Raw genomic sequence first — 55817 nt, forward strand, 5'->3', positions numbered from 1 at the left:
GAGAAACGACAGGCCTGCGACCGTGAGGATCGCGAACCCTATCTGCAGCGTCGCGTAGACGACGACCGGCGAGATGCTGTTTGGAATCACGTGTCTGCGGATGATGGTCCGGTCCCTGACGCCGGCGGCTCGCGCCGCCTCGACGTAGGCCATCTCCCGGACCGAAAGCACCCGGCTCCGGATGATGCGTGCGAAGACCGGAATCGAGACGATCCCGACGCCGAGCATGGCGTAGCCGATGTCGGGATCGCCGCCGCTCGCGAAGACCGTAAAGACGATGACGAGTACGAGCGGTGGGATGGCATAGAGGATCTCGACGCCGCGCATCAGCAGTTCGTCGACCCAGCCGCCGTAGTAGCCGGCGACCGCACCGACGGTCGTCCCGCCAGCGGCGCCGAGCAGCGTTGCGACGAAGCCGGTCGTGACGGAGACACGCGTGCCGTAGATCACTCGTGTCAGGTAATCCCGACCCGCCTGGTCGGTACCGAGGGGATACTCCCACGTCCCGTCCGGGTGCCAGACGGGCGGTTGCCACGTCTCGTAGTCGAGCGGCCCGGTCTCGGGGTGGTGGAGCACCGGTAGCGCTTCGGCGATCGCGAAGTCGTCCACTCGCCCGAACGTGAGCGTCGAGAGGTAGGTGTCGATCGTGACGAAGAGCGCGACCGCGGAGACGAACACGATCAGGTAGAACCCGTACCTGGCCGTCGCGTCCCGCTGTACCTGCTTGAGGGTGTAATACAGCCCGAACTCGGCCTGTACCTCCGGTTCACTCGTCGACTCGTCCGCGAGCGCGTCGCTCGTCGTCTCGGTCGGGTTTCGATCGCGCGGCTTCGTTTTCGACGCGCTCATACGGCATCACCGTAACTGACCCGCGGATCTACGTACGCGTAGGCGATGTCGGTCACGATCACGCCCAGGACGAACGCGGTCCCGAGCAGCATCGTCGTCCCGAGGATCACCTGGTAGTCGAGCTGGCCGATCGCCTGGATGAGCAGGCGTCCGACGCCGTTGATGTCGAAGACGGTTTCGGTGAGAACGGCACCACCGAGGGCCGTCGACAGGTTCAGGCCGACGATCGTGATGATCGGAAGTTGTGCCGGTCGGAACGCGTGCTTTCTGAGGATCGTTCGTTCAGGGACGCCGTAGGCCCTGGCGAGGTCGACGTATTCGCGCTGTAAGCTGTCGATCATCTCGGCGCGTTCGAGACGCATTACCGTCGCCATCTGGAGCGTCCCGAGCGTGATCATGGGCAGGACGAGGTGCCTGACGGTCTCGACGTAGAGGTCGAGCCGGGAGTCGACGAAGCGGTAGTGGTCGACGCCTCGCCACGGCAGGACGAGCGTCCCGGTAGGTAAGACGTCGAGGAAGACGCCGAAGATCAGTATCAGCATGATCCCGATCCAGAACGTGGGCGTCGACACGCCGAAGAGGGCAACGAGTCGTGAGGCGTGATCGGTCGGCTCGTTCCGGCGCTTGGCCGAGAGGATCCCGAGCGGGATCGCCGTCGCGAGTGCGAACGAAAACGCCGAGACCATGAGCATGAGCGTCGGGCCGGCCCGGATCGTCACCAGTTCCGTCACCGGCATATCGTGGTGGATGCTGTAGCCGAGATCGCCCTGTAGGAGACCGGCTGGCGCGTCGCTGAACGCCCCGACGCCGAGCGCGTCGAGGATCTCCCCGACGCCCATGAAGTTGAGGTATCGTTTCCACGCCGGCTCGTCGAGTCCGTAGCGACTCTCGACCGCCTCGATCAGTTCCTCGTTGACCTCTTGGCCCTGGAGCATGATGCTCACCGGGTCGCCCGGCATCGCGTTCGCGAGGACGAACGTGACGATGGAGATACCGATCAGGACGGGGACCGCCTGTGCGAGTCGAAACGTGACGTAACGGAAGAGACTCATGTGGTGGTACCGCTGGGCACTGTCGATTTCTCACTCACCATCGACGAAGACGCCCGCGTAGTCGCTGGCCAGCCGTGGGTTCAGCCCGGAGGAGGGGTGAACCGTCAGGTTCGTCACCGAGTCACCGTACGCGTACGAGTTCGTCATCGAGTACGCCGGGAGCACGACGGATTCGCCGATGATCTCGTCGATCACGCCGGTGTAGAGGTCGCGTCGCTCGTCGACGTCCGCCGATGCTCTGGCCCGCTCGATCTTCGAGTGGAAGTCGTCGTCGCCGTAGTAGTGGCCCTGCGTCGCGCCCTCGCCCGACTCGTGAAACAGGGGATAGACGAACGTGTCCGGATCGGGGGCGCCCGCCCAGCCGAGCGTGTAGATCGCGTAGTCGTCAGCGTTGCCGGTCATCGCCTGCTCGTTGAACGGCGCCCAGTCGAGGCGCTGGACGGACGGGTTGATGTCGACGCCGTCCAGTTCCTGGAGCCGGCGGGCGATCAGCGAGCCCAGTGCTTCGCGAATGTCGTCCGGCGGAACGATGATCCGTGGTTCCCAGCCGTCGTGATCGGAGAGCAGGTCGGCTGCGCCCTCGCGGTCCACGTCGGCTTCCGCGTCGGCCCACTCGTCGACCGGGAAGTCCCACTCCGTCGCGACGACGTCCGGAATCGGACTCGAGATGCTGGTTCCGGCCGGTTCGACGGTCTGTTCGACGAACCGGCTCATCGAGAAGGCCTTCGCGATACCCCGCCGGACGTCCGGATCGGTAGTCGGCCCCTCGTTGCAGTTGAACGCGGCGTAGAAGTACGAGATGCTCGCGTCGGCGGCGACGGTGATGCCGTCTTCTCTCGCGAGGCCAGGGATGTCGTCCGGCGGAACGCCCATGATCACGTCGGTGTCCCCGCCGCGGATCTGGGCGACGCGTGAGGCGTCGTCCTCAGTGGCGACGAACCGGGCGTCGTCGATGTACGCGTTGACGGTGTCCGCATCCCAGTAATCGTCTCGCAACTCGATGTCGACGTAGTCGCCGTTTACGTGGTCGACGTACGCGTAGGGACCGGACCCGACCGGGTTCTCGGTGTTGTACGCGTCTTTGTCGGACTCGCGGACGGACTTGTTGACGACGTTGACACCGAGCGTGACGGTCGTAAACGGTCCATACGGGTCGTCGCCGAGGTCGAGCTGGACGGTTCGGTCGTCGACCGCCTCGGCGCTGTCGATCATGTTGTACTCCGTCAGGTTGTCGGTCTGTTCCTCGACCGGCGCCGTGAACGAGTACACGACGTCCTCGGCGGTGACCGGGTCGCCGTTCGAGAACGTCGCTCCATCCGTGAGGGAGACGACGAACCGCTTCCCGTCCCGTTCCGTCTCCGGCTGCCCGTCCGCGAGCTTGGGCCGGAGTTCCAGCCGTTCATCGTACTCGTAGAGTCCGTCGTAGATGTGCGAGACGATCCGCTGCGTGTAGACGTCGTTCGTGACGATGGGGTCGTAGTTGTGCTCCGGCTCCACCTGCTGGGTGATCCGGAGGGACATGGTCCGGTCCGGATCGTCCGGTTCCACGATCGAATCGAGCCCGTTTCCTTCGACCGTGTAGTCGTCCGGCTCGTCCTGATCGTCGTCGGTGAGGCAGCCTGCCACCAGCATCCCCGTCACGGCCGCCCCCGACGCCACGAGTTGTCGCCGCGTCACACCATCGACGCACCCCGGTATGTGGTTGTGTACCATCTGGCTACCCAGTATTAACCGACACTATTTCAATATTTTCGTAAAGAACTAGTAAGTATTATATTTTAATACACAGATAGATAATGGACACTTTCTGCAAAAATAACTACGTTGTCCGTCGACAGCCGCTCTCGCGTGAGTTACAGACGTGACAGGCAGGCGTACCGACTGGCCGACCACCCGCCGGCGACCGCGGCGATCGATCCGATCGCGATCGCGACGACGGCACCGAGCGCGTACACCGACGGCGGGGTCTGCAAGAGCGAACCGTACCCGACGAGGTCCCGAACGACCGCGTTTAGCTGGCCCGTAATCGGCCCGGTCGCGACGAGGGCGACAGCGCCGCCGACGGCCCCGATGATGAACCCCTGCACACCGACGAGACCGGCGATCACGGGCCGTGACAGTCCGACCGCCCGGAGCGCCGCGAGCTGTTGGCGCTGCTGGTAGGCGAGCAGTACGAAGAGGTTCGCCGTGAGTACGATCCCGCCGACGACGGAGAGACCGACGAGTGCCGCGCCACTCGTGACCACGAGTCCCCGATCCCGGATCATCGACAGGAACTGCTCGTCGCTGGTCCGAACGTCGTACTGCGGGTACGCCGCGGCGAGATCGTCGCTGACTGCCGCGCTGTCCGCGCCGTCCGCCACGTCGACGGTGACGAACGCGGCGCGATCCGTCCCTCGACTGCCGGCCAGCCCCTGGAGCTCCGTCAGTCGCATCGTGATCGTCGGTTCTCCGAGGTACTGCGAGTAGAGATCTGCGGTGCCCACCACGGTGAACGCCCGCGCGGATTCGCCGCTCGCGCCGACGCCGACGTAGACGGTGTCGCCGACGGTCACGCCCAGCTCGTCGGCGAACGTGGGATCGACGACCACGTCCGTCGCGTCGGTTTCGCCTGGCGGGACGTCGAGTGCGTCCCGGTCGCCATCGAATCCTGATCCCGACTCGAAGTCGAACCCACCGTGGGTCTCGTAGACGCCGACGGCCGTGATCGGCCGGAGGTCGGCCGGGTCGGTGCCGACGTAGGTCGTGTACAGTCCGATCGGGGCCGCTCTCGAGACGTCGTCGCGCTGGCTCACGTCCGCGCTGATCGCGTGCGCGCCGACGATGGCGTTCTCCGTCCCGCCGGTCGAGCCGTCGACCGGATCGCTGGTGATCCAGACGTCCCGGTCGGTCTCTTCGATCCGATCCTGTCCGACCGAGACGACGCCGACGCCGAGACTCGCGAACAGTGTCACGGAGAGGACCGCCAGCGCGACGGCGACGACCGCGAGAACGGTCCGGCCGGGGGCCCTGGCGAGTTGGGCCTTCGCGACCCCGACCAGCGCACTGATTCGAACGAGCGGACCGATCATCCGTCGATCTCCCCGAGGACGTCGGTTCTGGCCGCGATGGAGAGCGGATACGGCAGGGCGAGCAGGCCGGCGGCGACCGCGACGAGCATCGTGTACGGCGCGAACAGCGGGTGGAGTACGACGATGGGGGCGGTCCCCAGTACGGCGGCCGAGAGCGCGTTCACGCCGTAGCCCGCGAAGACACCCAGACCGAACCCGAGAATCGACCCGCCGAGCACCGTCGCGAGGACCGTCGTGGCCACCACCGCGAGCCGGCTCGCGTTCGAGAACCCAACCGCCGAGAGAACCGCCAGCTGTGGGCGATCTTCTGCGACGGCCAGCCCGGCTGTCGTCGCGATGAACAGGGCGCACACCACCAGCGCGATCACCGTCGCGACCAGACTCGTCGCGAGCGCCAGTTCGTCGTCGAAGAGGTCGGCGGGGTGGGTCGATCCGGTGGACTCGACCGTGGCGGACGGGAACGCCGTCGACGCGGCGGCGACCGCTGCGTCGTCCTCGCCCCAGACCAGGATGCGATCGGCGAGCGAATCCTCCGACGCCCCGGCGAACGCAAGGAGCGCGGATCGATCGACGAGTGCAACGGGGGTGTCGGCGTCCCCCGAAACCGACTCGACCGCGGTCACCGTCACCGGGTACCCGTCCGTCCCGCTCGCGACGACGACCGTGTCACCGACCGTCACGTCGAGTCGATCGGCCGCCGTCTCGGATAGCACGAGTCCGTCCGAGAGCGGTCCGTCGTCACCGTCCCCGCTCGCGGACGCGTTCGCCGTTCCGTCCGCGTCGAGACCCGCTGTCGACAGTCCGGCCACGCGTCCGTCCGCCGATTCGGGATCGACACCGACGGCCAGAATACGCACGTACTCGGCGGCGTCGTCGGCCGGCTCGTCCGCCGTCCGGACCGGGACGGTCTCGACGAATACCGGCGTCGCCTGGCTCACCCCGTCGGCGTCCCGGATCTCTGCGGCGCCCGCCGTCGCGTTCGCGAGTCGCGGGCGTTCGATTCCGTTTACCGACGAGAGCGAACCCCCGTCGGTGGGTTCCACGACGACGTCGGCGTCGGTGTCCGTCGCGACACCACCGCCGACGAGCGCCAGCGCAAGTCCGGACACGACGACGAGCAGCGCCAGTGTCACCGAGACGGCGAACACGATAGCGGTCGCCTTGCCCGCTGCGACGCCGGTTAGCTGCCCTCGGACCCGTGCGAGGGCGATTCGAACGAACGCTTCCGTTCGGGCGGCCAGCCGCCTGCCCATTCCGCGCCCACCCATATCGTCTCGAGAAGCGCGGTCTCTGGTCACGGCTCGTCCACCACCGTTCTTGCGGTCGACGGCCCCGTCACCTCGCGTTCCCCGCCGTCGACGGAGTCGATCACGGACCCGTCGCACAGCGTGATCGTCCGATCCGTCCACTCGAGCGTCGTCGGGTCGTGCGAGGCGACCAGGACAGCCCGATCGTCGGCGAGGCTCGTCAGCACGTCCAGGACCGTCTCGCTGGTGGCCGTGTCGAGTTCGCCGGTCGGCTCGTCGGCGACGATGACGTCGGGATCCGTCGCGAGTGCACGCGCGATGGCGACTCGCTGGCGCTCCCCGCCGCTCAACTGATCGGGTCGGTGGGCGAGCCGATCGCCCAGTCCGACGCGCTCTAACAGGTCCGTGGCACGGCTTCGCCGCCGGGACCGCGGCGTTCCGCGCTGGACGAGCGGGAGCGCGACGTTCGCACGGGCAGAGAGCGAGGGAAGGAGGTGAAAGTGCTGGAAGACGATGCCGACGTGGCGTCGACGCATCACCAGTCGGCCCCGGCCAGACCGGTTCGCCAGGTCGGTCCCGAAGAGCTCCACCGTGCCGGCGGTCGGAGCCAGCAGTCCGGCGACCGCGTGGAGGATCGTCGACTTCCCGCTCCCGCTCGGCCCTCGAATTCCGACCACCTCTCCGGTCGTGACCGACAGCGAGACGTCGTCCAGGGCACGAACTGTCTCACGCCCCGTCGATCGAAACCGACCGTCACTGCCTTCGTACTCGTGAGTCACTCCGTCCAGCCTGATAGCCGGCGGGCTGGACGACTCGTCCCCTCGGGCCGACGACTGTGTGCGTGAACGACGGATCGATCTCACCTCCGAAGCTACGTCCAACCCATCACCGACCGACCCATTGTTTCCCCTCACCTACCCTGGCAGCGGCGTGACCGATCCCCGTATCCCGCCTTCTGTGTGCCGTTTGCCCGTCTGTTCGATGCGCGTTCCCGCCCGAAACCGATCCTTACAGGACGCCGCCTGGCGACCACCCACGCCCGACCTACACACCGTTCACCGAAGTGGCCCGAGGTGGCACGATTTGGCGCCGATCGGCCGGAAGGCGTACGTTTACGGTTCTCGCGGACGACCGTTCGCGTATGACGACTGTCGACATCACCTACTGCGTACCGTGTGGCCACCTCGACCGAGCCCAGGATCTCCAGCACCAGATCCTCTCGACGTACGGCCAGGAACTCGACGCCGTCTCGCTCGTCACCGGCGACTCCGGCGTCTTTACCGTCCACGCAGACGGTGACCTGCTCTTCGACACGGCCGAAGACGAGTACGATCCCGACGCGATCGTCGCACAGGTTCGCGATCGTCTCTAGCAGGAGTCAGGTGGCTCGTCTCTCTCTCTCTCTCTCTCTCTCTCTCTCTCGCGTCGTGGCACCGAGTCCCGCCGCCTTCGTCGCCGTCTCCCTGGATGCGGTTCGACAGGTCTGTCTGCCAGCCGATCCGGTCGAATCGGTCTCTCACCGCCTGGTCCGCCCGATCGGTGACGACGTGTGCTTCGAGCGTCATCACAGTCGTCTCTGATTCGATCTTCGTTCGGTCAGTCGCCTCGCTGGACGAACGGTCCCGAACAGTCGTACTCGACGAGCGTGACCTCGCCGCTCGCTTCGCTTCCGCCGTGTGGCGTCGTCCGCTCGTAGCCTCGGTAGACTGTCACGGTGTCGACGTTCGTCTCGTGCGATCGGTTCCACGACCCACAGAGGTGGTTCGCGAGGTACGATCGGTGATTCTCGTTGTCCGCCTGGTAGACGTTTGCGAAGTATTTTCGCCAGCGAGCGCTCCGAATCCGTGCGTCGATGTCGTCCGGTCGGTCGCGTTGTACCTGTCCACCGTGGATGACGTCGACGGTGGTGCCGTTCTCCAGTTCACCGGCGGCGACGAACCAGTTCGTGGTGTGGACGGGATTGGGTGCGAACATCCGCCACGTCTGTTCCATCTTCGTCGAGTCGAGCACCTCCTCCGCCGGATCCGGGACCTCGGTGTACTCCACCGCCTGCGCGTTCGAGAGGACGACGAGGACGACGAACACCCAGGGAATCACCGTCGAGAAGACGACGCTCCCGCGATCGACGCTCGCGTCGATCAGGTCGCGGACGGACCGCCCCTGCCGCGCTCCCTCGGTGGCCACACTCGACCGCGGGCCGTCCACCCCGACGGTTGCACTTGGATCCGGTCGATCCTCGTCTGGTGTCACACGGTGGCCAGGTCGATCTTCGTCGGCGTCCGGTTCCGGACGGAGTCGCCGAAAGTGGCGCTCGTACAGGTTGGTGGCCTGGTCGATCGCGCCGACGCGCGACGCGAGTCGTTCGACGCCATCCCACACGACGGTCTGGTAGAACGGAACGACGGCGACCACGACGACGAGCGGGAAGATCCCGAGGCGCATCGTCGCGAGCATCCCGACGTGCATCCCGGCGAACAACGAGGCGAGAACCGCCCGTGGGGTCCCGGAGCAGACGAGCAGCAACGGGGCGGCCGCGAGGAGCACCAGCCAGGCGAGCGTGACCGCGCGCAGGAGGACGAACCACTCCGCGATGTGGTTGCCAAGAAAGATGGTGAACTGATCGGCCTGCATGACGTACGCAACCGCCTCCCCGTCCATCCACAGGTCACTCCGCGACTTGTGAATCGCGTTCGTCACGTACATCAACACGACCTGCAGCAGGACCGCCATCGTCGCGACGCTCGTCGCGCTCGTGCTCGTCGCCTCGCGCGACCGTAACGCGTCGATCGACCACCGGTCGCCGAGCGGCAGGAACATCCCCCAGAAGAACAGCATCAGGAACAGGTTGTCACCGCCGTTCAGGATCATCGGATTGCGGGCGTGCAACGCGAGCAAGAAGAGCCACGAGAGGATCGTCGCGACCCGCGTTCGATACCCGACCACCATCGCGAGGGCGGCCACTCCCATCGTACCGAAGAAAAGCGCAATCGCCCACGGCTCTCCGGAGAGGGTGAAGAACGACTCGGCCGCGGCGTAATCGCTGAAGAGCGCCCGTCGGGGAAGGACGCCGTCGTCCGTGTAGAACGCGCCCAGCCACCGAGACCGCAACGCCAGGTCGACGAGCAACAATCCGCCGAGCCCGATTCGGAACGCCGCCAGTGCGCGCCGATCGATCGCGAACCGCGACGCCAGCCACTCGCTACACCACTCGATCGTCCGCTTCGCTCGCCGCCCCGTCGGTCCAGGCCGTGTTCGACGATTCTTCATTGGAGGGATACGTCGGTTAATAGGCTCTCTCGTTCGGATCGATAAAAACTTGCTGTACCCTGTAACGCGTCTTTCAGCCAGGTCGCGTTCGCCGGCACGGTAATCGTCACGCTGCTGCGGCGTTCGCCCGCCTCGGCTGCCAAAACCCGTCGCTACGAGTATCGAACCAGCTCGGTGGCGGTATCGAAACTCGGATCGCGGGTACGCTCCCACGGTTCGACTACAACATTCGCCAGACGGTGACGATCCCCCACTGGGCACCCCCTCCAATCCAGATTGTGGCCCACATTTCGAGACTGCGAAACACCACGTAAACGCACTGCTACTGTCGTATACCGGCGAATCGGCTTCGACTACAGTTCGGCGAGAAACCGGATCCGCCCTCCCCGATTTGAACAGCTGGAAGACGTTCCTACTCGCCTCGTTTCACTCGGCTGCGTGGGCTGCGACTTCCATGCTCAAATCGTCTCTGGATGAACTTCTCGAACCTCGCCGGGTTCGCTTCGCTCACCGGTCGAGTTCACGAGAAGTCCGCCCTCCCCGGTTGGGAGTACTCTCCGGTCGATACCGCTCCGTCGTCGGGTTGTCGAGTGTCTCTCATAGTGCGAAGAACCTCCGTCGCTGTTCCGCTTTCTGCCGCTCGCTCCGTCGATCGTAGTGCTTGTCGAGAATCTCCTCGCTCGCGTTCATGCGATCGGCGACGAGTGCTCGATCTTCGTCGGCGAGCCGATGCGCCGTCACCCGACCGCTTCGGACGTCGTGGGGAGATCGAGCCGACGGACACTTGCTCATCTTGGCGTAGTGCGTCCACTCGCAGGTGTCCGGATCCCTGTCGTGCGGGCACTTCTCACCGCGCCAGCACGGGCGCGTAACGCGATAGAGCGTATCTCGACAGGCCGAGATGGATACGCGTCCGTGACGAGTCGTGATCAGCGCCGCTCGACCAAACTCGTCGACGACCGTCTCACGCGGGCCGTCGATGTACTCCTGAAGCGTCTGGGCGACGTGTTCGCTGATCGCATTCCAGCGCTCGCTTCGTTCCTGGTTCTTCAGTGGGGTACCTTTCTCCGGCCGGTGGACGAAGTGTATCGCCGGTCCGTCGGCGCGTGGTCGATTCCCATCCAGGTCGAGATCGCCGAGATCGAGCGCTCGTAACTCGCCGACGCGACAGCCGGTGTGCCAGAGAAGTAAGACGATGATGTGGCGTCGATTGGCGTACTCGAAGCGCTCCAGGTAGTCGAGGATCTCGACGGCGTGATCGGGGTCGAGCGTCGAGTCGCTAACGTCGTTACCTGCCGTCCGGGGGAGTGGGACCTGATCGTAGAGTTCTTCCGGAACGGCGTTTATCTCCCCACAGAACCTGAGGAACGCTCGCATCGTGGCCATGTCTCCCCTGAGCGTGACCGTCTCCAGTTCTTCCCCAGAGTAGCCGCCATCTCGCCGCCAGACCCGATACGCGTACATGTGACGGCCAGTCAGGTCGTTCAGATTGGCGATGCCCTCCTCGTCACACCACGTAACGAACGCTCGTAGGCGGTAATCCTGCGCCTCCATCGTGTTCGCGGCAGCGTCGTCGCGCGCTTCGAGATAGAGGCTCACCGCCTCTTGCGGGCTGATCGGTTCGAGGTTGCTCACTCTCGCCCCTCCCGGCCAGCCCGATCGCGTCGCTCGGCCGCCTCGTAGTCTCTCGCGAGCTGGGCAGCGCACTCTCGACAGACGTACCCGTCTGGCGTGATCTCGGTGGCCGATCCGCCGCACCGAGGCGTGTCGCACTGCCCGGGCTCGGGGGAGTCGTCACTCGGCGACCCGCCACGGATGTTGCGTGATTGTCTGTTAGCGGTGCTCTTACGGTGGTTGAGTCCTATCTCTTGCATGGTCTCACCTCTGTGGGACCACGGACGATTGCCCATGCGCGTCCTTGCTTCCAGGCCAGGCGCGCGTGGGGGGTGTCCGTTGGTCGTGTTAGTGCTCGGGACCTGTCGGTGAAGTATCTCACCGGGCCGTTTCCGATTCCGATATCTTTCCGATAAGCGCGGGGTTTATCTCCCGCTTTCGTGTTGTCCATCATGCTTCCGTAGGCTGATTACGGAAGCCAGCGGACCGGTGCCACCAACACCGGGTCCGCAACTTTTCGGTAGACCCGACCGGGCAGCGGTGGGTCCGTCTGGCTTCCGATACCCACCCTAACGAAGTTAGTAACTAAGTAAGTATCGAACTATCATACTAAGGATAGTATCTTAGTGACTTAGTAAGGAAGCTTGAGTATGGTGAAAAACGTCAATGTCGCTCTCGACGACAGAGATTATCAGAAGGCGATTGACGCGAAAGACGAACTGGGGCTAACCTGGGAAGAGTTCATCGTCGAAGCGGCGGAATGCCTGGAAGAACACGGGACGCGTGAGGCCTGAGGTATGCGATTAGACGAGTATACCATCGACGGCGAGTCCGTCATCACGAGCGTGGAAGGATACTACGATAAGAACGCTGTCGGAGAAACGGAATCCGGGACGCTCGCCATGACCGACAACCGTCTCGTTTTCATCCACAACAAGGGTGCTCTCGACATTTCTCTTGGTGGCGTGAACGCCCTCGAATATCGCAAACCGGAGTACCCGGGCGACTACCTCGGTGGCGGGTTACTCGCGGCTTCCCTCGCGGTCGGAGTGTTCTCGATGGGGACGATCTTAGATCACCCGCTCACGGAGATCGCGCCGATTCTGGGGGTACTATTCGCGGTTGTCGGAGTCGTTCTCATCGCGGTGGGATACTTCAGAAAGGGTGCGAAAATGACGCTCCACACCGGAAACACCTCTTTCGAGTTCATCTCCAAAGACGAGTCCCTTCAGGACGTTGCCCGAGCGCTTCGAGCCTACGAGTAGATCCACGACCCGAGAGACGGACCGGGTTTAAATACCATTTGGGGGGTTTTTGACCGATCTGTCGGTCGTTTTGCCTGGGTTACATCCCATGGCAAGCAACAATGCGCTCGAACTGGGCATCAGGGTCTTCACCGCGATTTTCGCGATCCTGTGGCTCCCGATGGCCATGTTCGACACCAACGTTCTCGAATTGCTCGGCGGGACCGAGTTCGCGGTCGTGATCGCGACGATCGTCGCGATTGCCGGCGCGTACGACCTCGCCGAATTAGCGGGTGTGGCGGATCCCTACGGAGGGAACTAACGTGGCGAAGATTCAGCTCACGCCGGACTGGCTGATCGGCCCGAAGTCTGCCGGGAAGGCGCTCGTGATGTGGCTCGCGATCATCGCCGTCGTTCTCGGGGCCGTGTACGTCGTCTCAACTGGCGGGCTCGGTGCTGTCGGAGAGGTGGGCAACGAGACGATCTCCGTCACGAATTCGACGGATAGCGTCTACGTGGACGTGACCGGCAACGAAAACGTGACGGACGGAATGAACGCGACGATCTCCGTCACGAACGAATCCGGTTCGTTCGTCGCCGATCGCGAGATCACCCTCGCCGACAACGCGACCACTTCGACGACGATCGACGCAGACGATATCGAGAAGGGGAATTACACGGTCATCGTCGAGGCGGAACAGACCGCGGTCGAGTCCGTCGAAATCGGCACGATCGAGAAGGAAAGCGGCGGAGTCCCGGGAGCGGTCGAAGATAATGCGGCCGAGATCGCGGTCGCACTCGTCGGGGTCGTCGCGCTCTTAGTGGGGGTCGTTCTGGCCCGTGATGCGTCTTGAGTGAGCTATCGAGGCGCGATTTGCTTCGTCGGTCGGCGATCGCCGGCGGCGGATCCGTTGCGATCGGTGCGGGAGGGTCGACTCTCGCACCCCGTTTCTCGCCCGTCGGTCGGGCGAACGCGGCCATTTGTGGCGGCCTCTGTCTGGCGGGCATTTTCGTCGCCGGGACGGCGCTCGGCGCGGCAGCCGGCATCGGGGTCGCGAAGTGGAAGAGTCCCGACGGCGAGTTCGACGAAGACGACGTGACAGAGGACCAGGCGTATTACAGCGCACAGCGCGTCGGCGAAGGTCGCAGCGAGTTCGAGGCAGAGATGCAGACCGACTATCTCGGTCCCTCGGACGACATGGCGACGCCGTTCGCCGATGCCGCATGGCAGACCGTCCGGGCGTCGGCCGCCGAGTCGGCGACGAACGGCGAGTCGGAGACGACCGCGATTCAAAACGCCGAGGAGGCGCTCGAACGCCAGGTCGCGATCTCCGTGACGAACATGGTCGAGAAGTGGAACACCGGGATGAACGCACTGGTACAAGCAATGTACCACGATACGAACGAGGGTATCAATCGCTTCGGCAGTGCAGAGGACCCGGGCAGCGAGGAGAAAGGGACGATCATCTACCCGTGGCAAGAGCCGCCGACTGAGTGGAGTTTTGACACCGGCGACGACGCCAATCTCTACGGCGACTACACGCCCATTCAAGAGACGAATCTCGACGATCCGTACTCCTTCGACGGGACCGAGATTGGGAAAGCGATCATGTTCACGGTCGACGCTGATAGCTGGCTACCGTTCTCGCCGTCCGATCTCGAAGATCGTGACGGGGAGCCGCTACAGGTGTATTCGGTCCCGACGCTGGAGGGATACCAGTCAACATCGGGCGGGAACCCAATTCTCACCGAACTCACGTGGTGTAATCCGTTCACCGGTCAATTCGGCTCGCCATCGAGCCGAAACAGCGTCGAGATGATACAGTATCAGCACTCGTCCCTGGGGACCGCGGAGGCGATCAGTCCGATGCTGTACGCCGACGTGATCGCCCGGATCGAGTCGGTGTACAACGCGATCCGGCAGGACATCCAAACGTACGTGCCGGCAGTCATGGAGAGCGTTTCCCAGGGATCGATCGATCCGAGTCAGATACTGACCGCGGAAGACATCTACGCGAAGTTCGAGAATTCGAACTATCAGAGCAGGCTTGCAGCCGAGTTACTCGCGTCTGGTGCCGACGTTCCTGCTGATGCGTGGGGCTACCAGGCAGTCGTTTCCCACCCCGATCTCTCCGCCGACGAACTGCGCGGCGCGCTGTACCCGCAGTTCGTGGACTCGATTCAAAATCCGTCGATCTCGTCGAACAGTACGCTCCCGTCCGGTGACTACAAGGTCGCGTACTTCGCTTTCACGCCGGCCACCTCGGAAACACCGGAGACGGTCATGCTCTCCGGTGGCTCGGATCTGACGATCGGACAGCTGTACGACGCCGACGGAAACGAAATCGACAGCGTCGAATTCACACAGCCAGTACAGCACGTCTCCGATCCAACAACGGTAGACGAGGTGCAGCTACGGGAACAGATCGAGTACCAGAACGAGCAGATCGAGAAACTTCGAGAGGCGCTCGAAGACGACCCCTGGTTCGGTGGGATACCGGGCGCGTCGGATCTCCTGGACCCGTCGAAGATCGTCGCTGGCGGTCTCCTCGTGCTCGGCATGATAGCCGTCACAGTCGGTCTCAAGGACAACTAACGGGGGTTTCTCATGTTCTCAAATCCATCCCTGACGGACACGGAGTTACCAACGAGGCGGTTCGTGCTCTCACTCGTCGCGACCCTCGCAGTCGTCGGACTCGTCGCGATGCCGATCGCGGCGCAGTCGACGAACGAGACCGATGAGACCCGGACGATCTACGACTTCGACGAGTCGCCGATCGAACTCGTCGACGTCGAGTTCGACGACGATACCGCCTACGTCACGCTCAGAACCGACGAGCGAGCGCCGGTCACGGTCTCGGACGCCGGCTTCTCCGGACACGGCTCGTTTGACGTACAAACGCACTCGATCGCGCCCGGTACGGAGACGATCGAGGTCCGACTGAAGGACAACGAGGAGGTCGGTATCTCGACGCCCCAGGACGGCTTTCGCTACCAAGGGGACACCGCCCTGCTCGACGTGATTCAGGGCGCTCCGACGACCACGCTCGTCGCCTGGGCGCTGATCTCGGGCGTCGGCGGCTCGGTCATCGCGCTCGCGATCTCGGTCGCGATCCTCCGGCGCTCGCACGAGAACAATTACCGCGAGCTCACGAGCCGGGAGAAGATCCGGATCGAAGAAAACCCGGTCGAGGGCTGGGTCGACACCCTCAAACGGGCGATCGTCCGGAATCGCTTCGCACTCGTTGCGCTCGGCCTCCTGGCGATGTACGCCGCGCTCTCGCTCGTCGGCGTCGTTCCCGGCGTCGTCGAGATCTGGGACGGCCTTACCAACGGCGCGCGGATCGTCGTGGTCGGCGTGATCGTCGCGACAGTGGTCTCGTTCCTACCGGTCTTCGCGCTGGCAACCCGGCTCTGGGACCCCGCGAAAGAGTTCGTCGTCTCGGCCGACGCCCGCGACATCCTCGACGAAGCGCTCGGCTCGAAAGGTGGTCTCGGCGAGCTGATCGAGGCCGCGCAGAACGGCGAGATCGAGCCCGACGAGACTCTCGTCGGGCTCTCGATATACTCCGGCCCGCCAGAACGGATCGCCGAGATGCAGATCGACGGCGCGGCCGCCGACTCGACGGCGCCCGGCGGCCCGGTCCACATCGTCGAGGACTTCGACCCGCGACGGAACCGGGCGCGCGGCACCTGGCCCGGAACGGCGAACGACGTCGAGATTATCGCGGCGCGATCGGCGATCGACGGCAACCGCGAGATCCTCCGCGACGAGTCGGCGATGCTGCGGTCGCTCCTGTCGGCGCTCCCGGCGATCCAGACGGCCGCCGACACGGGCGCGGTGCGGGCGATCGACCGCGAACTCCGCCAGACGCTCGCTGTCGATGGCTCACCCGTCGACGGGATCATGCGCCGGGCGTCTCGCGGGACACGCTTCGAAGGCTTCTACGACGGCCCGGACGACGCAGAGGACCAGCTGGCCTACGAGGAGTCCGACGACGATCGCGACGACCAGGACGCCGACGAGACCGACGCGGAGACGGAGGCGAGTGACTGATGAGTGGAGGCTACGACGCGGCGGACCTCTCCGACAAGATCCGAGAGGGTGACGTCGAGGCCAACATCGGCGCCGTCCTGGCCGACGAGAAACCGGTCGGCAACATCATGCTGACAGCCGAGCGCGCCGGTCTCGACGAGACGTCGCCGCTCGTCGCGATGCTCGATCGTACCTCACAGTCCGACATGCTCCGGCGAGCCCGCCAACACGGCCACGTCCCCTCGATGAACGCGGCAACCGGCCTCTCGGAGTCGCGAACCGACGCGACGGGGTACGAGCGCCTGGTTCGCGAGATCAAGAAGCCGGCGAGCCAGACGCTCATCAAAGGCCCGAAGGGGTCCGGAAAGACCACCAAGGCCACCGATCTCATCCGCGAGTTGTATCGTGACCTCGACGGCGAGTTGGCCGTCTTTACCAACGTCAAGATGCGCGGGATGGACGACCTCGACGCGGTGACGTTCGGCGAGATGGTATCGGAACTCCTCGAATGGAACCGCGATACGTCCGGCGAGAAAGTCGCGCTGCTCGACGAGATCTCGACGACTCTCAACGCGCACGCCAACCCCGGCGGCGACGTGCGCCGGACAGTCTCGCGGTTCATCAACGCCCTGCGGAAGGGCGACGGCGGCTCGACGCGCCTGCTGCTGATCGGTCACGAGCACGACACCGACGTCGCGGCGATCATCCGCGAGCAGTCCGACCTGGTGATCCGCGCCGACGGCAAGATCGACGACGGCCTGATCGACTGCGTGACGGTCTTCGACGGCTGGAAAGCGTACCTCCAGGAAGACAAATGGTTCGCGGTGCGCGGCCTCCTGGACGTCCCCGACGGGTCGCCCTGGAAGGTCCCGACGAACTACTTCGCCCACTTCGAGCTCGATCTCGACGCGCCGGAGGAACAGATCCAGCGTGGCCGGCTGATCGAAGACTGGGAGCAGTATCAGGACGGCCACGAGACGGACGGAGGCACCGACACGGGGCGCGTGAGTTGTTGCGGGGTGAAAGCCAACGGCGACGACTGCAATTCGCTCACGGACCACGAGAGCGGGTTCTGTGCGTACCACCGCGAGCAGTGGGACGGCGAGCCCGACGAGCGACTCCAGGAGGCCGACTGATGGCGACGATCATCACCCGGACGGTCAACGGGAGCGGTCCGTACGCCTACCGCGTCGAGTACGTCGACGGCGATCACGAGTGGTCGTATCTCGGCCCACTCGACGAGATCGAGCCGGGCGACGTCGACGACGGTCACGTCGACCAGGCCACGCTCGACGAGCTGGAGGAGATGATCGCCGATCGCGACGACAGCGCGACCGACCCCGAGTCGCGCAGCGAGACGACGGCGGTCGACTTCCACAGTCGCGACGCGGCGAACGCCCTTCGCGATCGCCTCGACGCCGACGCGCTGGCCGAGGCGGACGACCGGCGCACCAAGACCGTACTCCTGGCCGAAGACGCTCCGCTCTACGCCGAGAACCTGGCAGCGGGTGCGGCTGCCGACTCCAAAGCGCACCTGGCCGACAAAGGCGGTCAGATCCCGCTCACCGAGGCCGAAAAGCGAGAGATCGATTTTACCCGGACGAACGTCATGCACGCCCGAGCCGTGAAGGGGAAGCTTACCAACGCCGGCGTCGACGACTGGCTCGCCCACTACGACCCGACGATTTCGGTCGACGAACACGACGCCGAGCGCGCACTCCAGGACGATCGCGGCGCGCGGTCCGACGCCCAGGACACGGAGGCCGCGCAGGTACAGCGCGAAGCCGACGCCTTCCAGCGCGCCGAGAGCGAGGCTGAGGACCACGCCCGCCAGGGCTGCATCGACGGCCACGAGGAAGCCTGTCAGGAACTGCGCCGGATCGGATGGACCGACGCGGAGATTCGAGAGCTCGAGGAGTACACCGAACCAGAGGAGTTCGCCCGCGTCGTCAACGACGAGCGAAAGCGAGTGGGGGCGAGCACATGAAACGGCTGATCGTCGCGATCTTCATCTGCTGGCTGGTGTGGGAGGTCGGGATTCTTCCCGGACTGCTCTGATTGTCAACGATTTCTCAACACTAGATTTGGATGGTCCTTCCGGAAGTGCCATAGGCCAATGCCAGCACCACTATCGTTGTGACGAGAATTGGGAACCAATGTTTCTCAACAGTCAGTTGCAACCCGCGGAGTCGAGGAAAGCGAACATCTGGTGATCGGCCCCCTCGTCGCTCCAATTGTCGACTTACTCCAAATGAGGACCCTACGACTACAGCGACCCCAAATGCCATCATGATCAGGCCCTGGATCGCCGAGAGTATCGCAATTCCACCGAGAAGAACTAAAATCCCTATTGCAGCGATACTGCCGAGAGAAGCAATGCCGAGAAACGGAAGCCCACCGCTCAGGTAGCCGAGGAGCGTTGATCCGACCCAAATACCTCCCCCGACAACAAACGCGATGAGCAGGAGACTGGAGATTGTAGGTTGCACATTTGAGATGAACATCGCAACAAGCCCCGTCAAAAAGTATCCTGCACCCGCTGCCAACGCATTCGATATATTGTGCCTGACTCGTGTTGACCGCAACTCGTAACAGGTGTAGCCTGCTGCCACTGTAACAGCCAGTATTGGAAGCAGGTACACTACATCAGGTAGATCAACAATCTTGACCGGTTCAACTGTGTTGTACCCGAAACCCCCGGTGTGTGAGTCCGATAGCTCAATTAGGTTGGTTCCGAGATAGACCCAAAGTGTGCTTTTCCATCTCGGGACCGATTTGAAGGCTGTCGTGGGCGTGATTAGCGTAACGATAGCCCAGCCAGCGGTGAACGTGAGAATGCCAGAGGAGATTCCGTATCGAAGTTGTTGTTTACGGCGATACCTAGACATATCTTCTCTGTTGAAGGGTTACCGTATATATTCATCGGCAGGTGGCATCGGAGCATCATCGGACCTGCTTCGCGCGAGCGCGCGTATAGCGTGGGGGTAAGAGGGGGAGGGGCAGGACGTTATTGGGATTCAGAAAGGTATGCAGTCGCCGATGACGTGGAGACCTAGCTATATGAGCGGTAGAAGAAATTGAGCGTCTTCATCTGACGTACCGCTGAAGGCTCGAGACCCCTCGTATGATCTCAGCGCCAGCAATATTGACGGGTAGTAGTTGTAAAACAGTTCACTGAAAGGATCAGCCGACAGCGGGAAGATTCTGACTCACTTCATCATAGATGACCTGAGCACTGCTAACCTCGTTATCCTCGTACTCAAGCACACCAACCTCATCTAAGGATTTCAGCTTCCGATCCACTTTCAACGGATCAGCATCTCTGTGATACTCGGTCTGGAGATTCTGTACGATGTCTTCTTTGGTCAGATGGAGATCTGGTTTCCTCCTGCGGAACGCACTCAAATAGTAACCATTAGCGAAGACAGGGAAGTGGTTCAGCATAGACAGGCCGAACTTCTGCCGGAACACGCTATAGCCGTCCTTGATAACCTGGCCGATCACCTTTTCATCGCCCCAGCCTTGGTCATCAGCCGCATCGATCTTTCCACCAGAATGAACCATGCCTGATTCATCAACGCGGATGAAATCCAAGTCCTCTAACGCCTCTACGTACTGCTGGGTTTTACTGGTGCTCTGAATACCCTGAAGCCTCTGAAGGGCCAGCGGCCCATCATTTCGGACATAGTCAATCAATTCAACGATAGCGTTGAGCTGCGTCCTAACCGGGCTCATCTGATACACCTTTTCGTAGATTGCAGAAGCCATGGAGCCATCCAGTTGGGCCAGCAGGTTGCTTTGCTGTTCCTGGAACGAACTGTATACATCACTGCGGTCAGGAAGATTGATCTCGTAGTAGTCGCCTTCAACAGGAGTTGCTTGGAAGGTCTCCACGTCTCCGATATTCACCATCTTCAACACGTTGTCCTGTGCTCGGCAGTCGGAGACGTCACGAGGATAGGCGATGCCGACTCGGACTGAATACCCGTTTTCTAAGTCTTTGATATCTTGAACGAACAGCCTACGGCTGTAGTAGTACCGTAGGTGTCCCTCAACAGTTTCCGACACGTTTCCGGTGTCAGCAAAGATCAAGGTGTCGTTTTCTATTCTGGGCTGTGTTTGTTCCATCATGCATCCACCTCACTGAACCCGGTCAGGGTTTGTTGTTGTGCGCGGTCTATCCAAAACGTCCAGTTCGTCTTACTAGCATCACTCCAGAGCTTTATGAATTTAGTATCTGAAAGTGCTCGTTCCCGTGTATCGTCTGGGCCACCGAAGTAAAAGTCGACGAAAGGATCCCAATAAGTCACTTGTCCGTCATCGACTGAAAGTGGGATCAATATGGGAGTTTCGTTTGCTCCGTACTGCCCTGGTTGCACGATGTAATCAGCCTCGTCGTAGTACTTCGGATCAACTTCGACTAAAGGAAGAGAGTAGTACTCCTCGTCCAGAATCTCTCCAAGATCATCTATGGTGAGTTCGTAGGTAGAGTGTGCTGTGTACGCAGTGCCCGCTAGTTTGTTGTTCAGCCGGTCTTCCAGCTGAGCGAAGTTACCGTCGAACTCAGAACGGTAGCCGCATAGCCTTACTAGATCCTCATCTTCAGGATCAACTGGGAACCGGGGCTCCTCCTCGTAATAGCTTCTCAGGATGTTTTCCACGGACAGAATCAGACTGGTGAGTTCGGATTCTGGCCGCGAAAATGCTGAAACGGCTGATTGAGAGGAGTCAGTACTATCCGGTGACACGTGTTATTCTACTCCAATGAACTTGCTGTCGAGTATTATAGTTTATGATGCTGCCGATGAGAGAGCCTATTAGATCTGTGAGGTCCCGCCAACAATGTATGATTTGTTTCCCAAAGACGACTGGAATCCAGGACACCCCAGTGACGATGACGACCTTTGGAGATACATTGATTTCACGCAGTTCGTCGCTATCCTTGAAAATGAGGAGCTGTGGTTCGCTTCGTCGGCAAAGTTCTTTGACCCGTTTGAAGGCGCGTTACCGGAAAAGGCAATAGAACTTATTGCCGAACAGGTTCCTGATGCAGTTGAGGAGCCAGAGCGTATCGTAACAAGACTGTACGATGCTTTGAGGTACATGACGTATGTAAATTGCTGGCACCAACGGGACCAGGAGACTGCGGCAATGTGGCAGCTGTACCAAGACCAAGGGAAGGAGGTAGCGATAAAAACTTCGGTGAGGGGTTTCTTGAATGCGTTACCGGACAAGGCGAATCTTACAACAGGGTTGGTGAGTTACGAAGAACACGATTATGATGATTTCACGGTGACCCGCGTCTCTCCGTTTTTCCATAAACGACCGAGTTTTGATCACGAGAGCGAGTATCGAGCTGTTGTCTCGGAGTTTGAGGTTGCTGACGGTGCGCGTATTGATTCAAGGTATGTAGAAAAGATTGACCAAGAGACTCCTCCGGGTCTAGCGATTCCAGTTAGTTTAGATGATCTGATTCAGGAGGTTGTGGTCTCGCCGGTGGCCGGAGGCTGGATGAAGTCGTTGGTTGAGAACGTGGTACGGACGTATGGTCTTGATGAAGTTGAGGTCCGCTGGTCAAACCTGACAGAAGATCCGTTCTGATAACCAATTTCACTTGGTTAGCTAAGTTTGCCACGCTGGATGAATTCCTTAGTATAGTAAAGAGGCAAGAAGCATTATCTCACTCTCGGCTGGTCTCCATCGTCACGGTTGTCTCTGTCTCGAACTTGACGGCTCTCGTCGATAGCGTCGCAGCAATCTCCTTACGCTGTTCGGTAGTGAGGTCCCCCGATCTATCACCTGGCGAGCTGGGGCAACCAGCTCGGGCACATCCTCGCAAGCGCTTACTACAGCTTTCGTCTTGTTGCAGTCGTAGAAGTCGGCAGCGCGCTCGATCGCGTCGTTTCGGTATACTTTGTCGCCATCTGTTCTGATTCGCATACTCGTACACACGAACCCTCGAATCCTCGAATCCTAGTTTTTCGACTCACTGGAGCCGGCCCACAGCCCATAATTGGGGGTGTTCTGTCAAATTGCCCGGGAATGCGCGCCCTCGATCTCGGCAATCGGTGCTGAATATGCACACGGTCAACTGGCGCTCGTGTGCATATTCGGGAAACCGATTCTCTGGAGTTGCGAGCCCAAGACTCTATGGAGGAAGATCGATCTGAAGAGGATGCTTATAAAGAAACTGTTATAAGATAGAGATTATACAATAGTATTTATAAATGAATGCGAAGGGATGGATAGTAGACAAGTGGGAAAGCCAATTCAGTAGGAAGGAACCAGACTGGGCTCTAATTTTGGATGCGTTATATCGGGTAAAACTCTCTAATGAGTCCTATTTCTGGGGTGTTAGCCCGAAAGATATTAGTGAGGAGGAAGAACTGGGTGAAAAGCTTCTTGAATCTCAAATAAACGGATTTTCAAAAATAGTTGATAGAGAACCCGGTGGAACTGAAGTATTACTCCGTGAAATGTGGGAAATGGGGCTAATTCAACCGCCAGACCCGAATTTAGTTGAGATGGACTCAGGATATTCCAAGATAATTGACGAGGAGAATAGTGGTAATTCCTCAGTTTGGTCGCTTACGTCCAAGGGATTCAATGTAGCACACGACCGTGAAAAGAAAGTAGAAGAACATAAGCAAAACGAGACATTAAACTTTTTAACAATAGCATTGGCAGCTGTTGGATTGCTGCAAGGGTTTGCCCTTTCATTGAATGTTAGTTCAAAATCTGGCGAATACGCTGCTATTGGTGTCGTGATTGTTGCAATACTGATGTCTGTTCTTCTTCTTATTAGTTGGAAAATGGGTGATCTTTAGCGTCTTTGGAAGCAGATCATCTTAGGTCTCGTGAGGACACCTCGTTTCGTGAGCTTCAACTGGAGAATTTCGCACTGACGTGGGTAGAACGCCGTAATTTTGGCTCTGTACCCTTGGTGGGGACAGCGCGGGCAATTTAGTGGGAATGGTCCGCTGAAACGATGCGGGCGGGCCAGCAGTCAGGGCACATCTCAACCTCTCGGTCAGCCATCTTCTTTCGTATTTCTGTCTTGTGCGCCGCACCACGCCCGAGAACCATACCACACTCCGTTAGGTCCGTCCGATACTCGCCGTCGTGCATATCGCTCACGACAGCGTGACAGAGGTCCTCCCGGACGATGGCCGAGTGACTGAGTAGATCGGGGTCACAATCGGGCGCGGCTATCATGCTGATTACACCTGCGGGGCCTGGGGCCGAAAAATTTTCGCGCGCCCGCAAGGGGCGCGAGCGGGTGCCCCGCTCCCGTCGGCTTCGCCTGCGGTCGCGGTGCGGCGGCGGGGGTTGTTTGATTTTGTGGGCTTACCCACACCCCTAAGGGGAACCCCGACAGTTGCGGCCGGCCCGGCCGGGCGCCGAGCACCGAACGGCGAGCTCGACGAGTGAGACGATCGCGCCGATCGGGCCGAAACCCGGTCGTATCTGTCGCGCGAAAGCCGAAAAGAAGGGGTCGAGGTAGTGATGCCTCTCACGAGGACCGCGCTATCTGTGCTGCACGTACCGGTCGCGACCGCGGTTCGCGTCGAGATACCGATAGGCGGCGGACAGCCCGCCGTTGATCTCGACCTGCGCCTGTCGGAACCTCACCGGATCTTTCCCGGCGTCGCACCAGAGCCGATAGGCTTCGTGAAGCCGGCCCCGGGCGTCGTGCGTCGACGCGACATCGCCCAGGCGGATCTTCATTCGAGCCTCGGATCGATCGTCGACATCGACGCCGTGCTTTGCGCACCACGCCATGAGCGCGCTCGTCGTCTCGTCGAGCCCACGCTCGGCCGCGGCGACAGCCTTCGCGCCAGCTTCGACCGCCCGGCGAGTGGCGTCTTTGGCCTCCTGCACCGCCTCGTGAACGAGTTCGGCGATGTGATTCGACCGGAGCGAGACGCGCCCGTATTCGCTCTCGACGATCTCTGGAATGCGATTCAGGGCACGCCGCACGCTGTCAGGGTGGCGGTCTTTCGCTTCTGCGATGTCGGTCGGCGAGACCTCGCCACCGTCGGCCAAGAGGACTTCGAGCGACTCCCATTCGACCGGTGAAAACCCGCCGTCGGCAAGGTACCGGATCACCACCGACTCCTGGTGCGACTGAATCTCGGTCAGGTTGAGGTCGACGAGCTCGCGCTCGGCCGAACGGGACGGGTCGAAATACCGATCCTCGACGAACGGCCCACCGCCACCGCTCCCGTCCTGGGGATGGACGGTGAGCCCCGCGTCGGCCAACACGGCGAGTAGCGTCTCGTCGAGCTGGCGAACGAGTTCGCGCAGACTCTCGCGATCGACACCGATCGACTCGTCCCACCGACTCGACTGGTATGCGACTTCGACCTTCGGGTTCTTGAGCGGGTGGCTGGATTCGAGAGACTTGTACTCTCGTGACTTGTAGTGCTTGATCTCACGGGGTGCGCGGTGACCTGGGAACGCTTCGGTGACGCGTTCTGGACCGAGTGTGACCGTGTGATAGTAGCCGGGCACCGTCTCGCCGTCCTCGTCGCTATCGTTCTGGACGACCTTCCGGTAGCCTGTTCGATCGGATTCGAGCAGGTGGCCGAGATTCGCGATCGGCCCATCGCGGGCGTGAATCGGACCGCTCCGGTCGTCGTCGATACGCACGTACCGGGCCAGGTCCTGGACGTTCGAGTACTCGTGCGGCTCCTCGAAGTAGCCGGCGCTGATGTCGACGGCCTGGAACGCTCTCGCAATGAGATCCTGATACCGGAACACGTCGACGTTACTTCCCTGAACGCGGACGTTCACGGCCTCGCGTATCCCGGTCGGAATCGACAATTCGGACCGCTCGCCGTAGCTGTTTTCGACCTCCATTCCCTGCCAGCGCGGCGCGAGATGCGCGTTCAGGCGTTGTTTCTCGACCGGGTCTTCGTCCGACGCGCGCTCGATCGAGAGCCGGTACTCCCGAATCTCGTCGATCGCGATCGGCGTTCCCTGGGGTGTCTCGTCGCCAGGGTGGCAGATACCGCTCTCTTGGTAGTACAGTGTCGCTTTCCACTGCTCGCCGTCGAGCCGGAACGAGCCCATTCGAGACCCGCCACCAGTCTTGATCGACTGGAAACAGGCGAAATAGGGGTTCAGCCCATCATCCGCGAAGATGTAGTTGAGCGCAACCTCGTGGGTCTGCGGTTCAACCGCCTCGACCGAGCTCATTGGTCCTCCTCCGCGGACCGCTTCGCCTCGATCAGTCCGGACAGCACCGCCGTCGGGTTCCACCAGGTGCAGGTCCGGCACCGGTGGCAAACGTGCTTGAACGACGTGAGGGCCGTTGCGTCGAGCGTCACCGGGTCAGTATCGGCCGGATGAGCGACCTCCGACGGACGGACGCGCTTGACGTGGACGGTCTGGCAACCGGTGCAGATCGCGTCGACGGGAATGCCGCGGTGACCGGATCGCGGACTCGCGAGTTCGGCGCTCAGGTCCCGGTCGGTCTCGGCGCTCACGGCAGATCACCCGCCTCGATCGGCGTGCGTGGCTGGTTCGGTAACCGTCGCGGCTTGTACTGGCGGGCCTTCGGAAACGCCGTCTGGCAGCCCACACACAGGGTGAGTGCGACGTCTTCGGATGGCGGAACGTACACCGTCGCGAGCCGCGGGTTGACCCGCTCGGAACACTCGGCGCACCGCGTCACCGCTGCTCACCTCCATCGGTCGCGAGCACCGTGGCGGCCTCGATCTCGTCCACCATCCAACTCCGCTGATTACCGATTCCTCCACCGTTGCTGTAGTCGACTTCCTCGCGGAACGGGAACGAGATAGTTAGATCGCCCCTCGCCCGGAGACCCGCGAACACGTCCCGATCGCGGAGTCGGTTGTGATACGGCTTGCCGAGGAGCACCTGCAGCTCGACATCGCGCGGATCGACGCCACCGGCTGCGTCGTCGATCCACTTCGAAAGAGAATCGTGTACGCTCAAGGCCCACAGATCAACAAGTGTCGTCACCTCGTCGCCCGACGGAAGCCGCCCATCGTGATCGACGGGAATCCCGTCGAGATCCTCGATGTGAGTCTCGTAGTACTCGATCGGTTCAGCGGGGTCGAGTAAGCCGTGTTCGGCCGAGATGATCCGGCCGTCGTCACCGACTGTCTCGTAGTACTCGCGCTTATTCGTCCAGTAGCCGCCTTCGTATCGATCTGCCGCAGGGAGCGGCTCGTCGATAGTTGTTTTTGTCCCCGAGCAGCCGACTGCGACGAGAGTGACCGGCTCCCGCTCGTGACGTTCTTCGATCGCTCGCCGGACAGCGTGACAGTAGGACAGCCCGTAGCCAGAGCCGTTGATCCAGGCGATTCCCCGATCAGGGCGGCTAACGATGTCGAGCACTTCGATGAGGTCCTCGCACGCCACCGCGAGATTCGCCGGCATCGTGTCGGGGACGTGACTGTCCCACAGAATCGCCATGAGACACTCGTACAGCGCTCGATCTTCGGCCGGCACGGTGACAGCCGAGTTGCTCAGCTGTCGGTCTCTGACGACGGCCAGGTCACCATTTGGAAGCTCACCCTCTCTCGGGCGCGGTAAGTGCGGATCGGGGCGCGTCACGGCCGCCCACCTCCCGGTACGTCGACCGACTCCGGATCGATCACGTGCGACCACGCGAGTTGCGCCACCTCCTGCTCGGACCGATCGGCGTCGACGTCGTACCACCGACCGCGCAGGAGTTCGTCGACGAGCGTCGCGGGCACGACCGCCCGCGCCAGGTTCGGCAGGCCCGGCCGCGGAACGTACACCGCGAGCAGGTACATCCCGGCCGCGTCGAGCAGTTGCTCGTGCGCTCGGCGCTTGACGTAGAACCGTCCGCGCGTCGATCGCGATCCGTTACTCGTCCGGACCTGGCAGGCCTTGATCTCGATCGGCGTCTCCGCCTCGACGACCACGATGCCGTAGAACGGCAGCGTCGTCGACGGTTCGAGGAGTCCGATTGTCTCGGCGTCGTGCCAGGTGGCCGTCCGATCGCCCACGTAGCCCAACGCGTCGAACTCCTGAATGAGAGTGGCCTCGATCGCGTCACCGCTGGCCTTCGGACTCTCGATATCGCCGAGATGCGCACGAGAACTCACAGGACATCACCCCGCGCTTTCCGGACCTCGCGAACGCACTCCGGGCAGAGTCGACTCGTCGCAGCGGCCGGTTCGCCGCACCGGTCACACTCACCGCGTTCGACGAGTCGGCTCACGCCGGCTCACCTCCGACTTTCTCGACCGCCTCGCGGACCTCGATGTCACTCGCCTGTTTCGCCGGGTGGACGAACGTCGATCGCGTCTCGACGTCGTACAGGTATGACGCTGGAACGAACGCGTCCGTCACCGTCGCTCACCCCCGTCAGTTACCAACGGTTGAGCACGGTGTGAACCGGTCCGACGCAATCGTCGAGTGCAACCCAGTTTGTGACCAGCCTCGGACTGTCCGTCCAAGAGGCGCGTACAGCGGGCCCCGCACTCGTCACAACGGAATTCTCGATCCTTCTCAGGTCGGGGCGAGAGTGCGACCCGCTTTCGGAAAGTCGCGGGGTCGATATCGGAAAAGTCCGCACTCACGCAGACCACCCCGTGTTTGCACTCCTAAATTCGCCACACGGCGTCGACCCCCAACTGGATACCAGTTCCACTCCCGTTTTTGCGCCGTTACGGCCGATCGTAGAACGGTCAGTATACGTGCTGAAAGTGGCGTAAACTCGGGAATCGAGTTCTGCTACAGTTCGGCGAGAAACTGGATCCGCCCTCCCCGATTTGAACGGGGGACAAGTCGATCTACAGTCGACTGCTCTACCAGTCTGAGCTAAGGGCGGGCAGGTAAACGTAGCAGATGTTCCCCAAATAAGCGTTGTTATTCGTCTTCGGTCGTCGTACGTGGGGAATGTTATTTATACGAGAGTGTGGATGGCTGTCGTAGCGATGGGCAAGATCACGTTTCGCGCGGACGACGACCTCGTCGACGAACTCGAGTCGTTCGACACTTCGAAGAGCGAGGTCATGCGCGAAGCGTTGCGTTCGTATCTCGGTCGCTCCCCGCCGACGCCTGGCGTGCAATCGCCGGCGTCTTCGTCGACCGACGACTCGACGGGTACCTCTGCCTCGTCGCTCGACGACGTTCTCGAGAACCGCATCGACGACGCCATCACGGATCGACTCGATCGAACGGCGCCCACCGACGTCAGGTTGCAGATCACGGTCGACTCCGAGTGCAGGTCCGATAGATCGCTGGACGCGAGTGACGCGGCGTTCGACGCCGACGACCCCTCGGACGCCATCGCCGGCTTCGACGAAGTGGACCCATCGGATCGCCGGACCTGTTCGCAATGTGGGACGGACGTCCGGCCGTCGCACGTGTACTGTCCCAACTGCGGCGAGAAGATGGCGGGCCGCGTCTTCTGTGAGTGCGGGTCCGAGGTCCGCTCCGATTGGGCATTCTGTCCGTCCTGTGGCCGGCGAACACCTGCGGCGGACGTTCTCGACTCCGCTTGAGATCGGCCGCCGACCGGTTTCACCTGCCGGTTTCTGTTCGGGCTCCGACTGGCTCACGACCGCAGCGGGTCCGCTCTGTCGTGGCGCATTCGATCGGTATGTGGCCACCCATTTTCGCGTCCAGCGTGCGGGAACCGAAGCCGAAGACGATCCGAGTTTTCGGGTTGGTGTTCGGAGACGATCCGAGTTTCCGGGTGGTGTCGTCCGACCGGACGGTCGTAAGACGCCGAAATACACGGTGCCAGTACATTTATATACTGGCGGCCTGTTGGTAGCAGGCACGTAAGACGGTCGTCTTACACGACAGCTATTCGGGCGAAATCGCCCGACAGGAGCTGTGAGGGGTGTAAGACGGCGCGTGTCTGACAGGGGCACGCCACGTCTTACTCGAACCAACAGGGGAATACAACAATGGAGCGTGTGACACTGCGAATTCCGAAGCAGCAGATAGACGAGGTCGAACAGCTGGTCGAGACGGGCGAGTTCCCGAACCGGAGCGAGGCGATCCGGTCGGCCGTCCGTGAGATGATCAACGAACAGGCGGAGAACCGGCCCGAGCGAGCCGGTAAACGAACCTGGGCGAAGGTGTAACGATGCAGGACATCGTTCAGGACGCCCTCGAAAACGCCGAAGCTGAAGCCCGGGACATGGACGTCTCGATGGACGACGACGAGTTCGGTGACCCGCGGATCGTCATCATCGGGGCCGGTGGTGCGGGCAACAACACCATCAATCGGCTGTACAACATCGGCGTCGAAGGGGCCGATACGATCGCGATCAACACGGACAAACAGCACCTGAAGATGATCGAGGCCGACACCAAGATCCTCGTCGGCAAGTCGCTGACGAACGGTCTCGGCGCCGGTGGCGACCCGTCGATGGGCGAACGAGCCACCGAGATGGCCCAGAGCACCATCAAGGACGTCCTCGGCGACGCGGATCTCGTCTTCGTCACCGCCGGCATGGGCGGTGGGACGGGTACCGGTGCTGCACCCGTCTGTGCGAAGATCGCCAAGGAACAGGGCGCGATCGTCGTCGGGATGGTCTCGACGCCGTTCAACGTCGAGCGTGCCCGCACGGTGAAAGCCGAGGAAGGACTCGAGAACCTGCGCGAACAGGCCGACTCGATCATCGTCCTCGACAACAACCGACTGCTCGATTACGTCCCGAACCTTCCGATCGGCAAGGCGTTCTCGGTGATGGACCAGATCATCGCCGAGACGGTCAAGGGCATCTCCGAGACGATCACCCAGCCGAGCCTGATCAACCTGGACTACGCGGACATGTCTACGATCATGAATCAGGGCGGCGTCGCGGTGATGCTCGTCGGCGAGACACAGGACAAGAACAAGACCGAAGAGGTGGTCAAGGACGCGATGAACCACCCGCTGTTAGACGTCGACTACCGCGGCGCGTCCGGTGGACTCGTCCACATCACCGGCGGCCCCGACCTCACGCTCAAAGAGGCCGAGGGAATCGCCGACAACATCACCGAACGCCTCGAGGCCAGCGCAAACGTTATCTGGGGCGCCCGGATCCAGGAGAACTACAAGGGCAAGGTCCGCGTCATGGCGATCATGACCGGCGTCCAGTCCGCACAGGTCCTCGGTCCGACGACCCAGAAGCAGGCCGACAAGTCCCGTCGGAGCATCGAAGGCGTCAATGACGCCGACTTCGACGCCAGCAAGAACGTCGATACCGGTGGCGAGACCGGCTACGGCGCTCACAGTGACGGCGGTCGCGACCAGGTCGAGCGCAACAACGGCGTCGACGTCATCCGGTAGCCGCGTCTTCGTGGCCGTTTTCGGAGGGTTCTGTTCGTCCAGGACCGCTTGGGTCGTCAGACTGGACGATCCGACCGAGTCCGTCGCTTACTGGTCGGCACGCCACCTGATCGGTCGGCACGGTACTACCCGACGCGGCGGACGCGTGATTCCGCTCCGAATCGGGCCTTTTAGTAGGTGGCTCGCTCACGTCTGATCGAGCGCTCGGCTTCCATGGATACGATGGTACTTTCGGGCCTGATCGCGGTCGGCTTCTGCTGTTTCTTCGTCGGCGAAGGGCTCGTCCTCGGGAAACTCTTGCAGCCCGCGATTTTCTACGTCGGGTACGTCACCGTCGTCGCGCCGTCCTCGTGGGCCGTCGGACTGGTGACGCTCGCCTCGACGCTCGGCGCGACTGTCGGCCAGTGGCTCCTCTACCGTGTGTTTACGCCGACGCGACCACCGCCGGGAAGCGGCTACTGGTCGCCGGAACGGCTGGAGCGCCTCCCGGGCGTGCTCCGTCGGTGGGCGGGCCAGCGATGGGTCGGTCTCGTCGAGCGCCAGATCGACCGGTTCGGTGCGTACGGCGTCGGATTCTGCACGGCGATCCCGGGCGTACGGACGGTCGTTCCCATCATCGCTGGCGTCGGCGCGCAGCCGGAACGGAGCTACACGATCGCGGCCGGTGTCGGCAACCTGCTGTATATGGGTCTCCTTCTCGGCGCAGCGTACGGCATCCTGGGTCTCGGTCGGTTATTCGTCGGTCTGTGAGGGGTGTCGACGGGCGGCGTAAGACGCCGTCTGACACGATTCAGGCCAGCGCGTCCAGTAACGTACACTTCCGACACCGGTCACCGGTGACGGAGGTCGTCGAGCCACACTGGGGACACTCGGTGAGCTCCACGCCGCCGTCGTCGCCGTAGCGCTCGGCCGCGATACCGGCCAGTTCGTCGTAGCCGGCCATGATCGAGTGTCGGGTTCCGGGGTGGCGCTCTTCTAAGTCGTAGAGCACCTGCTGAATCTCGCCGCGGTACGCCTCGCTGGCGTGCGGGCACTCGGTGATGTGCGCCGGGAGGTCGTTTACGTGTGCGTAGAGGGCGACTTCCTTCTCTGGGACGTCTCGAAGCGGCTTCGCGCGGGCGACGAAATCGTCCTGGTCTTCGCGCTCCGGAAGCGGACCGAGGCTGGCGTCGAAGTGCTTTGCGACCTGTGCGACGTCACCCTCCAGGAAGTTCATGAGCGCGGTTTGTGCCTCGTCGTCCAGGTTGTGGCCGGTGAGCAAGAGATCGGCCCCGAGGTCCTCGGCGTAGCGCGAGAGGACGTCACGCCTGAAGACGCCGCAGTAGGCGCAGGCCGCCATGTTCTCGGGGTCGTCTTCGACGACGTCGTCCATCCGGACGCCGAACTCCTCGTCGTAGGTCGCGACCTCGTGACGGATCCCCAGCTCGTCGGTCAGTTCGACGCACGCGTCGAGGCTCTTGTCGCGATATCCTTCGATACCCTCGTGGATCGTCAGGCCGACGAGTTCGATCCGGGGATCCTCCTCGAAGGTGTCGTGGAGGATGTGCGTGAGGACGACGCTGTCTTTCCCGCCGGAGAGGCCGATCACCCACGTCTGCGGGTTCTCCGGGCTCGCCTCGCGGGGGATCAGTTCGTCCCGTCGGACACGACGCCTGACGCGTTTCTCGATCGAGGCGCCGAGGTGGTCCTCACAGAGATGTGCGCCGGAGTACGCGGCGTGCATGACCGCCTCCGCGTCGCATCGATCGCACTCCATTACCGGCTGGTTGGCCGTCGGTCGGGAAGTCGGTTTCGCTGTTCACCGCGGGCGACCGAGCCGTCGATAGGCCGTTAGGTCGATCGCTCGATCCGCGCACGCGATCCGACGGCGTCGGCGCCACCTTCGAGCGCGGTGAGCAGCGGGTCGACGTATCGCTCTCGCGCGTCCGAGGAGAACAGCTCGTGGCCGCCGTCGTAGAGGACGATCCGGTCGGACGGGACGCGCTCGCCGATGGCACCCAGATCGACGACGCGGTCGCGAAGCGAGCAGAAGACGACGGCGTCGTGGTCGATGTCGAGCAACTCGCGCTGGGCGTGCAGCGTCGCGTCGACGAACGCCGGCGAGACCCATCGCGGTTGCGTCGCGAGCTGGTGGTCGGTTGCTCTCGACCCGAGCACGTCGCGATCGAACTGACCGACGGGGAGAACCGGAACGTCGACGGGGACGGCGGCGACCGCCCGCAGGACAGTGTCGGGCCACAGCGAACCGTACCCCCAGAACGGCGCGAGATACACGTGATTCTCGGCGCCGTCTAACGCCTGTCCGACCAAGCCGCCGGCGCTGTGTGCGAGGAGCTGGTAGCCGTCCATGTCACGGACGTACTCCGCGACCGGCTCGACCCAGTCCGCCCAGAAGTCGTCGATGTCCGTCGGAAACTCGAACGCGTGAACCCGGTACCCCGCGTTTCCGAGGGTTCCGATGAGCCAGCTGACGTTCTCGTGAGTGAAGCGGTTTCCCCAGCCCATGCAGAAGACGAGGTCGGTCTCGCCATCGTCGTTGAAGACGCGAGTGCGCATACGGCGGCCTTCTACGGGACGGCGCTAAAAGATGCAGTGCACTGGGGATCGCGCGACCGATGCCACGCGGCGGTTTCGACCACTCGATCGGCAACCGTTTTCCTCGTCGGGTCCAAACAGTCGACGATGAGTCTCGGCCGCGAGTCCGCCGTCGATCGACTCGAAACCCTGATCGAGACGATCGAGCACGAACCGACGCCGGTGCCCGTCCGAGAGGTGTGGGTCTACGGGGACCTCGCCCTCGGGCTCGATCCGATCGATCGGCTCGACGTCTACCTCACCAAAGACATCTTGCTCGAAAACGACGCAGCGTCCGACGAGACGTTCTACGAGGAACACGGCGTTCGCGGCGTCGGAACGGCCGTGGACGCCGACTGGGCGGCTTCGAACCCCGACGCCGTCCGCGCCAACGAACACGGCCACGTCGCCCCCGAACGCTGCCTGGCGGCCCACCTGCTAGCGGGTGACGAACCGATCCACCTGGAGGTCTGCAACGCCTCCTTCGAGGACAACGTCACCCAGCGGCTTCGCGGTGCTCGACTCCGCGACGACTACACACAACTGCTCGATCCTCGCGGCGTCTGTCTCTGGGTCGACGGAACGCGATCGTCGGAGGCCTTCGAGAAACTCCGCGAGAGCGCGTTCGCGATGCCGACGCTCTCCGCGTCGCTCGAGATGCTCGGTATGGACGAGTCAGAGGCGACCGAGGCGGCGCGAGTCGTCCACGCCTGGCGCGAGGACCAGGAGGGTGTGACAGTGCGCGGGGACGTCGTGTAACGATCGAAAACTCACGTTTACGCCAATTCCGTGGCGTTTCCGTCCAGTACTCACGCGTCGACGCGACCGACCGTCACGTGAAACGGCACCGTCTCTGTCCGCCGATAGGTTCGATCTCCAATCTGGTCGACGACGGTCCGCCCCATCTCGCGCCAGGCCGATCGCAGGTCGTCGTATTCATCGGGGGTCAACGCCCCGGCGAGTAACGTCTCCCGGTCGTCGGCCAGTCCCTCACCGGACGCTTTCCGTTTCGCCGAGCGCAGCGCCGACTCGTCGTACGGTGGTGTGACCGATCGGTCGTGGTCGTAGCGGGCGGTCGCGACCACCTCCACGTCGGCCGCCTCGAACGCGTCTCTCGTTGCGGCACCGAGCGCGACGTTCGTGTTCACGCCGTCGAGGTAGGCCCGTCGCGCCCGATCTGCGAGTGCCGACTCGGCGTCGACCGTCGACTCGACCGTGACGGCACCGTTGTCCGGTTCGATCGCCGCGATCAGGTCGGACGAGACGCGGGAGAATTCGGCGACGGCCGCCGACGGCTCTGGAAGGTTGATCAACAGTGCCTGGCAGACCACGAGATCGAACGAGCCGTCCGATACGGGCAGTCGGAGTGCATCGCCCGCGACGACCGGGACGTACTCGCTAGCGGTCGTCAGCAGATCGAGGTCCGCGTCACAGCCGATGACCGAACAGTCGTCGGGCGTCTCCGCGTCCAGGACCCGACTGAGCTCGCCGGTCCCGCACCCGACGTCCAGCACCTGCTCGCGTTCGTCGAGCCCGAGGGCGGAGAGTGCCTCTCTGGAATCTACCCACATGCCCTCGCGCGTCCGGCGAAGGTACTCGGCGGAGAACTCGCGCACGACCGGATTTGGGACGGGACGGTCAAAAACGGGTCGATTGTGGCCCTCCGACCTGTCGATTCGGGCTGACTATCGGACGACTCGGAGCGCTCATCGGACGAGGCGCCTATCGAACGACTCGGAGCGCTCACCGGACGAGGCGCCTATCGAACGACTCGGAGCGCTCACCGGACGAGGCGCCTATCGAACGACTCGGAGCGCTCACCGGACGAGGCGCCTATCGAACGACTCGGAGCGCTCACCGGACGAGGCGCCTATCGAACGACTCGGAGCGCTCACCGGACGAGGCGCCTATCGAACGACTCGGGTGACTCTCGGTCGACCCCAAATCCGTCGTATTGCGACCCGGTATCGGACTATCGAACGGACCAGACGTGTACTATCGAACGGACCTCGATCGTCCAACCGAACGGATTCACACTGGGCTATCGAACGGATCGACGACGAATCGACGGCTGAATCGTTTCACTCGAGGTAGACCGATAGCCTCAGTCTTCGCGTAGTTCCTCCGTCTTCTGGATGTTCCACGCGAATCCGCGACCGTCCTCCGTTGGCGTCTCGAGGGCGAACGGCAGGTCGCGCAGGTCGGGGTGGTTGACGATCGCGGCGATCCCGTCCTCGCCGATGTACCCTTCGCCGATGAGGGCGTGTTCGTCCTTGTGCGTCCCAACGTCGTGTTTGGAGTCGTTCAGGTGAATGTACTCCAGGTACTCCAGACCGACCTCGTCGTCGAACCGACCGATCGTCTCGTCGACCGCCTCTGGCGTCGTGAGGTCGTTCCCGGCGACGAGCGTGTGGGCCGTGTCGATGCAGACGCCGATGTCGGTTTCGGTCCGGTCGACGATACCCGCGAGGTGGGAGAACTCGCCGCCGAGTTTTGTGCCGCTGCCGGCGTCCGATTCGATCAACAGCTGAACGCCGTTTGGGACGTCGAGTTCGTCGATCGCGCTGGCGGCGTTGTCCAGGCCACCCTCGACACCGGCACCCGTGTGGGCGCCGAGGTGTGTGTTTACGTAGGGTATACCGAGTTTTGCGGCCGCGTCGAGTTCCGCCTGCAGCGACGACAACGACTTCTCGCGCAGGTCGTCCTTCGGCGTACAGAGGTTCACGAGGTACGCAGAGTGGATCACCCACGGTCCCTCGAGTTTCTCGTCTGTCTGTTCACGAAATCCCTCGGCCGCCTCGTCGTCGATCTCCGGTTCGGCCCAGACCTGCGGCGACGTGGTGAAGATTTGCCCGCAGTTCCCGCCGAACGCCAGCTGGCGGGGGACTGCGTTCCGAAGGTCGTCGTACGGTGGGGTCTCCTCGTCGGAGGAGACGCGCGATCCGGAGATAGAGACGTGTGCACCTACCTTCATGGACCCGTGTCGGTACGGCGCCCTGATAGGCGTATCGAAGCCAGAAAACCGATCGGACGGATCGTTCGATGTGCCGATAGCACGTTCGCCAACTAGTGGTCACCTGCCGCCGTCGGTGGCCGCCTTCGTCTCCCGGTTTCGAACCCACTCGTCGGCGCCGTACTTGCGGTCGGCGAGGTCGCGCGCTGCCCAGAGTTCGTCGCTCGACCACTCGCCGTCGTCGGCGTCACACCACTCCCCGAGGGCGTCTGCGAGGTGGTCGACGCAGTCTTCGCGGTCGAGATCCGTTTCCGCCGCGATACTGCCGACCCGGGCGGTGAATCGATCCACCGTCACCTCGTGGTCGGCGAAGACGCCGAGGTGCCGTGCCGGCGTGCGGTCGAAACTGATCGAACCGTGCTGGATGACGGCGTCACGCCGGCGGTACTGGGCGTTTCCGCTGACCTTCAGCGAGGCGCCGTCGTCGGTGTGGACGACGATGTCGTGGGCGGGGTTGACGTCCCGGAGGTAGCAAGCGGGTTGATGGATCGACGACTTCGGTCGCTCGGCGAAGTCGGCGTCGATTCCCATCCGGTCGAGCGCGTCCAGGACCGGCTCGCAGAACAGCGCGTAACACTCCATCAGGTCCCCAGGGACCTCCTCAGCTGGCGCGACGATGGTGTAGGAGATGTCACCGTGTCGGTCGTGGTAGATCCCCCCGCCGCCGGTCTGGCGGCGGGTGACGTCGATCCCCTCTCGCTTGCAGTAGTCCCAGTCGACGCTCTCTGCCTTCTGTCGGTAGCCAAGTGAGAGCGTACTCGGCTCCCACGCGTACGTCCTGACGGTTCGGACGCCGTCCTCGTGGGCCGTCTTGACGGCGACTTCTTCGAGCGCCATCTGGGTCGCTCCATCCCGGGGCTCGTCTCGGATCAATCGCCACTCCCGATCGCCGAGTTCGCTCATACGGGTCCATCGACCGGGATCGGCAAACCGCTTCCGATCCGTGCGATCGACCTTTCCACGAAACGAGCCGCTCGCGACCGCTGGCGATTGTTTTGCAGAAGAACGCCGCTCGGGGCACTGAATCGGCCGAGAACTATTTTATATTGCGACATACAGTTTATAAATGGGCGAATATGGGGTGAGAGCGGCTGTACTGCGTGGAATAGCGGGTATCTGTTCGTGGGATCACTGACGGCGGTCGCTGTACGGGCGTGTTTCCGGCGGCGTGTTTCCGGCCAATTGGCGCAGTTATCGCTCCCCTGGAAGAACCGTCGGTTGGATATCGGATCTCTGGGGGCGTTCTGGTACTCGATCTGACTCCAATGGGCCGGTGACTCATTGAAGCCCGCACCTTGTGGTTCGCGTCGGGCGATTGCTAGCGCATCACGCTCCGGACCGCATCGGTTTCCAGATAGACCGAATCGATCGTCCGATAGCGAACCCGAGTGGCGGGGTATCGGATGAGCGATCCGATCACTCTCGTTCGGACGGCATTTCGTTCGATCACAGTATGGGTCGACCCCACAGCCGGTGGCGGGCCGTTGTGAGCGGGTCGGTCCGACTGTCGCGCGCTTTTTACCGCCGCACCGTCTAGGCGCGGCCATGGTTCGAAACGTCGCTCCGGAACTTCCCGATCTCGAGTCGGAGGACTTCTACCTCCTCTCCGGCGTCGAACAGGGGATGCGGTTTTCGGAGTGGGTCAAACGGGAGAAACTGCCCGAGTTCACCAGCCTCACCCCCGAGGAGGTCGACTATCGACTCGAACGCTGTCTCAAACGGGGTCTCGTCGAGAAGAAGACGATCCAGTACGAGGGCTACACCCTGCAGTTCGAGGGCTACGACACACTCGCGTTGCGGGCGCTGGTCGAGCAAGATGTCATCGGGGAGTTCGGTTCGCCTCTCGGTGTGGGAAAAGAGAGCGACGTCTACGAGGTTCGCTCGTACAAACCGCTCGCGCTCAAGTACCACCGGGAGGGGTACACGAACTTTCGGGAAGTGGCCAAAGAGCGCGATTACACGTCCGATCGTGAGCACGTCTCCTGGCTGTACACCGCGCGCAAGGCGGCCGAACGAGAGTTCGAAATTCTGGAGACGCTCTACCCCGACGTCTCGGTGCCGCGTCCGATCGAACAGAATCGCCACGCGATCGTGATGGAAAAGATGGATGGTGTGGAACTCTCGCGGGCGAAACTCGACGACGACCAGGTCGTCGGCGTCCTCGACATGCTACTGTCCGAACTCGCACGCGCGTACGAACTGGGGTACGTCCACGCGGACATGAGCGAGTACAACATCTTCGTCGACGAGGGCGGTGTGACGATCTTCGACTGGCCGCAGGCCGTTCCGACGGATCATCCGAACGCCGACGAGTTTGTCGAACGCGACGTGACCAACCTCGTCGGGTACTTCGATCGAAAGTATCCGAATCAGCTTCCGGAGTGGGACGCCCCGTCCATCGCGTCCGCCATCCGATCTGGGACGTTCGACTCCGTACAGGCCAGACAGTAGCTCCTCCGACGTTTACTGGCGCCCGCCTCGGCTCGACACTCCCTTTAAGTAGGGTGGCCTGTATTCACCGAATACACTCTATAGCGCTATACGGAATTGCGGCCCAGTCGTCGTCGATCGAACCGTGGATTTTGACGGTCTCGGAGTCTGTCAGCCAGGAAAAGCGCGTTTCGTGGGGTGACTTGTGGCGGCTCGATAGTGTGCTACTCCGGTGTCCGTACATCCCACTGCCCGTGGGCGAGTAGTGACGGTGCCGCTGTTATTCCTGCCGTGATCGGGCGCCGGGGTGAACTCGTCGTTAGGCCAATCTTCGCCATCGGCCGTCTGTGTACGGACCCGTTCTCGGAGCACCGTTCGCGACGATAAACGGGTTCTCCTGCGGATCGCTTCGAGCAGTTCACCGTACTCGACTAAGCGCGAACGGGCTGTGATAGGCGTCCGCCTCGATCTCGTCTGGAACCGCCTCACTGCAGACGACATCGCTTCGAAGCCCTTATGAAACGACGTTCGGTAGTATCGGTAGCTACGCTGGGCGGCGGGCACCAGCGGGCACCCGTTCGGAGTATCCACGGGTTGGAATGTGGGCCGGTCGACCGGTCTGAACCAGAAACGCCCGCGGTGATACACATGACACGAAGCTTCTACTCCCACATCAAGGAGGCCTGGAAGAACCCCGGCGACGGGAAACTCGGGGAACTCCAGTGGCAACGCAAACAGGAGTGGCGCAATCAGGGCGCCATCGAACGCATCGAGCGACCGACGCGACTCGACAAGGCCCGCGAACTCGGTTACAAAGCCAAGCAGGGCATCGTCCTCACGCGCGTCTCCGTCCGCAAGGGGACCGCTCGGAAGGAGCGCTTCACCGCCGGTCGGCGGACCAAGCGCCAGGGCGTCAACCGCATCGGCCGACGCAAGAACATCCAGCGAATCGGCGAGGAGCGCGTCTCCCGCAAGCACCCCAACCTGCGAGTCCTGGCCAGCTACTGGGTCGGCGAGGACGGCTCCCAGAAGTGGTTCGAAGTGATCCTCGTGGATCCGGAGCACCCGGCGATAGAGAACGACGACGATTTGAACTGGATCTGCGCGGACGAACACACCAATCGTGCGTTCCGCGGCCTGACCAACGCCGGCAAGTCGAACCGCGGCCTCCAGAACCGTGGCAAGGGCACCGAGAAGGTTCGCCCGTCGAACAACGGCGAGTGATCGTCGGCGAGTGTCCGACTGACGGGTGATCGGTCGACGCATACCCGTTCTCTCCTGGAATATCTCGATTTCTACCTTATCTCACCATTTTTATCGGCAGCTTGCTTACGCGTGTTGTGAGTCTCTTCGGTAAATTCCGCGTTCCGTCGTCCGCGTTCGCTCTTCACGAGACGCTCACGGCGGTGCCGGAAATGGGGATCGAGATCGAACGCGTGGTGGTCACGGACGAAGTCCTGACACCCTACTTCTGGATTTCGGGCGTCTCACCGGGCGCGTTCGAGTCGGCGGCACAGGACGATCCAACGATTCAGCATATCAAGCGACTGGACGAGTTCGCCGACTCGGCACTCTACCGTGCGGAGTGGACGGCGCAGGTCCAGTCGGTCCTGTACGCGTACACCGAGATCGAGGCCGTGATCCTGGAGGCGACGGGGACCGACCAGCGGTGGGAGCTTCGCATGCGGTTCGACGACCGCGACCAGCTTGGTGCCTTTCAGGACTATTGTGAGGAACACCGGATCGCGTTCAGCCTGCAGCAACTCACACAGCTGTCACAGCCCAAGACCGGGGGTCAGTACGGACTGACGCCGAAACAGCAGGAGGCGCTGGTCGCCGCGTGGAAGGCCGGCTACTTCGAGACGCCGAGGGAGTCGTCGCTCTCCGACGTCGCGGACGATCTCGACATCACGCAGCAGTCGCTCTCGAAACGCATTCAGCGGGCGAACCAGACGTTGATCGGAAATACGCTGGTCGTCTCTGCGGAGTACGCAGCGCCCGATACTCCCGACCCCGACTTGAAACACTGATAGTACAGTCCGGTTGCACAGGGGCGTCGGTCCCGTCGCTAACGTAGAGGCACCATAATGAGTTTACCTCCCGTGCAGGCCGTCGACGATTCCGAACTGCTCACCCACCGCGATCGTCGTCAGCTCTGTGCGATTCTGGCTGCGAGCGGGCCGCTGCCGATATCGGTGTTGGCTGAACGACTGGTCGAACGCGCAGGGAGTCGCTCGTTCGACGATCCGACGGCAGCCCGCGTCGCGCTGTGTCACAATCACCTGCCGCGGCTCCGCGATCGCGGGATCGTCGACTACGAACCGGGTGACGAGACCGTCTGCATCTCGGATCGGATCACGTTCGAAGTTGACGAGGCCGATCTCGTCACCGTGGTCTCCGACTCCCGGACCGCCGAGGTCTGACAAACTGGAGTCACACGAGAACCGCCGAGTTGTGACCGGTCAGACCGATCCGATGCGTACGCTTGCCGTCGATCGGTACTCGTCGAGCGGCGGACGCTGGCCCGGTGTTCTTCGGTTTCGGTCGCGTACTCCCTGAACACCCTATGCGGCGCCAGTCACGTCCCCGAATCGAGACTCGTATCGACCTCCCGGGTGAGTCGGGACGCCGCGTCCCACCGCGACGATCGAACCCGGGTGAGGTTCCGTGAGTGCGGACCGAAACGACCCAGACGAGGCCCACGTGGGCAAAGCCATCGACGACGATCCCTCGTACCTGTCGGCGATTCTCGGGCACGCCTACCGTGGCGAACTCGACCGGGAGACGACCTGGCGATCACGTCTGGATCAGACGACGACGTGGACGGTGACGGTCATGGCCGCGATCCTCACGTGGGCGTTTTCGAGCCCGGACAACCCACACTACATCGTCCTCGTCGGCGTCGTCGTCGCGACGGTCTTCCTCCTCATCGAGGCTCGAAGATATCGCGATTACGACGTCTACCGCTCGCGAATTCGGCTGTTCCAGCAGAACCTGTTCGCGCCTGCGCTCGATCCCGACCGCGGGCTCGAACACGCGGATTGGCGCACCGAACTCAGCGAAGATTACCGCCGCCCGACGGTCAAGATCACGCTGCGAGAGGCGGTCGCGAACAGACTCAAACGGATCTACGCCGCGCTCCTCGGGGTCTTGCTCTTCGCCTGGGTATTCCGCGTGACGGCCTTTGCCCCCACGCAGGCGAGCGTCGACGACGCTGCGGTCGGGACCGTCCCCGGTTCCGTCGTCGTCGTGATCGTGGTCGCGTACGCCCTCGCGATCGTGGTAGTGACGGTCTGGCCGCGAGAGCGCGAGGCCAAAGAGGAGTTCAGAGAGGGAGAGTACGGCGAGTGGAAGGACTCGGAGTGAGCATCAGCCGGGCTCTTACTCGTCGTCCAGGCGTTCTGCGAGCCGGTCGAATCGACTCTGGGCCGATTCGCGACGCGACTCGGTCTCGTCGGCCCGGTAAGCGAGAGTGACGACGTCGCCGTCGTCCATTTCGAGGTCGTACACGGCCCCGTCGGACCGACCGTCCGCCGGCAGTCGATCCGCCGGGAGGGTCACCTGGTCGACGACCTCGCCGTCGTCTTCGAGCAGCAGGACGGCCGTCTCGTCGTCGACGATGCGATCGAGGACGGCGGTTTCGTCGGCGCTCATGGGTACCTCACCGTCCGCGCCGTGAGGGGAAGAATCCCCACCACGAGCGCGCCCGGCGAAACGGTTGCGGGCGGTGGGAGGCGCGACTCGCCGTCGGCTGGCTTCTCGTCGCGGAGTGCTGCGGCGTCCGTCGGTCCATCGCTCGCTGTGTCGACGGCGATCGACTCGCCGTCGGTCGCGACGAGGACGTCGCCGTGGACGCCCGTCCAGTAGGTCTCGACGTCACGATCCGCGAACGACTGGAGCACTTCGTCGTGTGGGTGCCCGTACTGACTGTCCTGTGCGCTCGAAATCACCGTCATCGACGGATCGACGGCGTCGAGGAATGCCGGGGTCGAACTCGTCGACGAGCCGTGGTGGCCCGCCTGGTAGATGTCCACGTCGAGTGCGTTCCCCCGGGTTTCGGCGAGTCGCGATTCGGCGTCGGCGCCGGCGTCGCCGGTCGTCAGGTACGAGACGTCGCCGTAATCGAGTCGGAGGACGACGCCGTTCGCGTCGATGTCGTCGGACGTCGCGTCCGCGGGCGGATTCAGGATGCGAGCCTCGACGGCATCGAGGTCGAACGTATCACCCGATTGAACCTGTTTGAGCGACACGTCGTGCGTTTCGATCGCGTCGAGGTAGCCGTCGTAGGTTTTCGACGTGTGGGCGACGCCCGAGTCGTAGACGGCGCCGACGCCGTCGCCCTGGGTCTCGACGTGCTCGATGATAGCGGCGTGGCCGCCGATGTGGTCCGAGTGGCCGTGTGTCGAGACCAGGTGGTCGACTCGGTCGATTCCGCGATCCTCGAGGAACGAGAGCACCTGCTCGCCATCGTCGTGCCAGTCGCCGGAGTCGATCACCATCGTCTCGCCGTTCGGTGCGAGGACGACCGTCGCGTCGCCCTGCCCGACGTCTATGTGGTGGATCTCGAGGACGTCGTCACCCTCGAGCTCGTCGACCACCGACGGTTCGTCTGCTGTGCCGACGGACGATTCGTCGGGGATCGCTTCGAGACAGCCTCCGAGGAGGACGACCGACGTGACGGCGAGGACCAACAGTGCGCGGCGACTCATGTCGTCGCTCGGGGCCGGAGACGAACATACCTTATTGAGGATTTCTAAAACGATGGGCGGGGAATATAGCGTGGTCTGAAACTACGCGCCCAGTTTAGTTGTTATATTGCGTTCCAACGGCGGCTCCGTAGTGAGTTCTGTTCTCGTTGCGCCCGTGTCCCCCGCCGCGATCACGGATCCCGCGGTCGGCCTCACGACCGTAAAGTAGCACGTGCAAGGCCAAGAACCTGGCCTCCGGCGGGTCTTTACTGGGACTGATTCGAATGCCGCCGTCATCCGACGCGAGACAGGAGTCGACCGGCGACGAACAGGACACGGACGCCGCCGAATCCGGGGAGGCGGGGTCCGGCGAGAAACGATCGGCGCTTGCCGTCGCCTCGAGCGCGGCGCGCGAGCAGGGAGATAGCGAACGCGAGGAGGACGGAACCGACGAACAGGCGGGCGGCACGGAGCAGGAAGGCCGCGGCACGGAGCAAGAAGACCGCGGCGAGGAGCAGGAGGGAAGTGCCGAGGAGCAGGAAGGGAGCGGCGAGCAGGAATCGGGCGACGGTGAACAGACGTCCGAGACCGATGACGCGCGATCGGACGAGTCGTCGGCGGACAGCGAGTCCGAATCGACCGGCGAGAACGCCGAGTCGTCGGCGACGGACGAGGGATCCGCGTCCTCTGGCGAGAGCGACGAATCGTCCGATATGGAGGCGGTCGAGATCGAGGAGGCCGAGGCGGTCACGATCAGGGAGGCAGGTGACGAGCCCGAGGGGTCGGCGACGGTCCTCCACGTCCTGCTCGAGGGGCTCCACGTCAACCTGCTCGGCCTCGAGATTCACCTGCCCGAACTCGACCTCGACGTCTCTGCCGTGCCGGGTGAGCAGCGATTACTCGGCAATCTCCTGTCGCAGGTCGCCGGCCTCCTGGACGGGATCGGCGGCGGTGGCGGGGGACTGCTGTCCGGGCTCCGGAGCGCCCTGGGGAAGCTGACGCCGAGTTCGATACTGGGCGGCCTGAAGAAACGCCTCGTCGGTCTGATTCCGTTCGCCGGCGGCGGGTCCGGAGACGACGACGGTAGCGACGAGTCCGAAGAAAGTGAATCGGCACCCGATTCGGACTCGGAAGCTGACTCCGAGGACCAATCGTCCGACGAGCAGGGATCCGAAGATGCGGGCGACGAATCCGGGGAGGCGGAGAGTGACGAGTCCGGGGAAGCGGAGGGAGACGGCGGCGAGTCCGGGGGCGGGATCCTCCGGTCGATCGGCTCGCGAGTGCGGTCTGTCGTGGGGAGTCTGGTGCCCTCGATCCCGGTGGAGAAGGCACTCTCGTGGGCCCTCCAGACCGGGCTGAAGCGCCTCGTCGCAGCGGTCGATCAGCGAACGGGCGACGGGGGCGGCGACTCCGGCGGCGAGGGCGAGGAAGCGGAACCCGCGGCCGCCGACGGCGGTTGGATTCCCGGGACGACTGGCGGTGATGCACCGACCGATGGTGCTGGGACGACTGGCGGTGATGCGACGATCGACGGTGCTGGGACGACCGCCCACGGACGACCGACCACGGTACGGCCACCTGCTCGACAACACGACGACGAAACGGACGACTTCGGAGGAACCAAATGAGCGACGGAAGCCTGACCGACCGGGTCGAGTACGGCGAGATCACGGGGAGTATCGACATCGAGGAGTTACTCGAGGGCACGCAGTGGGAGGATTCGCTCGACGGGGACGAACCCCTTGGACAGGCCCTCGGCGGAGCGATCGGTGCGATGGCCGGTCGCAGAGTCGGGGCGATACTCGGCCAGACGATCGGCTCGTTCGTCGTCGACGACCTCCTCTCAGGTGGCGACGGGACGGAAGCCGAGGGTGAGGACGACACCGACGCGGCCGGAGACGAGGGGAGCGACGGACAGGAGGCCGACGGCGAGGACGATACCGACACGGACGAGAGTGAGGCCGACTCGGCGGACGACGAAACGGCGGACGCTGCCGACGACTCGGACAGTACCGACGACGCCACGTCGGAGTCCGCCGACGATTCCGACGAATCGACCGAGGAGGCCGCGAGTGCCGAATCGTGACGGTCGCACCGAGCGCTGGTTCCAATGAGTGACACCGATTCCATGACGGAGGTCGTAGTCGAGGAGGCGACGAACCAGTTCGACGTCGACGGACTCGTCGACGGACTCGTCGGCGGCGAGTCGCTGGGCGAGCAGGTCGACTCCGCGGAGGTGGGGCGAGCGGTCGGCGCCCGGCTCGGCGAGGCGGCCGGCCAACGGGTCGGCTCGGCCATCGGCCGGCGCGTCCAGGAGACGCTCGACACCATCGACGAGTCGGCCGATCCGCGAGACATTATCGCCGATCTCGCGACGGCGGTCCGCGATGGCCTGGCTGACGCTCTCTCCGAGTCACGAGAGCGCGGGTCGGCACTCGCCACGGTCGTCGACGCCGCGCGGGATGCCGGGCTCGGCTCGATCATCACCGACGCCATCGGTGGCGAGAGTGGGGACGCCGACGTGGCCGACGGCGAGGAACCCGAGGACGTGGACGACGAATTGGACTCTGGAGACGACGGGGAATCCGAATCGGCGTCAGGGGACGAGTCGGAATCCGAAGCGGCGTCCGGGGAGGACACCCAGGCGTCCGAGGCGACGGTCCCCGACGCCGTCGACGCCGAATCGATCGACGCCGACGACCTCGACTCGCTCAAGACGGAGACCCTCGAAGCCTACCTCCAGTCCATCTCCTACCGCGATCTCCAGTCGATCGCGAAGGACATCGGCGTGACCGCGAACATCACGCACGAGGAGATGGCCGGTCGAATCGTCGACGCTGTCACCGACGACGGTGACGAATCGTAGCAGCGAATCGGGGCCAACCAATGAGTACCGTACCGCAGTCCACGATCGACGACGTCACAGAACGGGTCTGGGACCTCCTCGATGAGGCGACGAACGCGCTTCCTGACGAGGCGGCGCGGAGTGACGAGTCCGAACCAGCCGATGCCCTGTCCGACTCCGGCCGGTCCACGCTTCGCGCGCTCGGATCGGACGCGGCCGCCCTGCTCGAAGACACCGAGCCGGAGGCGCTCCTGGCGGCGCTCGATATCGATCGCCCGGACGGCGCCGACTCGATTCCGGCGGCAATCCTCGCCGGCGATCCGGACGATGTGGCGTCGCTTCGGGCGTTGGTAACGCTGTCCCGGCTGGCCGACGACGAGGCCGTCGGTGGGTCGTTCGACGCCGAGGAGCGAGACGCGACGGTAACGCTGGCATCCCTCCTGGCGGACGGGCCGGTCGGCGAACCTGCGACGGCGGCCGGCCACGACGCGGCGGGCCAGTCCGCTGCGGGGGGCGCGCCGGCCGAGTCGGAGTCCGAGGACGAAACCGCCGGTGACGAGATCATCGACGTCCTTCAGGGCGCCCTCGACGAGGTGGGGACGGGTATCGACGACGTACTCGGCGTCGGCGGTGAGGAGGACGGCGACGGGAGCGACGACGACGGGAGCGACGACGATCGCGGTGAAGACGATGGCGGCGAGTCCGGCGACGACGGTGAGCTCGGGGACGTGACGGCGGGCCTCGTCGACGAAGCTGAATCCCTCTCGAGCGACACTTCGACGGGCGACGGGGAGGCAGCGGACGACGACGGTGAGACGGAGGGCGGCGAACGCGATGACGCCGAGGGCGGCGACGAAGACGGAGGTCTCCTCGACGTCGGCGGGGAGGGGCTGCTCGACGGCGACCGGTCGACCGACGGCGAGGACTCGGGCCGGACCCGGCAGTCCGTGAGCGGGTTCGGTCGCACGTCGCACTCGACGATTCCCGCGGGGGATCGCCCCGACATGACGGGGCTCGCGCGCTACCGGACGATGCCGGATCGATAGCGACCCGGACGGCGACGGGATGTCGCACTCGCCGGCTGGTGGCGGATCGGCGCGGCCGCCGTGCCGTCAGTCGTCCTCGTAGTCCAGCGCGACGGAGTTGATGCAAAAGCGCTGTCCCGTCGGTTCTGGGCCGTCCTCGAACACGTGGCCGAGGTGGCCGCCACAGTTCGCACACAGCACTTCCGTGCGGCGCATGCCGTGGCTGGTGTCGAGGCGCGTCTCGATCCTGTCCTCGGGCGCGTCGTAGAAACTCGGCCACCCACAGCCGTGGTCGAACTTCGTCGTCGCGTCGAAGAGTGTCTCCCCGCAGCCGGCACAGGCGAACGTCCCGTCGCCGTCGTGGTCGACGTACTCGCCGCTGAAGGGTGCCTCGGTTCCTGCCTCGCGGAGTATCTCGTACTCCTCGTCCGTGAGGCGTTCTCGCCACTCCTCGTCTGTCTCGGGAAGGTCGGCTGCGTCCTGACTCATGCCGTCATCAAGGGGCGGGACGCCAAAGAGTCTGTCTCCGTCCCGACCGGTCGCGCGCCCGTCGGCTGCCGACGGAGCGTGGGCGCTAGTTGATCGAGATACCTGTGATGAGATTCGTACTCGTACACTCGGGACACTGACTCATCCGCCCCAGTCCCGGGACGTCGATCCGGTTCCACGTGTCGTCGCCGTCCGGAGCGCTGTATCCACAGTTGAGACAGCGCGAGTGTGTCGGTGCCGCCTGTTTCTGTCCCATGCGAGTGCGTATACCACGGTTCGTCTAAGTCGTTATCCACGTTCGCAGCGACTGTTCGTCGGCCGAGAATGGGAGCCGACGATCGACCGTACTCACAGCACTCGCTCCGAATCGGGATTCTCCAGGTCCCAGAGCAGTTCGGGGAGAAATGCGGATAGCTCGTCGACGACGCGCCGGTTCGAGACGCCGAGTCCCTCGCAGTGCTCCCGGGCCGAGTCGCGCACGTCGACGTGAAGGCCGTCGGCCTCGCGACTGACCGCGAGGGGAAAGACGGAACAGCGCGTCGGCTTCCAGTCGTGTTCGTCGTCCAGGTGGAGCTGACAGAGCCCATCGTCGCCGAGGAAGGCGCAGGCCTGGCCGTCGTCGGCGACGTGGTCCTCGCGGGCTTTCGGCTCGCGGGTGACGAATTTCTCGCCGCGAAAGTCCGTCGTCGTCTCGGAGAGGTTCGCCCGGGTGGCGAGCTCGACGAGATCCGCGCCGTAGAGCAGGACGCCGTGGTGACAGCACCAGGTACACTCGTCGACGCACTCGAACGTCAGGTCCAGATCGAAGTCGACGACGACCTCTTTGCCGGGGTAAACCTCGACGCGGCGAGCGTCGTCCCCGCGGTTATCCGGCGGCTCGTTTCCACCCCGATCTGTGACAGCAGTCCGGGATGCGTCGATGGAGGCAGATCGCTCGTCCCTGTCGCCGTGGCTCACGACCGACCGAAGGGCGGAGAGGCGGAAGTGTCTTGCTACCGAGACCGGCCGGACCGACTGGCCGACCTGCCGGTGCTCGATTCGATACCCGGTCACTCTGGTCTCCGTCGATCGCCCACTTTCACTGAAAATGCCGGGTGAGTGGACCGTGATCGTCTGTATCGTCTCGGGACAGTCGTCGCGCTCTCAGGTCTCTCCGGAGGGTGGGCCGTCGTAACCATTTTTCACCGTCGTTTTCGTTCTGACCGCGAATATTGATACTAGTATAAGTATAACCAAATGATAAGATATATACGGCAACAATTTGAACCTTCGGCTGGACGCTATGTCTAACTACAACGAGCAACCCGATTCTGACGAACCACACGCGAGTCGCCGTCGAATTCTCACCGCTGCCGGCGCCGCTGGCGGGGCGATCGCCGCGACGGGGGTCGCCTCTGCCGGGTCGGTGGCCGATTTCAGCGACGAAGCCGCCGAAGAGGCCGTCAGCTCCTACCAGAGTGTCGAATCGGTCGAGGCTGCACTCGATCGCGACGCCATCCTCGAACCGCTCGCCGACGAGGGACTCATCGACGAGCCGTCGATCGACGCACTGGGTATCGAGCAACTCGGCCCGTCGTCGTCGAGTTCGGATCCCCTCGTCGCAGTCGATGCAGTGGCCTACGACGGCGGTCCAACGGCGTTGGTTCACCTTCAGAAAGAAATCGACGAAGGCGTCGTTCACGTCGTCCTCAAGCCCGATATCGACGAATTCGGCATTTCTTTCCGGGCGGACGGCGAGTCGAACGCGACCGTACTGAGCTGCCATTTTGACGGCTGCGACGACGACTGTTCCTGTGAGTATCGGTGTCGAATCATCAAATCGAGTGAGATGTGTGATGGAGAAATTGGGATGCGTCCCGAGTACTACTGTGACTGCCCTGGCTGGTAACTGATCCCCGACGGCCGGTGGAACCCAGGGTCGCCGGTCGTCGTACCAGACCCTCTCGTCTCGATCCCGTCCAACAGATCGGCTTCACTCATGCTCCCAGGTCCACTCGAAATCGACGATACCGACGAAGCTGCCGTCCGGTCACAGCTGAAAACCCTCTTCGAGCGCCTTCACGATCTCGTCTCGGACGTCCTCTCCGAGATCGACCAGCCGGAACTCCGACGTCAGATCCGCCACGTGGCCTTCCAGTCCACGGAGGCTCTCCCGAAGCGATCGTCACGGCCGACCGTCGTCATCCACCACCTCGTCGAACAACTGTTCCTGAGTTACGATCCGGACGGTGACTCGCTAGACCAGGTGCTTCGAGCCGCAGTTATCGCGATGGAGTACTACGACATCGTCGACGACGTGATCGACGGTGACGTCAGGGCGGGACACGAACTGGACGTACTCGTCACGAACGAACTCCTGTTTCCTCTGTTCGTCCGTCACATCGGCCGACTCGGGCAGCCGGCGACGGACTACTGGTCCGAACGAGCCGTTCGGACGGTGGGGTCGCTGGTCGTCGAATACTCGAGCGAGCCCTCCGCTGAAACGTATCGGACCCTCGTCGACCGCCAATCGTATCTCTTCGGTTCGATGACGGGACTGGGAGCGGTCGCGGCCGGGGCGGGCCAGGCGGACGTCGAACGGGCCGAACAGATCGGGCGCACCTACTTCACGTACGATCAGTTCAGACTCGACCTGCGACAGTACGAAGGAGGTGACGACGATCCGTGGAACCTCTGGCGTCTCTGTGGCGACGACGAGGCGACAGGAATGATAGTCGCACAGCGAGCCGAATTCGAGCGACTCATCGAACCGTTGCCGGACGACCGACGGCGCCTCCTTCGCCCCCTCGTCGCAACCGATATCGAATCGTATCGGGCGTCGTTCCGGTAGCCGAATGACGTGATGCTCGAGACGTCCCGCGGTCACCACTCCTCGGCCAGCAACCCGTACCGGATGACGTTCACGCGCTCCCCGTCGACGAACGCGTGATCGCGGAACGACCCCTCCTTCCGAAATCCGACCTTGTTCAGCACGCGTGCCGACGCCGGATTGGTGGCGAACGTCTCGGCGTGGAGTTTGGCGATGCGGCGCTCTTCGAACGCATAGGTACAGACGAGTTTCAGCGCGTCAGTGCAGTAGCCGTTTCCCCAGTGGTCGGGGGTGATCGCGTAGCCGACCTCCGCCGTCCCCCAGACGTCGTGTGTTGGGGTGAGGCCGATCGTTCCGACAGGGTCGGGCACGCCGCCGTCGTCCAGGCCGAGCGGGTCGTCGCCGTCGGTCGGCGCGGGATCGCGACAGATCAGGAAGTCGAACCCGTCTCGCTCCCCCTGTGACTCGATCCAGTCGCGCTCGTCCGCCGCCGTGATCGGATCGGTGCTCGCGATTCGCCGCCGGACCCGCGGTTCGTTCAGCAACTCCTGGCAGAATCGCCCGTCTTCTCGCTGGATCGGGTGCAAAGACACCTGCTCGCCCGAGAGAACGGCTGGTCCCGGCATGCGAACCGGTTTCGGGTCGACCGTGATAGCTGTTGGCCCCGCGTCGTGTCGATCGGTTCCGTTCGGCCCGTATCGTCACAGAATCGGCACTCTACGGTGTGTACCGCGTCCGGATCCTCCTCCGGGACGATCGCCGGCTCCGGAACGTCACTCGAGGACGAGGTACGTCCGTCCACCGCGGTGCTCGAGCGAGACGAGGTGCGTGCCGACGTTCTCCTCGACGAACGTCTCCAGGCTCGTCACGTCGAGTTCGGTGACGTCGATGCGCCGGCGTTCCGTCCGGGCGATCCGGCGTTCGAGTTCGTCGGCGGGTTCGTCGTGCTGCAGGGCTGGTTGGCCGGCCGATTCGTCGTCGAGGACGACCGCGTTCGTGCTCATGTTCTGTCGGAGGCACGGACAGTACGTCAAAGCGACCCGAGCGGAGTGAAAGTGAAAGTGCGAGCCTCCAGGCGGTTCACGGATCGCTTTTCGGGACGGAGAAGACGTCCGCGCGGACGTCGGTCGTGGTGCCGTAGCGGGCCTCGTCGACGCTTGCGGGAACCGAACCCTGGTTCTCGTACCTGGCGTGTAGCGACGCCGTCACGGCTTCGCGAACGCACGCCCGCGTCGCCGCGCCGACGGGCGTCGCGCTACCGGAGTATTCGGCGAGGGTACCGTTCGGATCGTGCCCGACGGTGATCGCGTCGCTCGTCGTTCCCGGGAAGCCGGATTCGGCGAGCAGCGTCACGGCTTTGGCCTCGGCGGCGACCGCGACGAGGTTCGCCAGCGCGCCGTCGGCGAGCGCCCGATCGGTCACGACGTGGATGTTGACGGTTCCGGTGGTCTCCGAACGCTCGCCATCCGTCGGCAGGGAACCGCCCGTCGGCTCACGTGGGAGCGCTGCCGGGTTCGAGAGTCCGACGGTCGCGACGGCCATCACCGGCCCGCAGCGGGCGCCGCGGGCGTGATCCATCGAGACGCCCGTCAGCAGGACCGGGCCGTCGTCTTCGAATCCCGCCGAGTCGAGGCGTGCTTCGACGTAGGTCGGGAGGTCCGACGTCTCCCAGTTTTCGGGGACGGCGACGTTGTACGCCGCGTCGGCGCCGACGCGGCCGCCGTTCCACCCCGTGTGGAGCCACGTCGTTCCCGGCCGGTACACCCGGAGTACGCCCGCGCGGCGGGTCGATTCCACGATCGAGCCGTCGGCAGCGACGTCGTCCACCGTCGATTCACCCACCGTCGAGCACCTCCAGCACCAGGTCCGTCGTCTCCCGGTCGCGAACGGCGATACGGACGTGCGAGTCGAGGTCGCGGAACGTCCGCGCGTCGCGGAGGACGATTCCCGCTTCTCGGGCGTGGGTCAGTACGGCGTCGACGTCCCGGTCACCGCAGTCGACGAGGACGAACGGCGCCTCGGACGGGTCGACGGCGAACCCCGTCGCTTCGAGCCCGTCACGAAGTCGCTTTCGCTCGCGGTCGACGCGCGTTCGCGTCTCGCGGACGAACCCTTCATCCCGCAGACAGTGCGCCCCGACGCGAGCCGCCGGCGTCCCGAGACTCCAGGCCGGTCGTGCCCGTTCCAGCGCGTCGCCGAGTGGACCCTGCGCGACGGCGAACCCGGCGCGCAGGCCCGGGAGACCGAACAGCTTCGTCAGCGACCGCGCGACGATCACGGTCTCGATACCGAGGGACGCGGCGGAGGGGAGCGACGTGAACCCGAGGAACGCCTCGTCGACCAGGAGGGCCGTGGCGCACTCCTCGCAGCGACGGGCGAAGTCGGCCAGCGCGTCCGGATCGGCGGTCTCGCCGGTCGGGTTGTTCGGCGTACAGACGATCGCGAGCGCACAGTCGTCGGGATCGGCCGATAGCACCTCGTCGTGCGGGACGAATCGCGGCTCCCCGCCCTGGAGTCGCACTTCGCGGGCGTACTCGCCGAAACTGGGTGCGGGGACCAGTACCTCGTCGCCCGGTTCGACCGCGACGCCGATCGCGAGTCGGATCGCGGCCAGCCCACCGGCCGTCGGGACGACGCGGTCGGCCTCGCAGTCCACGTACTCGCCGGCCGCCGCCCGGAAATCGGGGTACGCGTCGTCCGGATAGCGACCCGCCGCCTCCAGCGCGTCGCGGTAGACCGATTCGACGCCCTCCGGCGTCTCCGGGTTGACGTTCGCGCTGCAGTCGCGGACGGTCGGATCCGTCGTGCCGCCGTGGGGAACCCGATCGGTCTCGCGTACGGAGTCGGGATCCACGGTCAGCGACCCTCCGACGGGGGTGCGGTCACGTCCCGCGTCTCTTCGCCGTCGGTCCCGTCCGTCGCCGATTGCGGATCCGTGTCCACGACGTCGCCTACGCCGAGCCGACCGCAGGCGGCTACGAAGCGATCGCGGACGGCGGGCAATTCGCGGTCGGGAACGAGCGAGAGGGCGCCACCCATCGCGACACCCTCCTTGACCTCGCCGGCGCAGTAGCGCTCCATCGCGACGTGGTCTCCCTCGTCGAAACCGGGATCTGAGACCCGGAGGTCGAGGTCCAGGCGGTCGGCAGCCGCGTCGAGATCGTCGCCTCGATCGGCGGCGACGAACGACGTCGTCGCGACCGAGACCGGCCCCCCGACGCCGGCGTGGCGCAGCGCGGCCGCGATGGCGAGTTGCTGGGTACCACCGGCCAGCGTGACCGCCGTCCCGCCTGCGAGCGCTCCGGTGGCGAGCCCGGCTACGGTCGCCTGGACGGGATCGCCAACCGCTTCGATCGCGGTCAGTGGGTCCCCCGCGGCGTCTCCGGGATCCAGCCCGCTCGCCGCGAGTCCCTCGTCGACGACGGCCCGTTTCCGGTCGAGCGGGTTCGTCGGCAGCGACGAGGAGACGCCGATCTCCTCGCCGAGGGCGGTCAGGACGCCGAGGGCGGTCGTCGTCCCGCCGGGGACGGTCTCGCCGAGCAGGATTTCGTCGTCGGGGAGCGAGGTGCCGAGCGAGCGGGCGCGCTCGAAGATCCCCGACGCGTTGGGGACGGCTCGTTCTGCCCGCACGTCCGCCCCGGGCGCGGCGTCGACGTCGACCGTCGGCGCGGCCGTCGGCGCCGCCAGCCCGGCGTCGACGACCGTCACAGGGAACCCACACACCTCGCGAACGGCGCGCGTGACGGCCGCCGGCGTGACGCATCCGGTGGGCGACACCGGCGTGACCGGCGAGCGGACCGGCTCCCCGTAGACGAGTATCTCGGCGTCTCCCGGGGGCGTGTGGGCCATCAGCTCCGGCGTCTCGCCGGCGGCGCTGATGCCGTCGACGAGCGCGGTCTCCGTCGTCCCCGCGGCGAGGATCAGGCGCATCGACGCACCTCGGCGTCGCGTGGCCGCGTCTTGGACGCCGGCCTGTGTCCGGATTCTGTTCGTCTCGTCGATCGGGTCGTGGGATCACTGACTGGGTGCATCATCGGTGTCGAGTGGCGAGTCGGTCCGCGATTGCCGCGTCTTCGAGTCGATTCACGTTGATAGCCGCGTCCGCCGTCCGGACGACGTGGACGAGCGGCGCTGGAGGATCTCCGTCGTCGGCGCCGCGCTGGTCGCCGTCACCGCCGGATCCGACCACGTTGAGGCCGGTCGGAACGAGGGTGTCCGCGCCGACCGACGTCTCCTCGACGCTCACCCCGAGGCGACGTTTCACCTCCCGGGGGACGCAGACCGTCATCGAGGGGGAGTCGTGGTTGCCGCTTCGCGTCTCGCCGGCTTCGGGTTCCGACCGCGCCCGGGCTCGCACCCGCTGGCGGTACGCGCGGCGGACGTCGTCGACGGTGTCGGCAGTGAGCAGCGCCAGGTCGGCGGCCACCGTCAGGACCGGCGGCTCTATCTGTGGGTCGTCGAGCGCGCGACCGAGGTCGGCGACGTACCCGTCTCCGGGCGTCTCGATGCACGGCGTTTCGCCGTCCAGGTGCGCGCGCGTCTCGGGTGCATTCGGCGAGACGACCGCGTAGGTCGACTCGATATCGGTCTTGTCGAGCGCCCGCCGGACGCGATCGATCATCGGTTCGCTGGCGACGGGGTACAGCGGTTTCTCGACGTCGGCGTCGAGTCGATCGCCCGTCCCGCCGCACATCACTAGAGCGTCCACGCGATCACCCCCACGTGGAGCCCGACGACGCGGCTCACCTCGTTCGCCGCCCCGAACACGTCGCCGCCGACGCCGCCCAGCTTGCGTCGCGCCCACAGCCAGAGGATCGCCGTACCCGCGAGCGCCCCGGCGAGCGTCGCGAACGCGACTCCTTGTAGCGGTCCGAGCGCGCCCACCTGCACGGGTCCGGTCGCGAACGGCGACGCGGCGTCGGCCATCGTCGTCGCGGCGACGGCACTCGCCAGGACAGCGACCAGCGCGATCGACAGCGCCGTGGGGGTGACGAGCGAGCGCGGTCGCGCGTTCCGGGTGAAGTGCGAGCCGAAGCCCTCGTGGCTCGCCGTTCCGAGGGCGGCCATCGACGCCATGCCGAGCTTGGCGCCGACCTCGGCCGCGACGACGATGGTGATAGCGACGCCGATCGGCAGCCCCGCGAGCGCGAGCCCGCCTAGTAAGAGGCCGGCCACGACGAGGGCGACGGCCAGCACCGCTCCGACGCCCGTCGTCGTGTCTTTCAGCACCTCGCGACGGCGGTCGCGATCGCCGTGGACGACCGCCGCGTC

At 63.9% G+C, this 55817-nt stretch carries 63 protein-coding genes, 1 tRNA gene and 1 pseudogene (2 of these 65 running past the window's edge); 28 read left to right on the plus strand and 37 right to left on the minus strand.

What is annotated here, in order from left to right:
• From NO366_RS09495 to NO366_RS09520, 6 genes are all read right to left on the minus strand, one after another.
• Positions 1 to 849 carry the 5' portion of an ABC transporter permease gene (locus tag NO366_RS09495; RefSeq protein WP_256530554.1) on the minus strand. It extends 186 nt beyond the left edge of the window, so only the first 849 of its 1035 coding nucleotides appear in the window; its start codon is at positions 847 to 849; the stop codon falls past the left edge of the window.
• Positions 846 to 1901 (minus strand): ABC transporter permease, encoded by a 1056-nt coding sequence (locus NO366_RS09500; protein ID WP_256530555.1) that lies wholly within the window; start codon positions 1899 to 1901, stop codon positions 846 to 848. Before NO366_RS09500 ends, NO366_RS09495 begins: the two co-directional genes overlap by 4 nt.
• 30 nt (positions 1902 to 1931) lie before the next feature.
• The gene (locus NO366_RS09505) at positions 1932 to 3578 is read right to left on the minus strand and encodes an ABC transporter substrate-binding protein (protein ID WP_256530556.1); all 1647 of its coding nucleotides are present in this window, start codon (positions 3576 to 3578) and stop codon (positions 1932 to 1934) included.
• A 176-nt stretch (positions 3579 to 3754) separates the two neighbouring features.
• Positions 3755 to 4972 carry an ABC transporter permease gene (locus NO366_RS09510; protein WP_256530557.1) on the minus strand — a complete coding sequence of 406 codons (1218 nt, stop codon included), beginning with the start codon at positions 4970 to 4972 and terminating at the stop codon, positions 3755 to 3757.
• Positions 4969 to 6240, minus strand: coding sequence for an ABC transporter permease (locus tag NO366_RS09515; protein ID WP_256530558.1), 1272 nt, complete (start codon positions 6238 to 6240; stop codon positions 4969 to 4971). The genes NO366_RS09510 and NO366_RS09515 overlap by 4 nt, the downstream gene beginning before the upstream one ends.
• Positions 6241 to 6266: 26 nt before the next feature.
• Positions 6267 to 7082, minus strand: a complete 816-nt coding sequence (locus NO366_RS09520) for an ABC transporter ATP-binding protein (protein WP_343217331.1) — start codon at positions 7080 to 7082, stop codon at positions 6267 to 6269.
• 278 nt (positions 7083 to 7360) lie between these two features.
• On the opposite strand from NO366_RS09520, the gene NO366_RS09525 reads away from it, so the two are divergent.
• Both NO366_RS09525 and NO366_RS09530 read left to right on the plus strand, forming a co-directional pair.
• Complete coding sequence (locus NO366_RS09525) at positions 7361 to 7591, plus strand: Rdx family protein (RefSeq protein ID WP_256530559.1); 231 nt, start codon at positions 7361 to 7363, stop codon at positions 7589 to 7591.
• A 10-nt stretch (positions 7592 to 7601) separates the two neighbouring features.
• Positions 7602 to 7799 carry a hypothetical protein gene (locus NO366_RS09530; RefSeq protein ID WP_256530560.1) on the plus strand — a complete coding sequence of 66 codons (198 nt, stop codon included), beginning with the start codon at positions 7602 to 7604 and terminating at the stop codon, positions 7797 to 7799.
• A 16-nt stretch (positions 7800 to 7815) separates the two neighbouring features.
• On the opposite strand, the gene NO366_RS09535 is transcribed toward NO366_RS09530, so the two are convergent.
• The 3 genes from NO366_RS09535 to NO366_RS09545 form a co-directional block, all read right to left on the minus strand.
• Complete coding sequence (locus NO366_RS09535) at positions 7816 to 9486, minus strand: HTTM domain-containing protein (RefSeq protein WP_256530561.1); 1671 nt, start codon at positions 9484 to 9486, stop codon at positions 7816 to 7818.
• A gap of 597 nt (positions 9487 to 10083) precedes the next feature.
• Positions 10084 to 11121 (minus strand): tyrosine-type recombinase/integrase, encoded by a 1038-nt coding sequence (locus tag NO366_RS09540; RefSeq protein ID WP_256530562.1) that lies wholly within the window; start codon positions 11119 to 11121, stop codon positions 10084 to 10086.
• A complete protein-coding gene (locus NO366_RS09545) occupies positions 11118 to 11360 on the minus strand; it encodes a hypothetical protein (protein ID WP_256530563.1) in 243 nt (80 codons plus the stop codon). The genes NO366_RS09540 and NO366_RS09545 overlap by 4 nt, the downstream gene beginning before the upstream one ends.
• 390 nt (positions 11361 to 11750) lie before the next feature.
• On the opposite strand from NO366_RS09545, the gene NO366_RS09550 reads away from it, so the two are divergent.
• The 8 genes from NO366_RS09550 (at position 11751) to NO366_RS09585 (ending at position 18367) form a co-directional block, all read left to right on the plus strand.
• A complete protein-coding gene (locus tag NO366_RS09550; RefSeq protein ID WP_256530564.1) occupies positions 11751 to 11894 on the plus strand; it encodes a hypothetical protein in 144 nt (47 codons plus the stop codon).
• A 3-nt stretch (positions 11895 to 11897) separates the two neighbouring features.
• Positions 11898 to 12365, plus strand: coding sequence for a hypothetical protein (locus NO366_RS09555; protein ID WP_256530565.1), 468 nt, complete (start codon positions 11898 to 11900; stop codon positions 12363 to 12365).
• A gap of 88 nt (positions 12366 to 12453) precedes the next feature.
• Positions 12454 to 12666 (plus strand): hypothetical protein, encoded by a 213-nt coding sequence (locus tag NO366_RS09560; RefSeq protein ID WP_256530566.1) that lies wholly within the window; start codon positions 12454 to 12456, stop codon positions 12664 to 12666.
• 1 nt (position 12667) lies between these two features.
• A complete protein-coding gene (locus NO366_RS09565; protein ID WP_256530567.1) occupies positions 12668 to 13198 on the plus strand; it encodes a hypothetical protein in 531 nt (176 codons plus the stop codon).
• The gene (locus NO366_RS09570; protein ID WP_256530568.1) at positions 13195 to 14940 is read left to right on the plus strand and encodes an Env/VP5 family phage fusion protein; all 1746 of its coding nucleotides are present in this window, start codon (positions 13195 to 13197) and stop codon (positions 14938 to 14940) included. Before NO366_RS09565 ends, NO366_RS09570 begins: the two co-directional genes overlap by 4 nt.
• A 63-nt stretch (positions 14941 to 15003) precedes the next feature.
• On the plus strand, positions 15004 to 16401 hold the full coding sequence (locus tag NO366_RS09575) for a DUF8063 family protein (protein ID WP_256530569.1): 1398 nt from the start codon (positions 15004 to 15006) through the stop codon (positions 16399 to 16401).
• A complete protein-coding gene (locus NO366_RS09580) occupies positions 16401 to 17516 on the plus strand; it encodes an AAA family ATPase (protein WP_256530570.1) in 1116 nt (371 codons plus the stop codon). The genes NO366_RS09575 and NO366_RS09580 overlap by 1 nt, the downstream gene beginning before the upstream one ends.
• Complete coding sequence (locus tag NO366_RS09585; protein ID WP_256530571.1) at positions 17516 to 18367, plus strand: hypothetical protein; 852 nt, start codon at positions 17516 to 17518, stop codon at positions 18365 to 18367. The genes NO366_RS09580 and NO366_RS09585 overlap by 1 nt, the downstream gene beginning before the upstream one ends.
• A gap of 91 nt (positions 18368 to 18458) precedes the next feature.
• On the opposite strand, the gene NO366_RS09590 is transcribed toward NO366_RS09585, so the two are convergent.
• From NO366_RS09590 to NO366_RS09600, 3 genes are all read right to left on the minus strand, one after another.
• The gene (locus NO366_RS09590; RefSeq protein ID WP_256530572.1) at positions 18459 to 19268 is read right to left on the minus strand and encodes a hypothetical protein; all 810 of its coding nucleotides are present in this window, start codon (positions 19266 to 19268) and stop codon (positions 18459 to 18461) included.
• A gap of 295 nt (positions 19269 to 19563) precedes the next feature.
• The gene (locus tag NO366_RS09595; RefSeq protein ID WP_256530573.1) at positions 19564 to 20511 is read right to left on the minus strand and encodes a hypothetical protein; all 948 of its coding nucleotides are present in this window, start codon (positions 20509 to 20511) and stop codon (positions 19564 to 19566) included.
• Entirely contained in the window at positions 20508 to 21041 is a 534-nt protein-coding gene (locus NO366_RS09600) for a hypothetical protein (RefSeq protein WP_256530574.1), read from the minus strand. Before NO366_RS09600 ends, NO366_RS09595 begins: the two co-directional genes overlap by 4 nt.
• 181 nt (positions 21042 to 21222) lie before the next feature.
• Between NO366_RS09600 and NO366_RS09605 the strand changes: the two genes are divergently transcribed.
• Positions 21223 to 21981, plus strand: a complete 759-nt coding sequence (locus NO366_RS09605) for a hypothetical protein (protein ID WP_256530575.1) — start codon at positions 21223 to 21225, stop codon at positions 21979 to 21981.
• Positions 21982 to 22060: 79 nt separating this feature from the next.
• Here NO366_RS09605 and NO366_RS09610 read toward each other — a convergent pair.
• Positions 22061 to 22320, minus strand: a pseudogene (locus tag NO366_RS09610) (DUF7692 domain-containing protein).
• A gap of 287 nt (positions 22321 to 22607) precedes the next feature.
• Here NO366_RS09610 and NO366_RS09615 point away from each other — a divergent pair.
• Positions 22608 to 23207 carry a hypothetical protein gene (locus NO366_RS09615; protein ID WP_256530576.1) on the plus strand — a complete coding sequence of 200 codons (600 nt, stop codon included), beginning with the start codon at positions 22608 to 22610 and terminating at the stop codon, positions 23205 to 23207.
• A 700-nt stretch (positions 23208 to 23907) separates the two neighbouring features.
• Here the strand turns inward: NO366_RS09615 and NO366_RS09620 are convergent.
• The 7 genes from NO366_RS09620 to NO366_RS09650 all read right to left on the minus strand — a co-directional run bounded on the left by NO366_RS09620 (position 23908) and on the right by NO366_RS09650 (position 28213).
• Positions 23908 to 25581 (minus strand): DUF7845 domain-containing protein, encoded by a 1674-nt coding sequence (locus tag NO366_RS09620; protein WP_256530577.1) that lies wholly within the window; start codon positions 25579 to 25581, stop codon positions 23908 to 23910.
• Complete coding sequence (locus NO366_RS09625) at positions 25578 to 25871, minus strand: hypothetical protein (protein ID WP_256530578.1); 294 nt, start codon at positions 25869 to 25871, stop codon at positions 25578 to 25580. The genes NO366_RS09620 and NO366_RS09625 overlap by 4 nt, the downstream gene beginning before the upstream one ends.
• Positions 25868 to 26059 (minus strand): hypothetical protein, encoded by a 192-nt coding sequence (locus NO366_RS09630; protein ID WP_256530579.1) that lies wholly within the window; start codon positions 26057 to 26059, stop codon positions 25868 to 25870. Before NO366_RS09630 ends, NO366_RS09625 begins: the two co-directional genes overlap by 4 nt.
• The gene (locus NO366_RS09635) at positions 26056 to 26967 is read right to left on the minus strand and encodes a DUF6884 domain-containing protein (protein WP_256530580.1); all 912 of its coding nucleotides are present in this window, start codon (positions 26965 to 26967) and stop codon (positions 26056 to 26058) included. Before NO366_RS09635 ends, NO366_RS09630 begins: the two co-directional genes overlap by 4 nt.
• A complete protein-coding gene (locus NO366_RS09640) occupies positions 26964 to 27485 on the minus strand; it encodes a PD-(D/E)XK family putative nuclease (RefSeq protein WP_256530582.1) in 522 nt (173 codons plus the stop codon). The genes NO366_RS09635 and NO366_RS09640 overlap by 4 nt, the downstream gene beginning before the upstream one ends.
• 112 nt (positions 27486 to 27597) lie before the next feature.
• Positions 27598 to 27732 (minus strand): hypothetical protein, encoded by a 135-nt coding sequence (locus tag NO366_RS09645; RefSeq protein ID WP_256530583.1) that lies wholly within the window; start codon positions 27730 to 27732, stop codon positions 27598 to 27600.
• A 407-nt stretch (positions 27733 to 28139) separates the two neighbouring features.
• Positions 28140 to 28213: transfer RNA gene (locus NO366_RS09650), tRNA-Tyr, on the minus strand.
• Positions 28214 to 28319: 106 nt separating this feature from the next.
• Between NO366_RS09650 and NO366_RS09655 the strand changes: the two genes are divergently transcribed.
• The 4 genes from NO366_RS09655 (at position 28320) to NO366_RS09670 (ending at position 31423) form a co-directional block, all read left to right on the plus strand.
• Positions 28320 to 28889, plus strand: a complete 570-nt coding sequence (locus tag NO366_RS09655) for a double zinc ribbon domain-containing protein (protein ID WP_256534015.1) — start codon at positions 28320 to 28322, stop codon at positions 28887 to 28889.
• 411 nt (positions 28890 to 29300) lie between these two features.
• Entirely contained in the window at positions 29301 to 29480 is a 180-nt protein-coding gene (locus tag NO366_RS09660; protein ID WP_256530584.1) for a ribbon-helix-helix domain-containing protein, read from the plus strand.
• A 2-nt stretch (positions 29481 to 29482) separates the two neighbouring features.
• Positions 29483 to 30673 carry a cell division protein FtsZ gene (ftsZ, locus tag NO366_RS09665; RefSeq protein WP_256530586.1) on the plus strand — a complete coding sequence of 397 codons (1191 nt, stop codon included), beginning with the start codon at positions 29483 to 29485 and terminating at the stop codon, positions 30671 to 30673.
• 222 nt (positions 30674 to 30895) lie between these two features.
• A complete protein-coding gene (locus tag NO366_RS09670) occupies positions 30896 to 31423 on the plus strand; it encodes a DedA family protein (RefSeq protein WP_256530587.1) in 528 nt (175 codons plus the stop codon).
• A gap of 40 nt (positions 31424 to 31463) precedes the next feature.
• Here NO366_RS09670 and ncsA read toward each other — a convergent pair whose 3' ends face one another.
• A complete protein-coding gene (ncsA, locus tag NO366_RS09675) occupies positions 31464 to 32429 on the minus strand; it encodes a tRNA 2-thiolation protein NcsA (RefSeq protein WP_256530588.1) in 966 nt (321 codons plus the stop codon).
• A 74-nt stretch (positions 32430 to 32503) separates the two neighbouring features.
• The gene (locus NO366_RS09680; protein ID WP_256530589.1) at positions 32504 to 33229 is read right to left on the minus strand and encodes an alpha/beta fold hydrolase; all 726 of its coding nucleotides are present in this window, start codon (positions 33227 to 33229) and stop codon (positions 32504 to 32506) included.
• Between the two features lie 126 nt (positions 33230 to 33355).
• Between NO366_RS09680 and NO366_RS09685 the strand changes: the two genes are divergently transcribed.
• On the plus strand, positions 33356 to 34006 hold the full coding sequence (locus NO366_RS09685; RefSeq protein ID WP_256530590.1) for a DUF7095 family protein: 651 nt from the start codon (positions 33356 to 33358) through the stop codon (positions 34004 to 34006).
• A gap of 50 nt (positions 34007 to 34056) precedes the next feature.
• Here NO366_RS09685 and NO366_RS09690 read toward each other — a convergent pair whose 3' ends face one another.
• The 3 genes from NO366_RS09690 to NO366_RS09700 form a co-directional block, all read right to left on the minus strand.
• Positions 34057 to 34863, minus strand: a complete 807-nt coding sequence (locus NO366_RS09690) for a class I SAM-dependent methyltransferase (RefSeq protein ID WP_256530591.1) — start codon at positions 34861 to 34863, stop codon at positions 34057 to 34059.
• A 488-nt stretch (positions 34864 to 35351) separates the two neighbouring features.
• Positions 35352 to 36221: a deoxyribonuclease IV gene (locus NO366_RS09695; RefSeq protein WP_256530592.1), complete on the minus strand. Its 870-nt coding sequence runs from the start codon at positions 36219 to 36221 to the stop codon at positions 35352 to 35354.
• 99 nt (positions 36222 to 36320) lie between these two features.
• Positions 36321 to 37163 carry a lipoate--protein ligase family protein gene (locus tag NO366_RS09700; protein ID WP_256530593.1) on the minus strand — a complete coding sequence of 281 codons (843 nt, stop codon included), beginning with the start codon at positions 37161 to 37163 and terminating at the stop codon, positions 36321 to 36323.
• 642 nt (positions 37164 to 37805) lie between these two features.
• On the opposite strand from NO366_RS09700, the gene NO366_RS09705 reads away from it, so the two are divergent.
• The 5 genes from NO366_RS09705 (at position 37806) to NO366_RS09725 (ending at position 42056) form a co-directional block, all read left to right on the plus strand.
• Positions 37806 to 38711: a serine/threonine-protein kinase RIO2 gene (locus NO366_RS09705; protein WP_256530594.1), complete on the plus strand. Its 906-nt coding sequence runs from the start codon at positions 37806 to 37808 to the stop codon at positions 38709 to 38711.
• Positions 38712 to 39338: 627 nt separating this feature from the next.
• Positions 39339 to 39914: a 50S ribosomal protein L15e gene (locus NO366_RS09710; RefSeq protein WP_256530595.1), complete on the plus strand. Its 576-nt coding sequence runs from the start codon at positions 39339 to 39341 to the stop codon at positions 39912 to 39914.
• Between the two features lie 116 nt (positions 39915 to 40030).
• Positions 40031 to 40720, plus strand: a complete 690-nt coding sequence (locus NO366_RS09715; RefSeq protein WP_256530596.1) for a helix-turn-helix domain-containing protein — start codon at positions 40031 to 40033, stop codon at positions 40718 to 40720.
• Positions 40721 to 40777: 57 nt separating this feature from the next.
• Complete coding sequence (locus tag NO366_RS09720) at positions 40778 to 41113, plus strand: DUF7344 domain-containing protein (RefSeq protein WP_256530598.1); 336 nt, start codon at positions 40778 to 40780, stop codon at positions 41111 to 41113.
• Between the two features lie 244 nt (positions 41114 to 41357).
• Positions 41358 to 42056, plus strand: a complete 699-nt coding sequence (locus NO366_RS09725; protein WP_256530599.1) for a DUF2270 domain-containing protein — start codon at positions 41358 to 41360, stop codon at positions 42054 to 42056.
• Positions 42057 to 42071: 15 nt separating this feature from the next.
• Here the strand turns inward: NO366_RS09725 and NO366_RS09730 are convergent, their stop codons facing one another.
• Complete coding sequence (locus tag NO366_RS09730) at positions 42072 to 42344, minus strand: DUF3006 domain-containing protein (protein WP_256530600.1); 273 nt, start codon at positions 42342 to 42344, stop codon at positions 42072 to 42074.
• Positions 42341 to 43399, minus strand: a complete 1059-nt coding sequence (locus tag NO366_RS09735; protein WP_256530601.1) for a ComEC/Rec2 family competence protein — start codon at positions 43397 to 43399, stop codon at positions 42341 to 42343. Before NO366_RS09735 ends, NO366_RS09730 begins: the two co-directional genes overlap by 4 nt.
• A 263-nt stretch (positions 43400 to 43662) precedes the next feature.
• On the opposite strand from NO366_RS09735, the gene NO366_RS09740 reads away from it, so the two are divergent.
• Genes NO366_RS09740 through NO366_RS09755 form a run of 4 tightly spaced genes read left to right on the plus strand, consistent with a single transcriptional unit; the run spans position 43663 to position 47269 of the window.
• Positions 43663 to 45006 carry a hypothetical protein gene (locus tag NO366_RS09740; protein ID WP_256530602.1) on the plus strand — a complete coding sequence of 448 codons (1344 nt, stop codon included), beginning with the start codon at positions 43663 to 43665 and terminating at the stop codon, positions 45004 to 45006.
• Positions 45003 to 45464, plus strand: a complete 462-nt coding sequence (locus tag NO366_RS09745) for a hypothetical protein (RefSeq protein ID WP_256530603.1) — start codon at positions 45003 to 45005, stop codon at positions 45462 to 45464. Before NO366_RS09740 ends, NO366_RS09745 begins: the two co-directional genes overlap by 4 nt.
• A 42-nt stretch (positions 45465 to 45506) precedes the next feature.
• Positions 45507 to 46244, plus strand: a complete 738-nt coding sequence (locus tag NO366_RS09750; RefSeq protein ID WP_256530604.1) for a hypothetical protein — start codon at positions 45507 to 45509, stop codon at positions 46242 to 46244.
• Positions 46245 to 46264: 20 nt separating this feature from the next.
• Complete coding sequence (locus NO366_RS09755) at positions 46265 to 47269, plus strand: hypothetical protein (RefSeq protein WP_256530605.1); 1005 nt, start codon at positions 46265 to 46267, stop codon at positions 47267 to 47269.
• A gap of 66 nt (positions 47270 to 47335) precedes the next feature.
• Here the strand turns inward: NO366_RS09755 and msrB are convergent, their stop codons facing one another.
• The 3 genes from msrB to NO366_RS09770 all read right to left on the minus strand — a co-directional run bounded on the left by msrB (position 47336) and on the right by NO366_RS09770 (position 48694).
• Positions 47336 to 47737 carry a peptide-methionine (R)-S-oxide reductase MsrB gene (gene msrB / locus NO366_RS09760; RefSeq protein ID WP_256530606.1) on the minus strand — a complete coding sequence of 134 codons (402 nt, stop codon included), beginning with the start codon at positions 47735 to 47737 and terminating at the stop codon, positions 47336 to 47338.
• Positions 47738 to 47822: 85 nt separating this feature from the next.
• Positions 47823 to 47993, minus strand: coding sequence for a hypothetical protein (locus NO366_RS09765; protein WP_256530607.1), 171 nt, complete (start codon positions 47991 to 47993; stop codon positions 47823 to 47825).
• Positions 47994 to 48085: 92 nt separating this feature from the next.
• Positions 48086 to 48694, minus strand: coding sequence for a hypothetical protein (locus tag NO366_RS09770; protein ID WP_256530608.1), 609 nt, complete (start codon positions 48692 to 48694; stop codon positions 48086 to 48088).
• A 325-nt stretch (positions 48695 to 49019) separates the two neighbouring features.
• On the opposite strand from NO366_RS09770, the gene NO366_RS09775 reads away from it, so the two are divergent.
• Together NO366_RS09775 and NO366_RS09780 are read left to right on the plus strand one after the other, a co-directional pair.
• Positions 49020 to 49625: a hypothetical protein gene (locus NO366_RS09775; RefSeq protein WP_256530609.1), complete on the plus strand. Its 606-nt coding sequence runs from the start codon at positions 49020 to 49022 to the stop codon at positions 49623 to 49625.
• A 90-nt stretch (positions 49626 to 49715) separates the two neighbouring features.
• On the plus strand, positions 49716 to 50567 hold the full coding sequence (locus NO366_RS09780) for a hypothetical protein (RefSeq protein ID WP_256530610.1): 852 nt from the start codon (positions 49716 to 49718) through the stop codon (positions 50565 to 50567).
• A 32-nt stretch (positions 50568 to 50599) separates the two neighbouring features.
• Here the strand turns inward: NO366_RS09780 and NO366_RS09785 are convergent, their stop codons facing one another.
• From NO366_RS09785 to cobS, 7 genes are all read right to left on the minus strand, one after another.
• Positions 50600 to 51172: a GNAT family N-acetyltransferase gene (locus NO366_RS09785; RefSeq protein WP_256530611.1), complete on the minus strand. Its 573-nt coding sequence runs from the start codon at positions 51170 to 51172 to the stop codon at positions 50600 to 50602.
• A 147-nt stretch (positions 51173 to 51319) separates the two neighbouring features.
• Positions 51320 to 51550, minus strand: coding sequence for a hypothetical protein (locus NO366_RS09790; protein WP_256530612.1), 231 nt, complete (start codon positions 51548 to 51550; stop codon positions 51320 to 51322).
• Positions 51551 to 51626: 76 nt separating this feature from the next.
• Positions 51627 to 52373, minus strand: coding sequence for an adenosylcobinamide amidohydrolase (locus tag NO366_RS09795; RefSeq protein ID WP_305880588.1), 747 nt, complete (start codon positions 52371 to 52373; stop codon positions 51627 to 51629).
• A gap of 7 nt (positions 52374 to 52380) precedes the next feature.
• Complete coding sequence (locus tag NO366_RS09800) at positions 52381 to 53400, minus strand: pyridoxal phosphate-dependent aminotransferase (protein WP_256530613.1); 1020 nt, start codon at positions 53398 to 53400, stop codon at positions 52381 to 52383.
• Between the two features lie 2 nt (positions 53401 to 53402).
• On the minus strand, positions 53403 to 54530 hold the full coding sequence (cobT, locus tag NO366_RS09805) for a nicotinate mononucleotide-dependent phosphoribosyltransferase CobT (protein WP_256534017.1): 1128 nt from the start codon (positions 54528 to 54530) through the stop codon (positions 53403 to 53405).
• Between the two features lie 46 nt (positions 54531 to 54576).
• On the minus strand, positions 54577 to 55254 hold the full coding sequence (locus NO366_RS09810; protein ID WP_343217302.1) for an NTP transferase domain-containing protein: 678 nt from the start codon (positions 55252 to 55254) through the stop codon (positions 54577 to 54579).
• Positions 55242 to 55817: the 3' portion of an adenosylcobinamide-GDP ribazoletransferase gene (cobS, locus tag NO366_RS09815; RefSeq protein WP_256530614.1), read on the minus strand. Its footprint extends 267 nt past the window's final position; only the last 576 of its 843 coding nucleotides appear in the window; its start codon lies beyond the right edge, outside the window; the stop codon is at positions 55242 to 55244. Before cobS ends, NO366_RS09810 begins: the two co-directional genes overlap by 13 nt.

It is taken from the genome of Halovivax cerinus, from assembly GCF_024498195.1.
Classification (GTDB): Archaea; Halobacteriota; Halobacteria; order Halobacteriales; family Natrialbaceae; genus Halovivax; species Halovivax cerinus.

Coding starts and splice junctions, on each gene's coding strand:
- NO366_RS09785 (WP_256530611.1), bottom strand. CDS start 51,172: ATGCCGGGACCAGCCGTTCTCTCGGGCGAGCAGGTGTCTTTGCACCCG.
- NO366_RS09620 (WP_256530577.1), bottom strand. CDS start 25,581: ATGAGCTCGGTCGAGGCGGTTGAACCGCAGACCCACGAGGTTGCGCTC.
- NO366_RS09660 (WP_256530584.1), top strand. CDS start 29,301: ATGGAGCGTGTGACACTGCGAATTCCGAAGCAGCAGATAGACGAGGTC.
- NO366_RS09705 (WP_256530594.1), top strand. CDS start 37,806: ATGGTTCGAAACGTCGCTCCGGAACTTCCCGATCTCGAGTCGGAGGAC.
- NO366_RS09685 (WP_256530590.1), top strand. CDS start 33,356: ATGAGTCTCGGCCGCGAGTCCGCCGTCGATCGACTCGAAACCCTGATC.
- NO366_RS09500 (WP_256530555.1), bottom strand. CDS start 1,901: ATGAGTCTCTTCCGTTACGTCACGTTTCGACTCGCACAGGCGGTCCCC.
- NO366_RS09510 (WP_256530557.1), bottom strand. CDS start 4,972: ATGATCGGTCCGCTCGTTCGAATCAGTGCGCTGGTCGGGGTCGCGAAG.
- ftsZ (WP_256530586.1), top strand. CDS start 29,483: ATGCAGGACATCGTTCAGGACGCCCTCGAAAACGCCGAAGCTGAAGCC.
- NO366_RS09555 (WP_256530565.1), top strand. CDS start 11,898: ATGCGATTAGACGAGTATACCATCGACGGCGAGTCCGTCATCACGAGC.
- NO366_RS09730 (WP_256530600.1), bottom strand. CDS start 42,344: ATGAGCGCCGACGAAACCGCCGTCCTCGATCGCATCGTCGACGACGAG.
- NO366_RS09740 (WP_256530602.1), top strand. CDS start 43,663: ATGCCGCCGTCATCCGACGCGAGACAGGAGTCGACCGGCGACGAACAG.
- NO366_RS09710 (WP_256530595.1), top strand. CDS start 39,339: ATGACACGAAGCTTCTACTCCCACATCAAGGAGGCCTGGAAGAACCCC.
- NO366_RS09615 (WP_256530576.1), top strand. CDS start 22,608: ATGAATGCGAAGGGATGGATAGTAGACAAGTGGGAAAGCCAATTCAGT.
- NO366_RS09750 (WP_256530604.1), top strand. CDS start 45,507: ATGACGGAGGTCGTAGTCGAGGAGGCGACGAACCAGTTCGACGTCGAC.
- NO366_RS09745 (WP_256530603.1), top strand. CDS start 45,003: ATGAGCGACGGAAGCCTGACCGACCGGGTCGAGTACGGCGAGATCACG.
- NO366_RS09780 (WP_256530610.1), top strand. CDS start 49,716: ATGCTCCCAGGTCCACTCGAAATCGACGATACCGACGAAGCTGCCGTC.
- NO366_RS09735 (WP_256530601.1), bottom strand. CDS start 43,399: ATGAGTCGCCGCGCACTGTTGGTCCTCGCCGTCACGTCGGTCGTCCTC.
- NO366_RS09545 (WP_256530563.1), bottom strand. CDS start 11,360: ATGCAAGAGATAGGACTCAACCACCGTAAGAGCACCGCTAACAGACAA.
- NO366_RS09755 (WP_256530605.1), top strand. CDS start 46,265: ATGAGTACCGTACCGCAGTCCACGATCGACGACGTCACAGAACGGGTC.
- ncsA (WP_256530588.1), bottom strand. CDS start 32,429: ATGGAGTGCGATCGATGCGACGCGGAGGCGGTCATGCACGCCGCGTAC.
- NO366_RS09790 (WP_256530612.1), bottom strand. CDS start 51,550: ATGAGCACGAACGCGGTCGTCCTCGACGACGAATCGGCCGGCCAACCA.
- NO366_RS09765 (WP_256530607.1), bottom strand. CDS start 47,993: ATGGGACAGAAACAGGCGGCACCGACACACTCGCGCTGTCTCAACTGT.
- NO366_RS09515 (WP_256530558.1), bottom strand. CDS start 6,240: ATGGGTGGGCGCGGAATGGGCAGGCGGCTGGCCGCCCGAACGGAAGCG.
- NO366_RS09560 (WP_256530566.1), top strand. CDS start 12,454: ATGGCAAGCAACAATGCGCTCGAACTGGGCATCAGGGTCTTCACCGCG.
- NO366_RS09700 (WP_256530593.1), bottom strand. CDS start 37,163: ATGAGCGAACTCGGCGATCGGGAGTGGCGATTGATCCGAGACGAGCCC.
- NO366_RS09580 (WP_256530570.1), top strand. CDS start 16,401: ATGAGTGGAGGCTACGACGCGGCGGACCTCTCCGACAAGATCCGAGAG.
- NO366_RS09680 (WP_256530589.1), bottom strand. CDS start 33,229: ATGCGCACTCGCGTCTTCAACGACGATGGCGAGACCGACCTCGTCTTC.
- NO366_RS09775 (WP_256530609.1), top strand. CDS start 49,020: ATGTCTAACTACAACGAGCAACCCGATTCTGACGAACCACACGCGAGT.
- NO366_RS09595 (WP_256530573.1), bottom strand. CDS start 20,511: ATGATGGAACAAACACAGCCCAGAATAGAAAACGACACCTTGATCTTT.
- NO366_RS09550 (WP_256530564.1), top strand. CDS start 11,751: ATGGTGAAAAACGTCAATGTCGCTCTCGACGACAGAGATTATCAGAAG.
- msrB (WP_256530606.1), bottom strand. CDS start 47,737: ATGAGTCAGGACGCAGCCGACCTTCCCGAGACAGACGAGGAGTGGCGA.
- NO366_RS09585 (WP_256530571.1), top strand. CDS start 17,516: ATGGCGACGATCATCACCCGGACGGTCAACGGGAGCGGTCCGTACGCC.
- NO366_RS09695 (WP_256530592.1), bottom strand. CDS start 36,221: ATGAAGGTAGGTGCACACGTCTCTATCTCCGGATCGCGCGTCTCCTCC.
- NO366_RS09590 (WP_256530572.1), bottom strand. CDS start 19,268: ATGTCTAGGTATCGCCGTAAACAACAACTTCGATACGGAATCTCCTCT.
- NO366_RS09525 (WP_256530559.1), top strand. CDS start 7,361: ATGACGACTGTCGACATCACCTACTGCGTACCGTGTGGCCACCTCGAC.
- NO366_RS09720 (WP_256530598.1), top strand. CDS start 40,778: ATGAGTTTACCTCCCGTGCAGGCCGTCGACGATTCCGAACTGCTCACC.
- NO366_RS09605 (WP_256530575.1), top strand. CDS start 21,223: ATGTATGATTTGTTTCCCAAAGACGACTGGAATCCAGGACACCCCAGT.
- NO366_RS09535 (WP_256530561.1), bottom strand. CDS start 9,486: ATGAAGAATCGTCGAACACGGCCTGGACCGACGGGGCGGCGAGCGAAG.
- NO366_RS09655 (WP_256534015.1), top strand. CDS start 28,320: ATGGGCAAGATCACGTTTCGCGCGGACGACGACCTCGTCGACGAACTC.
- NO366_RS09670 (WP_256530587.1), top strand. CDS start 30,896: ATGGTACTTTCGGGCCTGATCGCGGTCGGCTTCTGCTGTTTCTTCGTC.